General features: G+C 69.0%; 51 protein-coding genes and 2 tRNA genes (2 of these 53 cut by a window edge). 12 read left to right on the forward strand and 41 right to left on the reverse strand.

Going from position 1 to position 57,671, the window contains the following annotated elements:
- From U0R18_RS06530 to U0R18_RS06620, 19 genes are all read right to left on the reverse strand, one after another.
- A protein-coding gene (locus tag U0R18_RS06530) for a [protein-PII] uridylyltransferase (RefSeq protein ID WP_526367081.1) crosses the window boundary here: on the reverse strand, positions 1 to 2,309 show its 5' portion. Its footprint begins 190 nt before the window's first position; only the first 2,309 of its 2,499 coding nucleotides appear in the window; its start codon is at positions 2,307 to 2,309; the stop codon falls past the left edge of the window.
- 78 nt (positions 2,310 to 2,387) lie between these two features.
- On the reverse strand, positions 2,388 to 2,726 hold the full coding sequence (locus U0R18_RS06535) for a P-II family nitrogen regulator (RefSeq protein WP_526367083.1): 339 nt from the start codon (positions 2,724 to 2,726) through the stop codon (positions 2,388 to 2,390).
- A gap of 5 nt (positions 2,727 to 2,731) precedes the next feature.
- Positions 2,732 to 4,105, reverse strand: coding sequence for an ammonium transporter (locus tag U0R18_RS06540; RefSeq protein WP_526367085.1), 1,374 nt, complete (start codon positions 4,103 to 4,105; stop codon positions 2,732 to 2,734).
- Between the two features lie 242 nt (positions 4,106 to 4,347).
- On the reverse strand, positions 4,348 to 5,628 hold the full coding sequence (gene ftsY / locus U0R18_RS06545; protein WP_526367087.1) for a signal recognition particle-docking protein FtsY: 1,281 nt from the start codon (positions 5,626 to 5,628) through the stop codon (positions 4,348 to 4,350).
- 104 nt (positions 5,629 to 5,732) lie between these two features.
- Entirely contained in the window at positions 5,733 to 9,323 is a 3,591-nt protein-coding gene (smc, locus tag U0R18_RS06550) for a chromosome segregation protein SMC (RefSeq protein ID WP_526367089.1), read from the reverse strand.
- Positions 9,324 to 9,340: 17 nt separating this feature from the next.
- Complete coding sequence (locus U0R18_RS06555; RefSeq protein ID WP_526367091.1) at positions 9,341 to 9,622, reverse strand: acylphosphatase; 282 nt, start codon at positions 9,620 to 9,622, stop codon at positions 9,341 to 9,343.
- Positions 9,622 to 10,032 (reverse strand): OsmC family protein, encoded by a 411-nt coding sequence (locus U0R18_RS06560; RefSeq protein WP_526367093.1) that lies wholly within the window; start codon positions 10,030 to 10,032, stop codon positions 9,622 to 9,624. Before U0R18_RS06560 ends, U0R18_RS06555 begins: the two co-directional genes overlap by 1 nt.
- A gap of 99 nt (positions 10,033 to 10,131) precedes the next feature.
- Positions 10,132 to 11,046: a bifunctional DNA-formamidopyrimidine glycosylase/DNA-(apurinic or apyrimidinic site) lyase gene (gene mutM / locus U0R18_RS06565; RefSeq protein ID WP_526367095.1), complete on the reverse strand. Its 915-nt coding sequence runs from the start codon at positions 11,044 to 11,046 to the stop codon at positions 10,132 to 10,134.
- Positions 11,047 to 11,082: 36 nt separating this feature from the next.
- Positions 11,083 to 11,820, reverse strand: a complete 738-nt coding sequence (gene rnc / locus U0R18_RS06570) for a ribonuclease III (protein WP_526367097.1) — start codon at positions 11,818 to 11,820, stop codon at positions 11,083 to 11,085.
- Positions 11,817 to 12,368 (reverse strand): YceD family protein, encoded by a 552-nt coding sequence (locus U0R18_RS06575; protein WP_526367099.1) that lies wholly within the window; start codon positions 12,366 to 12,368, stop codon positions 11,817 to 11,819. The genes rnc and U0R18_RS06575 overlap by 4 nt, the downstream gene beginning before the upstream one ends.
- Positions 12,369 to 12,431: 63 nt before the next feature.
- Positions 12,432 to 13,169, reverse strand: a complete 738-nt coding sequence (gene sepIVA / locus U0R18_RS06580; RefSeq protein WP_526367101.1) for a cell division protein SepIVA — start codon at positions 13,167 to 13,169, stop codon at positions 12,432 to 12,434.
- A gap of 164 nt (positions 13,170 to 13,333) precedes the next feature.
- Positions 13,334 to 13,807 (reverse strand): pantetheine-phosphate adenylyltransferase, encoded by a 474-nt coding sequence (gene coaD / locus U0R18_RS06585; protein WP_526367103.1) that lies wholly within the window; start codon positions 13,805 to 13,807, stop codon positions 13,334 to 13,336.
- A gap of 26 nt (positions 13,808 to 13,833) precedes the next feature.
- On the reverse strand, positions 13,834 to 15,204 hold the full coding sequence (locus U0R18_RS06590) for a cytochrome P450 (protein WP_526367105.1): 1,371 nt from the start codon (positions 15,202 to 15,204) through the stop codon (positions 13,834 to 13,836).
- 59 nt (positions 15,205 to 15,263) lie between these two features.
- On the reverse strand, positions 15,264 to 15,827 hold the full coding sequence (rsmD, locus tag U0R18_RS06595) for a 16S rRNA (guanine(966)-N(2))-methyltransferase RsmD (protein ID WP_526367483.1): 564 nt from the start codon (positions 15,825 to 15,827) through the stop codon (positions 15,264 to 15,266).
- Positions 15,824 to 19,225: a pyruvate carboxylase gene (locus U0R18_RS06600; protein ID WP_526367107.1), complete on the reverse strand. Its 3,402-nt coding sequence runs from the start codon at positions 19,223 to 19,225 to the stop codon at positions 15,824 to 15,826. Before U0R18_RS06600 ends, rsmD begins: the two co-directional genes overlap by 4 nt.
- A gap of 134 nt (positions 19,226 to 19,359) precedes the next feature.
- Positions 19,360 to 20,517 carry an acyl-CoA dehydrogenase family protein gene (locus U0R18_RS06605; protein WP_526367109.1) on the reverse strand — a complete coding sequence of 386 codons (1,158 nt, stop codon included), beginning with the start codon at positions 20,515 to 20,517 and terminating at the stop codon, positions 19,360 to 19,362.
- Positions 20,518 to 20,595: 78 nt separating this feature from the next.
- The gene (locus tag U0R18_RS06610; protein ID WP_526367111.1) at positions 20,596 to 21,228 is read right to left on the reverse strand and encodes a vitamin K epoxide reductase family protein; all 633 of its coding nucleotides are present in this window, start codon (positions 21,226 to 21,228) and stop codon (positions 20,596 to 20,598) included.
- Positions 21,228 to 21,989, reverse strand: a complete 762-nt coding sequence (locus U0R18_RS06615) for a DsbA family protein (protein WP_526367113.1) — start codon at positions 21,987 to 21,989, stop codon at positions 21,228 to 21,230. The genes U0R18_RS06610 and U0R18_RS06615 overlap by 1 nt, the downstream gene beginning before the upstream one ends.
- A 36-nt stretch (positions 21,990 to 22,025) precedes the next feature.
- Positions 22,026 to 23,063, reverse strand: a complete 1,038-nt coding sequence (locus U0R18_RS06620) for an alpha/beta hydrolase (protein ID WP_526367485.1) — start codon at positions 23,061 to 23,063, stop codon at positions 22,026 to 22,028.
- A gap of 141 nt (positions 23,064 to 23,204) precedes the next feature.
- Between U0R18_RS06620 and U0R18_RS06625 the strand changes: the two genes are divergently transcribed.
- Positions 23,205 to 24,041, forward strand: a complete 837-nt coding sequence (locus U0R18_RS06625; protein WP_526367115.1) for an aldo/keto reductase — start codon at positions 23,205 to 23,207, stop codon at positions 24,039 to 24,041.
- Here U0R18_RS06625 and U0R18_RS06630 read toward each other — a convergent pair.
- From U0R18_RS06630 to fakA, 3 genes are read right to left on the reverse strand one after another with little or no spacing between them, the layout of a single operon-like run.
- Complete coding sequence (locus U0R18_RS06630; protein WP_526367117.1) at positions 24,038 to 24,742, reverse strand: GmrSD restriction endonuclease domain-containing protein; 705 nt, start codon at positions 24,740 to 24,742, stop codon at positions 24,038 to 24,040. The two genes, U0R18_RS06625 and U0R18_RS06630, sit on opposite strands and share 4 nt — an antisense overlap.
- Complete coding sequence (gene recG, locus U0R18_RS06635) at positions 24,739 to 26,961, reverse strand: ATP-dependent DNA helicase RecG (protein ID WP_526367119.1); 2,223 nt, start codon at positions 26,959 to 26,961, stop codon at positions 24,739 to 24,741. The genes U0R18_RS06630 and recG overlap by 4 nt, the downstream gene beginning before the upstream one ends.
- 4 nt (positions 26,962 to 26,965) lie before the next feature.
- The gene (fakA, locus tag U0R18_RS06640) at positions 26,966 to 28,603 is read right to left on the reverse strand and encodes a fatty acid kinase ATP-binding subunit FakA (protein ID WP_526367121.1); all 1,638 of its coding nucleotides are present in this window, start codon (positions 28,601 to 28,603) and stop codon (positions 26,966 to 26,968) included.
- A gap of 217 nt (positions 28,604 to 28,820) precedes the next feature.
- Here fakA and rpmB point away from each other — a divergent pair, with 217 nt between their 5' ends.
- Positions 28,821 to 29,015: a 50S ribosomal protein L28 gene (gene rpmB, locus U0R18_RS06645; RefSeq protein WP_526367123.1), complete on the forward strand. Its 195-nt coding sequence runs from the start codon at positions 28,821 to 28,823 to the stop codon at positions 29,013 to 29,015.
- Between the two features lie 83 nt (positions 29,016 to 29,098).
- Here rpmB and U0R18_RS06650 read toward each other — a convergent pair whose 3' ends face one another.
- Both U0R18_RS06650 and U0R18_RS06655 read right to left on the reverse strand, forming a co-directional pair.
- Positions 29,099 to 29,779 (reverse strand): uracil-DNA glycosylase, encoded by a 681-nt coding sequence (locus U0R18_RS06650; RefSeq protein WP_526367125.1) that lies wholly within the window; start codon positions 29,777 to 29,779, stop codon positions 29,099 to 29,101.
- 11 nt (positions 29,780 to 29,790) lie between these two features.
- Entirely contained in the window at positions 29,791 to 30,750 is a 960-nt protein-coding gene (locus tag U0R18_RS06655; protein WP_526367127.1) for a thiamine-phosphate kinase, read from the reverse strand.
- A gap of 103 nt (positions 30,751 to 30,853) precedes the next feature.
- Here U0R18_RS06655 and U0R18_RS06660 point away from each other — a divergent pair, with 103 nt between their 5' ends.
- Together U0R18_RS06660 and U0R18_RS06665 are read left to right on the forward strand one after the other, a co-directional pair.
- On the forward strand, positions 30,854 to 31,096 hold the full coding sequence (locus U0R18_RS06660) for an Lrp/AsnC ligand binding domain-containing protein (protein WP_526367129.1): 243 nt from the start codon (positions 30,854 to 30,856) through the stop codon (positions 31,094 to 31,096).
- Positions 31,089 to 31,616, forward strand: coding sequence for a DUF3515 family protein (locus U0R18_RS06665; RefSeq protein WP_526367131.1), 528 nt, complete (start codon positions 31,089 to 31,091; stop codon positions 31,614 to 31,616). The genes U0R18_RS06660 and U0R18_RS06665 overlap by 8 nt, the downstream gene beginning before the upstream one ends.
- A gap of 76 nt (positions 31,617 to 31,692) precedes the next feature.
- Here U0R18_RS06665 and U0R18_RS06670 read toward each other — a convergent pair whose 3' ends face one another.
- The 3 genes from U0R18_RS06670 to U0R18_RS06680 all read right to left on the reverse strand — a co-directional run bounded on the left by U0R18_RS06670 (position 31,693) and on the right by U0R18_RS06680 (position 35,136).
- Entirely contained in the window at positions 31,693 to 32,802 is a 1,110-nt protein-coding gene (locus tag U0R18_RS06670) for a D-alanine--D-alanine ligase family protein (protein ID WP_526367133.1), read from the reverse strand.
- Positions 32,803 to 33,030: 228 nt separating this feature from the next.
- Positions 33,031 to 34,146: a cystathionine gamma-lyase gene (locus U0R18_RS06675; RefSeq protein ID WP_526367135.1), complete on the reverse strand. Its 1,116-nt coding sequence runs from the start codon at positions 34,144 to 34,146 to the stop codon at positions 33,031 to 33,033.
- Between the two features lie 9 nt (positions 34,147 to 34,155).
- Positions 34,156 to 35,136: an NAD(P)H-dependent glycerol-3-phosphate dehydrogenase gene (locus U0R18_RS06680; RefSeq protein WP_526367487.1), complete on the reverse strand. Its 981-nt coding sequence runs from the start codon at positions 35,134 to 35,136 to the stop codon at positions 34,156 to 34,158.
- 61 nt (positions 35,137 to 35,197) lie between these two features.
- Between U0R18_RS06680 and cofC the strand changes: the two genes are divergently transcribed.
- The 3 genes from cofC (at position 35,198) to mutT1 (ending at position 39,105) form a co-directional block, all read left to right on the forward strand.
- On the forward strand, positions 35,198 to 35,893 hold the full coding sequence (cofC, locus tag U0R18_RS06685) for a 2-phospho-L-lactate guanylyltransferase (protein ID WP_526367137.1): 696 nt from the start codon (positions 35,198 to 35,200) through the stop codon (positions 35,891 to 35,893).
- Positions 35,894 to 35,900: 7 nt separating this feature from the next.
- A complete protein-coding gene (locus U0R18_RS06690; RefSeq protein ID WP_526367139.1) occupies positions 35,901 to 38,087 on the forward strand; it encodes an RNA degradosome polyphosphate kinase in 2,187 nt (728 codons plus the stop codon).
- Between the two features lie 67 nt (positions 38,088 to 38,154).
- Positions 38,155 to 39,105 carry an 8-oxo-(d)GTP phosphatase MutT1 gene (gene mutT1 / locus U0R18_RS06695; RefSeq protein WP_526367141.1) on the forward strand — a complete coding sequence of 317 codons (951 nt, stop codon included), beginning with the start codon at positions 38,155 to 38,157 and terminating at the stop codon, positions 39,103 to 39,105.
- A gap of 63 nt (positions 39,106 to 39,168) precedes the next feature.
- On the opposite strand, the gene U0R18_RS06700 is transcribed toward mutT1, so the two are convergent.
- The 3 genes from U0R18_RS06700 to leuC all read right to left on the reverse strand — a co-directional run bounded on the left by U0R18_RS06700 (position 39,169) and on the right by leuC (position 42,015).
- Positions 39,169 to 39,792: an HU family DNA-binding protein gene (locus U0R18_RS06700; protein WP_526367143.1), complete on the reverse strand. Its 624-nt coding sequence runs from the start codon at positions 39,790 to 39,792 to the stop codon at positions 39,169 to 39,171.
- Between the two features lie 178 nt (positions 39,793 to 39,970).
- The gene (gene leuD / locus U0R18_RS06705; protein ID WP_526367145.1) at positions 39,971 to 40,567 is read right to left on the reverse strand and encodes a 3-isopropylmalate dehydratase small subunit; all 597 of its coding nucleotides are present in this window, start codon (positions 40,565 to 40,567) and stop codon (positions 39,971 to 39,973) included.
- Between the two features lie 20 nt (positions 40,568 to 40,587).
- Positions 40,588 to 42,015, reverse strand: a complete 1,428-nt coding sequence (gene leuC, locus U0R18_RS06710) for a 3-isopropylmalate dehydratase large subunit (protein ID WP_526367147.1) — start codon at positions 42,013 to 42,015, stop codon at positions 40,588 to 40,590.
- Positions 42,016 to 42,089: 74 nt separating this feature from the next.
- Between leuC and U0R18_RS06715 the strand changes: the two genes are divergently transcribed.
- Complete coding sequence (locus U0R18_RS06715; RefSeq protein WP_526367149.1) at positions 42,090 to 42,791, forward strand: IclR family transcriptional regulator; 702 nt, start codon at positions 42,090 to 42,092, stop codon at positions 42,789 to 42,791.
- Here U0R18_RS06715 and U0R18_RS06720 read toward each other — a convergent pair.
- The gene (locus U0R18_RS06720) at positions 42,745 to 43,935 is read right to left on the reverse strand and encodes an amino acid permease (protein WP_526367489.1); all 1,191 of its coding nucleotides are present in this window, start codon (positions 43,933 to 43,935) and stop codon (positions 42,745 to 42,747) included. The two genes, U0R18_RS06715 and U0R18_RS06720, sit on opposite strands and share 47 nt — an antisense overlap.
- Positions 43,936 to 44,043: 108 nt before the next feature.
- Here U0R18_RS06720 and U0R18_RS06725 point away from each other — a divergent pair, with 108 nt between their 5' ends.
- Positions 44,044 to 44,541 (forward strand): PPOX class F420-dependent oxidoreductase, encoded by a 498-nt coding sequence (locus U0R18_RS06725; RefSeq protein WP_526367151.1) that lies wholly within the window; start codon positions 44,044 to 44,046, stop codon positions 44,539 to 44,541.
- Positions 44,542 to 44,587: 46 nt separating this feature from the next.
- On the opposite strand, the gene U0R18_RS06730 is transcribed toward U0R18_RS06725, so the two are convergent.
- From U0R18_RS06730 to U0R18_RS06755, 6 genes are all read right to left on the reverse strand, one after another.
- Positions 44,588 to 44,663, reverse strand: a tRNA-Glu gene (locus U0R18_RS06730).
- Between the two features lie 117 nt (positions 44,664 to 44,780).
- A tRNA-Gln gene (locus tag U0R18_RS06735) sits at positions 44,781 to 44,852 on the reverse strand.
- A gap of 126 nt (positions 44,853 to 44,978) precedes the next feature.
- Positions 44,979 to 46,430: a glutamate--tRNA ligase gene (gltX, locus tag U0R18_RS06740; protein WP_526367153.1), complete on the reverse strand. Its 1,452-nt coding sequence runs from the start codon at positions 46,428 to 46,430 to the stop codon at positions 44,979 to 44,981.
- Positions 46,427 to 47,206, reverse strand: coding sequence for a fumarylacetoacetate hydrolase family protein (locus tag U0R18_RS06745; protein WP_526367155.1), 780 nt, complete (start codon positions 47,204 to 47,206; stop codon positions 46,427 to 46,429). Before U0R18_RS06745 ends, gltX begins: the two co-directional genes overlap by 4 nt.
- Positions 47,207 to 47,363: 157 nt before the next feature.
- Positions 47,364 to 47,819, reverse strand: a complete 456-nt coding sequence (locus U0R18_RS06750; protein ID WP_526367157.1) for a type II toxin-antitoxin system VapC family toxin — start codon at positions 47,817 to 47,819, stop codon at positions 47,364 to 47,366.
- Complete coding sequence (locus tag U0R18_RS06755; protein ID WP_526367159.1) at positions 47,776 to 48,045, reverse strand: type II toxin-antitoxin system Phd/YefM family antitoxin; 270 nt, start codon at positions 48,043 to 48,045, stop codon at positions 47,776 to 47,778. The genes U0R18_RS06750 and U0R18_RS06755 overlap by 44 nt, the downstream gene beginning before the upstream one ends.
- 34 nt (positions 48,046 to 48,079) lie before the next feature.
- Here U0R18_RS06755 and U0R18_RS06760 point away from each other — a divergent pair, with 34 nt between their 5' ends.
- Both U0R18_RS06760 and U0R18_RS06765 read left to right on the forward strand, forming a co-directional pair.
- A complete protein-coding gene (locus U0R18_RS06760; RefSeq protein ID WP_526367161.1) occupies positions 48,080 to 49,282 on the forward strand; it encodes an oxygenase MpaB family protein in 1,203 nt (400 codons plus the stop codon).
- A 58-nt stretch (positions 49,283 to 49,340) separates the two neighbouring features.
- On the forward strand, positions 49,341 to 50,543 hold the full coding sequence (locus U0R18_RS06765) for an MFS transporter (protein WP_526367163.1): 1,203 nt from the start codon (positions 49,341 to 49,343) through the stop codon (positions 50,541 to 50,543).
- 79 nt (positions 50,544 to 50,622) lie between these two features.
- Here U0R18_RS06765 and U0R18_RS06770 read toward each other — a convergent pair whose 3' ends face one another.
- The 4 genes from U0R18_RS06770 to serA are packed head-to-tail and all read right to left on the reverse strand — an operon-like array spanning position 50,623 to position 56,352.
- Positions 50,623 to 51,915 carry a H(+)/Cl(-) exchange transporter ClcA gene (locus U0R18_RS06770; RefSeq protein WP_526367165.1) on the reverse strand — a complete coding sequence of 431 codons (1,293 nt, stop codon included), beginning with the start codon at positions 51,913 to 51,915 and terminating at the stop codon, positions 50,623 to 50,625.
- A 58-nt stretch (positions 51,916 to 51,973) separates the two neighbouring features.
- Complete coding sequence (locus U0R18_RS06775; RefSeq protein WP_526367167.1) at positions 51,974 to 53,722, reverse strand: DUF3556 domain-containing protein; 1,749 nt, start codon at positions 53,720 to 53,722, stop codon at positions 51,974 to 51,976.
- Positions 53,723 to 53,746: 24 nt separating this feature from the next.
- The gene (locus U0R18_RS06780; RefSeq protein WP_526367491.1) at positions 53,747 to 54,757 is read right to left on the reverse strand and encodes a 3-isopropylmalate dehydrogenase; all 1,011 of its coding nucleotides are present in this window, start codon (positions 54,755 to 54,757) and stop codon (positions 53,747 to 53,749) included.
- An 8-nt stretch (positions 54,758 to 54,765) separates the two neighbouring features.
- The gene (gene serA, locus U0R18_RS06785; RefSeq protein WP_526367169.1) at positions 54,766 to 56,352 is read right to left on the reverse strand and encodes a phosphoglycerate dehydrogenase; all 1,587 of its coding nucleotides are present in this window, start codon (positions 56,350 to 56,352) and stop codon (positions 54,766 to 54,768) included.
- Between the two features lie 27 nt (positions 56,353 to 56,379).
- Between serA and U0R18_RS06790 the strand changes: the two genes are divergently transcribed.
- Positions 56,380 to 57,671: the 5' portion of a phytoene desaturase family protein gene (locus tag U0R18_RS06790; protein WP_526367171.1), read on the forward strand. Its footprint extends 142 nt past the window's final position; only the first 1,292 of its 1,434 coding nucleotides appear in the window; the start codon lies at positions 56,380 to 56,382; its stop codon lies off the right edge, out of view.

Consider the following 57,671-nt stretch of genomic DNA (forward strand, 5'->3'; position numbering starts at 1 on the left):
AACGCCCCGGTCAGGCGGGCCAGCAGACCCGGCCGGTCCATCGCCCGGATCTCCACCACCAGCTGATCGGGAACCGGCCCCTCGTGCCAGATGATGCGCGGGGGTGCCGACACCCGATTGATCGGCACCGCGTCCGGAATGTCCCCGGCGCGGCCCTTGGCGGTGGCCGCGTCGTGGTCACGTTGTTCGAGCGTGCCCATCACGTCCAGTTCGCCGGCAAGCGCCAGGATCAACTGCTGGCGCAGCAGTTCGGCCGGCGGCGGCGAACCGAAGTGCGGTGAGACCACGAACGTGTCGATCGCCGAACCCTCGTAGCTGTTGACCGATGCCGAGTGCACCCGCAGCGAGTTGAGCGCCATCACCCCGGCGGCCCGCGACAGCGCGCCCCGCCGGTCCGGGCCGGTCATCGTGACGTTGTAGATGTAGGACCCGTCGCCGGGAACCAGTTCGACGTGCACGCCGTCCTGCTGGGCGGCCAGTTCGAGCAGCCGCGGGTCCACCGGATCGGCGTGCGGCAGCGACTCGCCGGCCATCAGCAGCCGGCACCGCCGGACCAGGTCCCCGATCAGCGAGGCCTTCCAGTCGCCCCACACCCCGGGGCCGGTGGCCAGCGAATCCGCCTCGGCCAGTACCTGCAGCAGTTCCAGCAGGACCGAGTCTCCGTCGAGGGTGGCGACGACGCTCGCGATGGTGGCGGGGTCCTGCAGATCCTTGCGGGTCGCGGTGTCCGGGAGCAGCAGGTGGTAGCGCACGATCGAGGAGAGCAGTTCCACATCCGAGGGCCACAGCCCCAGCCGGGTGCCGATCTGCACCGCCAGCTCGGCGCCGATGACGCTGTGGTCGCCGCCGCGGCCCTTGCCGATGTCGTGACACAGCGCGCCCAGCAGCAGCAGATCCGGCCGCGCCACCCGGGTGGTGAAAGTTGCTGCGCGCGAGACGGTTTCGATGAGATGACGGTCGACGGTCCAGATGTGCACCACGTCGCGCGGGGGCAGGTCGCGCACCGCGCCCCATTCCGGGAAGAGCCGGCCCCACAGCCCGGTGCGGTCCAGTGCCTCCACCGTGGACACCGCGGTGGCCCCGGCCGCGAGCATCACCAGCAGATCCTTGAGCGCCTGCCGCGGCCACGGCGTGCGCAGCTCCGGCGCCGAGGCCGCCAGCCTGCTCAGCGTGGCGGCCGACATCGGCAGGCCGGTGGTGGCCGAGGCCGCCGCCACCCGCAGGATCAGGCCCGGGTCGCGCTCCGGCCGGGCGTCGCGGGCCAGGATGACCTCGCCGTTGAACTCCAGCACACCCTCGTCCAGCGGCCGCCGCGCCGGTCGGCGCAACGCAGACAAACCTTTGCGCGGCAATGCATTTCCCGCAGTGCGCAAACCCGCGTCCACGTAATAGCTGATGGTTCGCGCCGCATCGGAGAGCACCCGGGCCAGATCGAACCGGTCGCCGATGCGCAGTGCGGCCCCGATCTCGTCGGCGAACTGGGCCAACAACTGGTCGCGGCCGCGGGCGGAGACCCGGTGCAGTTCGGTCCGCACGTTCAGCAGGGCCAGGTGCGCACCCCCCAGCGAGCCGGTGGGCGAGGCCAGCGACTGACTCGGGTAGACGTCGGCGAGCTGCGCGATGGCGAGCGCGTTGAGCAGCTGGACGTCGCGCAGTCCGCCGCGGCCGCTCTTGAGATCCGGTTCGGCACGATGGGCGATCTGGCCGCTGCGCTGCCATCGTGCTTCCGTCTCGGCCACCAGAGCGTCGAACCGGGACGCGATACCGGTCCGCCACTGCCGGCGCGCGCCGCCGATCAGCAGCCCGGACAGCTCGGCGTCACCGGCGATGTGCCGGGCCTCGAGCATCGCCAGGCCGGCCGAGATGTCCTCGTTGGCCACGGTCAGCGCCTCGGGCACGGTGCGCACACTGTGGTCGAGCCGAATGTTGGCGTCCCACAACGGATACCACAGTGACTCGGCCACCCCTGCGACGACGTCGGCCGGCATGTCGTCGTGCACCAGGGTCAGGTCGAGGTCCGAGTACGGGGCGAGTTCGCCGCGGCCCAGACCTCCGGTCGCGACGATGGCGAATCCACTGGTCGACGTGACACCGATCTCGGCGGCCTTGGTGGTGAGCCAGAACTCGTAGAGGTCACGCAGCGCATCCCGCAGGCCGGCCGAATCCAGTTGGCGCAGGCTGCCGTTGAGCAGCTGGCGCACGGCGGTCGACAGATCGTCGGCCGGTTTGGTGGGGATGCGACCAGACGAGCCCGCCACCGGAACCTCCCCTGAGGAGGCTCCGGTGGCGGGGTCTGGTGTCTTCGTCATGTCGTCTCCCCTTGTCGGTTGCCTTGTTGTCCACCGGAACCCAGGAACCGGGGAGACGGGATCAGAAGTTGTCCTGTATCAAAGGGCGTCGGTCCCACGCTCACCGGTACGCACGCGCACCACGGTGTCGACGGGACTCACCCACACCTTGCCGTCGCCGATCTTGCCGGTACGGGCGGCCTGGACGATGACGTCCACCACCTTGTCCACGGCGGCGTCGTCGACCACGACCTCGACGCGCACCTTCGGGACGAAGTCCACCGAGTATTCCGCACCCCGGTACACCTCGGTGTGGCCCTTCTGACGCCCGTAGCCCTGCACCTCGCTGACGGTCATCCCCAGGATGCCTGCCTGCTCGAGACCGGTCTTGACGTCTTCGAGCGTGAACGGCTTGACGATCGCAGTGATCAGTTTCATTTCCCTCATACCTCCGAACGTCCGATGACCGAACCCGTACCCGCCGTGGCGAAGTCATACGCCGACTCCGCGTGCTCGGATTCATCGATACCGGACGCCTCGTCCTCCCGGTCCAGTCGCAGCCCGACCGTGTATTTCACGATCAACGCCAAGATAGCGGTGCCGATGGCCGAATAGAGCAGAACCCCGCCCGCGCCAACGGCCTGTCGCCACAGTTGGTCCCAGCCACCGCCGTAGAACAGGCCCGCCACACCGGCGCCGGCCTCCGGTGCGGCCACCAGGCCGACCAGCAACGTTCCGATGATGCCACCCACCAGGTGGACACCGACGACGTCGAGCGAGTCGTCGTAGCCGAACTTGAACTTCAGCCCGACTGCCAGCGCGCAGAGGATACCGGCAACCACACCGATCACCAGTGCGCCAACGACATTCACCGAGGAGCACGACGGCGTGATCGCCACCAGGCCGGCGACGATGCCCGAGGCCGCACCCAGGGAGGTGGCATGCCCGTCCCGGATGCGCTCCGTCAGGAGCCAGCCCAGCATCGCGGCCGCGGTGGCCACCGTGGTGGTCACGAACGTCGAACCGGCCAGACCACCTGAGCTGGTGGCGGATCCGGCGTTGAAGCCGTACCAGCCGAACCACAGCAGACCGGCACCGAGCATCACGAAGGGCAGGTTGTGCGGACGCATCGGGGTGCCCGGCCAGCCGTGCCGCTTGCCCAGGATGAGGGCCAGAACCAGACCGGCGGTACCGGCGTTGATGTGCACCGCGGTGCCACCGGCGAAGTCGACGGCCTTGAGCTTGTTGGCGATCCAGCCGCCGTACTCGGCGGTGACGCCGTCGAACGAGAACACCCAGTGAGCGACGGGGAAGTAGACCACGGTGATCCACAGGGCGGTGAACAGCAGCCAGCCGCTGAACTTGACGCGGTCAGCAACGGCGCCGGAGATCAGGGCCACGGTGATGATCGCGAACATCAGCTGGAATGCCACGAAGACCGTTGCCGGCAGCGTGCCCACCAACGGGATGTTGACGGCGTCGGCGGCCTCGACACCGGCGGTCGGATCGGCCACCACCGCGGCCGTCGCGTTACCGCCGATCAGACCCTTGAGCCCGAAGAACTGCGTGGGGTCGCCGAAGAGGTTGCTGACGTCGTTGCCGAAGGCCATCGAGTAGCCGTACAGCACCCACAGCACCGTCACGACGCCCATCGCGCTGATGCTCATCATGATCATGTTGAGCACACCCTTGGCGCGCACCATACCGCCGTAGAAGAACGCCAGACCCGGCGTCATCAACAGAACGAGCGCGGCGCTTGCCAGCATCCACGCGGTGTCGCCGGTATCCGGCACACCCATCGTTGGAAAACCGTCCACTCCCTACATCCTCCTTCGCCCATGCCACGGTCAGACACCGTTGACCTAGGAAAGGACAATGCGCAGTGGATGTTTCAGCGACAGAGCACCGGTGTTTCGCGCATGTGAACGGATAGCCCGTCTGCGTTTCGCCGGCGTTACATCGTGGGCTTTTGCCGGCGCATCTCCGCGTGCGGGCTCAGCTACGTACGTTCTGCGGGGTCAAATTCGTCCGTGGTCGAGCGCTCGCGGGCCGTGGCGACTCAACCGAGCAGCGCGTCGACGAAGGCCCCCGGCTCGAAGGGCGCCAGATCATCGGGGCCCTCCCCCAGTCCGACCAGCTTCACGGGCACCCCGAGGTCCTCCTGGACCCGGAACACGATGCCGCCCTTGGCCGTGCCGTCCAGCTTGGTCAGCACCACGCCGGTGATGTCGACGACCTCGCTGAACACCTTGGCCTGCGCCAGCCCGTTCTGGCCGATGGTGGCGTCGAGCACCAGCAGCACCTCGTCGACCTCGGCCCGCTTGGACACCACCCGCTTGACCTTGCCGAGTTCGTCCATCAGACCGGTCTTGGTGTGCAGCCGGCCGGCCGTGTCGATGACGACGACGTCCGCGCCGGCTTCGATCCCCTTGTCGACGGCGTCGTAGGCGACGGACGCCGGATCGGCGCCCTCGGCGCCCCGCACCACGTCGGCGCCCACCCGGGAGGCCCACGCCTGCAGTTGATCGGCCGCCGCGGCACGGAAGGTGTCGGCGGCGCCGAGCACCACCCGGCGACCGTCGGCCACCAGCACGCGGGCCAGCTTGCCGACGGTGGTGGTCTTGCCGGTGCCGTTGACGCCCACCACCAGCAGCACCGACGGCTTGTCGGCGTGCGGCAGCGCCTTGATGGACCGGTCGAATTCCGGATGCAGTTCGTTGATCAGCGCCTCGCGCAGCACGGCGCGGGCGTCGGCGTCGGTGCGGACCGCGCTGGCCGCCAGCGCCGCGCGCAGATGCGTGAGCACCCCGGCGGTGACCGTCGGGCCCAGGTCGGCGATCAGCAGGGTGTCCTCGACCTCCTCCCAGGAATCCTCGTCGAGGTCGCCGCCACCGATCAGTCCTAATACGCTGCGGCCCAACGCATTCTGTGATTTGGCCAGCCGCCCGCGCAGCCGCTCGAGGCGGCCGGCCGTCGGCGCGATCGTATCGATCGCAGGAGCTTCGACCGCCGGTGCCGGGACCTCGGGTGCGGCCTCAATGACCGGTTCGGGCAGCCGCACGTCGGCGATGGGCCGCTTCGGGGCATCCCGCGGAACGGTCGCGTCGTCGCCCACGCTCGGCGGTGCCGGTTCCGCATCGGCCCGAACTGCCTGGCTGAACGTGATGCCCGAGGACGCGGTGTAGCCGCCCGAGCGGTCGATCTCCCGGGTCTGGTCCGCGGCCGGCGGGCTGGCCAGGCTGATCCGGCCGCGCCGGTGCCGCACGAGGCCGACGACCAGCGCCGTGATGATCAGGACGGCGATGACGGCGATGACGATCCAGAGGACTTCGGGGCTCACGTCGGCCATTGTTCCAAAGGCCCACCCATTTCCCGCGAGCGGCCGCGTCGGTACGCGACACGCCGGCAGCAGATGTACAAGGGCGGACGCTCGGCGCAGTGCTATTACGTGCTGACGAGTTCCTGGCCGCGCATCTTCTGCGAGATCACCTGCGTGATCCCGTCGCCCTGCATCGTGACGCCGTAGAGCGCGTCGGCGATCTCCATGGTGGGCTTCTGATGGGTGATCACGATCAGCTGCGAACGCTCCCGCAGCTGTTCGAACAGGCCGAGCAGGCGCTGCAGGTTGACATCGTCGAGGGCGGCCTCGACCTCGTCCATGATGTAGAACGGCGACGGCCGGGCCCGGAAGATGGCCACCAGCATCGCGACCGCGGTCAGCGACTTCTCGCCGCCGGAGAGCAGGGACAGCCGCTTGACCTTCTTGCCGGGCGGGCGGGCCTCGACCTCCACACCGGTGGTCAGCATGTCGGACGGATCGGTCAGCAGCAGCCGGCCCTCACCGCCCGGGAACAGCGATGCGAACACCTGGGTGAACTCACGCTCGACGTCGGTGTAGGCCTCGGTGAACACCTGCAGGATGCGGGCATCGACCTCGTCGACGACGTCGAGCAGGTCCTTGCGGGCGGCCTTGACGTCCTCGAGCTGCGTGGAGAGGAAGTTGTAGCGCTCCTCGAGGGCGGCGAACTCCTCGAGCGCCAGCGGATTGACCCGGCCCAGTTCGGCGAGCTCGCGTTCGGCGCGTTTGGCCCGGCGTTCCTGGGTCGGCCGGTCGAACGGCATCGGCGCCGGCGCACTGACCTGCTCGCCGCGCTCCTTGGCCTGTTCGTACTCGGCGATCTCGAGCTCGGTGGGCGGCAGCGCCACGTCCGGGCCGTATTCGGCCACCAGATCCGCATGAGCCATGCCGAATTGCTCGAGCACCTGCTGTTCGAGCTGCTCGATGCGCATCGCGGCCTGAGCCTTGGCGACCTCGTCGCGGTGCAGCGAATCGGTCAGCGCGCTGATGCGGGAGTTCAGGTGGTCGACACGCTCCCGCGCGCCGGTCAATGCGGTGGCGCGCTGCTGACGTTCGGTGGCCAGCCCGTCGCGGGTGCGGGATGCCACGGCGACGGCGGCGGCCAGCTTCTCGGCAACCTGACGGCCGGACTCGGCCACGGCGGCGGCGACGGCGGCGGCATGCTCGCGGGCCACCCGGGCCCGGGCCGCCCGCGCCCGTGCCTCCCGTTCGGCAGCGGCCGCCCGGCGCAGTGAATCAGCCCGTCCCCGAACGGCATTGGCGCGTTCCTCGGCGGTGCGCACCGCCAGCCGGGCCTCCACCTCGGCGCTGCGGGCCGCCTCGGCCGCGGCCGCGAACCGCTCTCGGTCCACGGGCTCGTCGGCGCCGGGCGCCGGGGTCTCCTGCGCGTTGCGCAGCCGGGTCTCGAGCTCGGACAGCTCGGTGACGGTCTGCTGACGGCTGGCCTCGAGTTCGTCGCGCTGGGTGGTCTGGCGGCGCCATTCCTCGTCCGCGGTGCGAGCATCCTGGCCCAGCCGGCCCAGGGTCTCGTAGATGCGGGAGATCGCCGCGTCCGACTCGTTGAGGGCCGCCAGCGCCTGCTCGGCGGCGTCCTGCCGGTCGGCCTGCTCGAGCGTGGCACCGGCCAGCGCCGCGGACAGCTCACCCCCGCGCGCCTCGGCGGCGACGAGCTCGGCACGGGCCCGCTCGATCGCCGACGTGATCTCGAGTGTGCTGGGCTTGCGGTCCGAGCCGCCGTTGACCCAGCCCTGGCCCACCAGGTCGCCGTCGATGGTGACCGCCCGCAGCCGGGGGTTGCCGGAGACGACCTGCAGCGCGTGCGACAGGTCGTCGACCACCACGACGTGACCCAGCAGCGCGGCCAGCGCGCCGCGCAGCCGATCGGGCGCCTCGACGAGATCCAGCGCCCAGCGGGTCCCCGCCGGCGCCGGGGCACCGGAGCGCGGGTCGTCGACCGGCCAGTCCCCCAGCATGATGGCCGCCCGCCCGCCGTCGGCTTCCTTGAGCGCCGTCACCGCGGCGCTGGCGGCGCTGAAGTTCTCGGCCGCCACCGCGTCGGCGGCCGAGCCGAGAACAGTCGCCAGGGCCGTCTCGTATCCGGCATCGACCTTGACCAGCTTCGCTATCGACCCGAAAAGTCCTGTGTTGCTCCGGTTTTCGATCAGCCAGGCGGCGCCGTCCTTGCGCTCGAGCCCGACCGCCAGCGCGTCGATGCGGGCCCGCAGCGAGGCGACCTCGCGTTCGGCGCCGCGCTCGGCGGCCTGCAGTTCGGCCACCCGCTCGTCGGCCAATCGCAGTGCGGCCACCGTCCGGTCATGGTGATCGTCGAGGCCGACCTCACTCTCGTCCAGTTCGCCGACGTGACTCTGCACGGTCTCGAACTCGGCCTGCGCGTGCTGCGCGCGCGCGGCGGCTTCCTCGATCCCGTTGGTGAGCCGGCCGACGCGTTCGTCGATCGACTCGACGCGCGCCCGCATGGTCTCGACCTGACCGGCCAGCCGCGCCAGCCCCTCGCGGCGGTCGGCCTCGGCCCGCACGGCGGCCATGTGCGCGCGCTCGGCGTCGGCGGCCACCTGTTCGGCCTCACCCAGTTCGGCCCGGGCGACCTCGAGCCGGGTCCGCGCCTGGGTCAATTCGCCCAGCAGGACCTGCTCGGCCGCCGCGACCTCCTCGGCCTGCCGGTCCAGGTCGTCGGGATCCGGGCCCGTCGACGCGGTGGCCGCCGAGTCCGTCTCCAGCAGCTGGGCCCGGTCGCTGGCGATGCGCACGGTGGCGCTGACCCGCTCGGCCAGCGCCGACAGCGCGAACCAGCTCTGCTGGGCCCGTTCGGCCCGCTCGGACAGCTGCGCCACGGCCGACTCGTGCGCGGCGAGTTCGGCCGACGCCGCCTCCAGCGCGGCCACCGCTTCGTCGTGTTCCTTGCGCAGCGCGGCTTCCGTCCCGCCGACGCCGTCGAACTCGGCCTGCCGCGTCACCAGGTCGTCGGCCGCCAACCGCAGGCGGGCGTCGCGCAGATCGGCCTGGATGGTCTGCGCCCGGCGCGCCATCTCGGCCTGGCGGCCCAGCGGTTTGAGCTGCCGGCGCAGTTCGGTGGTCAGGTCGGTCAGCCGGGCCAGGTTGGCGGCCATCGCATCGAGCTTGCGGACCGCCTTCTCCTTGCGCTTGCGGTGCTTGAGGACGCCGGCCGCCTCCTCGATGAACGCGCGGCGGTCCTCCGGGCGGGATTCCAGGATCTGCGAGAGCCGACCCTGCCCGACGATGACGTGCATCTCGCGGCCGATGCCGGAGTCGCTCAGCAGTTCCTGCACATCCATCAAACGGCAACTGGCGCCGTTGATCTCGTATTCGCCGGCGCCGTCGCGGAACATCCGGCGGGTGATCGACACCTCGGAGTATTCGATGGGCAGCGCGTTGTCGGAGTTGTCGATCGTGACAGTCACCTCGGCGCGGCCCAGCGGAGCGCGGCTCGACGTGCCGGCGAAGATGACGTCCTCCATCTTGCCGCCGCGCAGCGTCTTGGCGCCCTGTTCGCCCATCACCCACGCCAGGGCGTCGACCACGTTGGACTTGCCGGAGCCGTTGGGGCCCACCACCGCGGTGATGCCCGGCTCGAAGCGCAGAGTCGTCGGCGATGCGAAGGACTTGAAGCCCTTCAGCGTCAGACTCTTGAGGTGCATGGCGTGCCAGAGTACCGCTAACGTTCGCGGAAACCCTGGATCGGCTCGGGGTTGTCCGACCAGTCGGAAATCACCTTGTCGACCCGGCCCGGGGTGTCCGGGCCGCGCAGCAGATCCAGCAGGGCCTCGCAGTCCGGGCGCGCGCCCTGGGCGACGACGAGCACGCGTCCGTCGTCCTGATTCTTGGCGTATCCGGTCAGGCCGAGTTCGAGTGCGCGGGACCGGGTCCACCACCGGAACCCGACGCCCTGGACGTAGCCGTGCACCCAGGCGGTGAGGCGCACCGCAGGCTCCGTCATCAGCGGTTGTCGTCGATGTCGAAGCCGACGCGGGTGCCCGCTCTCAGCGTGCGACCCACCGTGCACACCGCGTCGACGGCGCGCTGCACGACGGTGCGCACCCGCTCGGCCTCCTCGGCCGACATGCCGGACAGGTCGATGTGCAGGGTTTCCGACAGCTCCGGGTACACCTCGTTGTCGCGGTCGGCGGCACCGGTGACGTCGATGGTCGCGGTGTAGTCGTCGCCGAGGCGGCGCGCCAGCGGCTGGTCGCTGGACATCCCGCTGCAGGCGGCCAGGGCGATCTTCATCAGCTCGCCGGGCGTGAAGACGCCGTCGACGTCCTCGGAGCCCACCAGCACCTCGGCCCCGCGCGAGCTGCGCCCGGTATAGCGGCGGGTGCCGGTGCGCTCGACCCACAGTTCGGTCATCTGCAACTCCTCAAATTCCGGCGAGCGGCCGTGTCTGTACACAACCGCCCGGTGTGTCGAGTACAAAAGCGGACGCTCGCGGAGTATTTCAACCCCACGTCAGGCTCGCGGGCGCGGTTGGCAGCGCGGGCAGTAGAACGACGAGCGGTTCATGAACTTCTCCCGGCGCATGACGGCCCCGCAACGCCGGCACGGCAACCCATCGCGGCCGTAGGCGTCCAGGGACCGGTCGAAGTAGCCGGACTCGCCATTGACGTTGACATACAGCGAGTCGAACGACGTGCCGCCCTGCGCCAGCGCCTCGCGCATCACGTCGGCGGCGTGGTCGAGCAGCTCGGCGAGCTTGGGCCGGCTCAGCTTCTCGGCCAGCCGGGCGCCGTTGACCTTCGCGCGCCACAGCGACTCGTCGGCGTAGATGTTGCCGATCCCCGACACCACGGTCTGATCCAGCAATTGACGTTTGATCTCGGAATGCTTGTGCCGCAACACATTAACCACGGCGTCGCGGTCGAACCCCGGGTCCAGCGGATCGCGGGCGATGTGCGCGACGGGGACCGGCACCTCGGCCCCGGAGCCGTCGTCCACGAGATCGGTGAGCATCCAGCCGCCGAACGTGCGCTGGTCGACGAAGCTGAGCGCAGTGCCGTCGTCGAGCAGCGCGGCGATGCGCACGTGCTCGGTGCGCGCCACCGGTCCCAACAGCATCTGACCGCTCATGCCCAGGTGCACGACGAGCGCCTCGCCCCCGCCGGGTTCGGCGAGCGGTGTGGTTCCGCGAGCACGAGGCCCGGCGCTACGGGCACCGCCGCTGTCCAGGGTCAGCCACAGATATTTGCCGCGCCGGCCCGTGCCGGTGATCGCGGCCCCCAATAGGCGGGCCGTCAGGTCGCCGGCACCGGCCTCGTGCCGGCGCACCGCGCGCGGGTGGTGCACCCGGACCGCCGTGATGGTTCGTCCGGCGAGGTGGCGCTGCAGGCCGCGGCGCACCACCTCGACCTCGGGCAGTTCGGGCACTAGCGGTTCATCCCTATCGCTTCGCTCCTCCGCCGCCTAGCGCGGCGGCACCGTCGACCCGGCGGCACTCTCGAGGACCGTCCACGCCGCCGAGGCCGCCTTGAGTTCGGCTTCCTTCTTGGTGCGGCCGACGCCGGTGCCGTACTCGGCGTTCATGACGACGACGGTGGCGGTGAACTGCTTGTCGTGGTCGGGCCCCGTGGAGGTGACGACGTAGCTGGGCACGCCGAGATTTCGGGCGGCGGTCAACTCCTGCAGGCTGGACTTCCAATCCAGGCCGGCACCCAGGCTGGGCGCGATGTCGAGCAGCGCGCCGAACAGTCGCAGGATTGCCGCGTGGGCGGTTTCCAGGCCGTGCTCGAGATAAATGGCACCCAGCAGCGCCTCCAGCCCGTCGGCCAGGATGCTGGCCTTGTCGCGGCCGCCGGAGTTCAGTTCGCCACGGCCCAGCAGCAGGTACTCGCCGAGTCCCCCGTCGGCCAGGCCGCGGGCGACGTCCGCCAGCGCCTGGGTGTTGACCACGCTGGCACGCAACTTGGCCAGATCCCCCTCGGGCCGGTCAGGGTGCCGCTGGAACAGTTCGACGGTGACGGTCAGCTCGAGCACCGCGTCGCCGAGAAACTCCAGGCGCTCGTTGGTGGGCAGGCCACCGTGCTCGTAGGCGTAACTGCGGTGCGTCAGCGCCAGGGTCAGAACCTCGTCGGGAAGGATGACGCCCAGCGCGTCCAGCAGCGGCTGCCGGGCCGCGGCCGGATCCTGACCGGCGTCGGTCACCGGGCCTCGCCGTTGTTCTCGGGCAGCATCTCGGCGAGCTTGGCCCAGCGCGGATCGACGATGTCGTGGTGGTGGTCCGGTTCGGCGGTGGCCAGGACCACCCCGCACTGCGGACACAATCCGGCGCAATCCGGCCGGCACAGCGGTGAGAGGGGCAGCTCGAGACCGACCGCGTCGATGATGGCCTGCTCGAGATCGACGGCGTCGTCGACCACGTGGCCGACCTCGTCCTCCTCGGTGGTGGCCTCGGTGGCGCTGTCCGGATAGGCGAACAGCTCGGTCAGCGGAATGGACACGCTGCCGGTGAACGGCTCCAGGCAGCGTGAACACTGACCGACCGTCGGTGCCTCGACGGTGCCCGTCACCAGAACACCCTCGGCGACCGACTCGAGTCTCAGGTCGAGATCCAGCGGCGCGCCGGCCTCGATCGCCTCGAGGTCCAGGCCGATCCGCGTGGGGCTGGGCACCGTGTCGCGGAGCTCGGTCATCGAGCCCGGCCGGCGTCCCAGCCGTGCGACGCTGATTACCAGCGGATTTCGGGCAGCCATGTTGGCAAGTCTAATCAATACCGCTGACCAGCACCGCGAGGTGCGGTCGGTGTGACCCCCGCGTCAGCGTGAAACGTAGTCGTGGGTTCCGGCGGCCGTGCGGAGCTGATGGCGACCGCGGCCCACCGAGCGCAGCGTGCCGTTGAGGTATTCCTCGAATTCGGCGAGCTTGCTGTCGACGTAGATGTCGCATTCGCCGCGCAGCCGGTCGGCCTCGGCGTGGGCGGAGTCGACCAACCGGGTGGCCTCTGCGCTGGCCGTGGCCACCACCTCGGTCTGCGACACCAGCCGCTGCTGCTCCTTGATGCCCTCCTGGACGGCCTTCTCGTAGCTCATGTTGCCGCTCTCGACCAGGCGGTCGGCTTCCGCCTTGGCCCGGCCGACACTCGTCTCGTAGTCCCGTTTGGCGGCCGAGCTGAGCCGGTTGGCCTCCTCGCGGGCCTCCCCGACCATCTGGTCGCAGTGCGCGCGAGCCTCGGCAACCATCCGGTCGGCGTGCGACTTGGCCTCCGAGAGCATCCGGTCGGCCTCGGCGCGGGCGTGCCCGACGGTGGATTCGGCCTCGGTGGTGGCAGAGCTGACCATGCCGTCGGCGTGGGCCTTGGCGTCGCGCAGCATTCCGTCCCGCGCGTCCAGCACATCCTGGGCGTCATCGAGCTCACCGGGGATGGCGTCCTTGATGTCATCGATCAGTTCCAGGACGTCACCGCGCGGAACCACACAGCCCGCGGTCATCGGGACGCCGCGGGCCTCTTCGACGATGGCTCCCAGCTCGTCGAGCGCTTCAAAAACTCGATACACGGCGCACCCTCCACGTGGTCAGAACAGCAACTGTGGCTATTGTGCCTGGTGTTACGCGTGTGACTGGATTGGCGACGCCGGTGTGTCGCAAAAAAGCGCCGAAACGTACGTCTGGGCGACGACACGCCGTGTTTTCGTGCCGAGACGTACGTTTGGGCGAGGTTTCAGGCGAGCTTTTCCCGCAACCGCCGGTTGACCGCGTCGGGCAGCAGCGCCGATACGTCGCCGCCGAACGTCGCGACCTCCTTGGCCAGCGACGACGACACGAACGAATACTGCGGCGTGGTGGCCACGAAGAAGGTGTCGACGCCGGCGACGTGCTTGTTCATCTGCGCCATCTGCAGCTCGTACTCGAAGTCGGTGCCGGTGCGCAGACCCTTGACGATCGCCGACAGGCCGCGCTCCCGGGCGAAGTCGACCACCAGACCCTGACCGGACTCGACCCGCAGGTTGGGCAGGTGCGCCGTGGACTCCGCGATCATCTCGATGCGTTCGTCGGCGCTGAACATCCCCTTCTTGTTCGGGTTGACCAGCACCGCGACCACCACTTCGTCGAACTGCGCGGCGGCCCGCTCGAAAACGTCGATGTGTCCCAGGGTGACGGGGTCGAAGGACCCCGGACAGACGGCGCCGCTCATGGGCTCAGACGGTACAGGGCCGCCACCTACCGACGGTGCACCATCGCCCGGATCGGCTCGGCCGCAACCAAGGTGAACGGAAACTCCACCGGAAAATCGTCGTCGACGGAGGTGATCTCGATCCGTCGCAGCACGGTTGCCAACGCCAGTGTGGCTTCCAGCATCGCGAAGTGATCGCCGATGCAGGTCCGCGGGCCGGCGCCGAATGGCGCGTACTGCCAGCGGTCGTGCGTCCTGGCGGCGGCCCCCATGAATCGGTCGGGATCGAACTCGTCGGGGCGATCCCACAGCGCCGGATCGCGTTGCACCGCGGCGGTGCCGTAGATCAACAATGATCCGGCCGGTACCCGGTAACCGTCGACGGCGACGTCGCTGGTCGCGGTGCGCCCGAGCGCCGGACTCGGCGGGCAGAGCCGTAAGGCCTCATGCACGATCGCACCCACATAGGGCAACGCCGCAACGTCGTCACCGGCCAGTTCCCGCTCACCGATTGCCGCGACCTCGTCCACCGCACGCGCCTGCAGTTCGGGACGGCGGCCCAATTGCCACAACGCATAGGCGAGTGTGGTGGCGGTGGTGTCGTGTCCGGCGACCATGAAAATGATCAGCTGATCGCGAATCTCGTTGTCGGACAAACATTTCCCAGTCTCGGGGTCGGCGGCCGCCATCAGTGCTCGCACCAGCGGTGCATCCCTGCCGGTGTCCTGCCGGCATTCGCGCAAGACGTCTCCGGTGAGGCCGCGCAGTACCGCCGCAGCGCGCAGAGCACGACGGCGCGCCGGCGTCGGTAGCCACGCGGGCGCGCGAATCGGGCTGCCGCTCCGGTCCGCGATGTACGACAGAGCGGTATTCAGCGAACCCGCGATCTGTTCCGATCTCTGGTCGAGGTCCACCCCGAGCACTGATCGCCCCAGAGCTCGAAGGGTCAGCTTGCGGCACTCTGCGTCCAGATCGACCAGGCCACCGTCCTCCCAGCCTCGCGTTGTCGTCTCCGCAGCCCCGGCCATGTGGGCCGCGAACGTCGCGACGTTCTTCTTCGTGAAAATTGGTTGCAGCGCGCGACGCATGGGCAGCCACTCGTCGTACGGCACGTCGAATAGGTTGTCGCCGAGCAGACGCCGCATCTCGGCGTGCACCGAAACCCGTTCCATCGTCGCCGCGGAGGGCGACAACATGTCCCGTCCCCCACGAGGCGATGTCACGACGATCACCGGCGGCATCAACCACCGAGGCGCAAAACTGAGGCGCGTGACCGGACCACCTGCGTCGCGCAACGCCTGACAACCGGTATGCGCCTGACGTACGGCGTTCACCTGCTGCCGCAAGGACAATGGACTCTTCGGTGGAAGCGGCAGAGAGCGCACGTCCACCGGCTGCACATTCCCCGCTTCGACCATGACGCCCCCTGTCGGCCTCCGGCGATTGTAGATCCGCCTTTCGGAGTAACGGAAGACCGTCAGCCGAATTCAGCCCACTCGAGCCGGGTGTCGCCGTATCTGCGCGGCGCCAGCGCGTCCCAGCCGCGCGGCGGGTCGATCTCCGCAGCGGCCACCGGACGTTCCACCACCGCGATGGTTCCCGTTGTGGTCCAGCCGTTTTCGCCGAGCAGTTCGAGTATCCGCTGCACCTCCGTGGTGCTGACGTCATACGGCGGATCGGCGAACACCAGATCCACCGGCGCACCGGTACCGGCGAGCACCGCAGCGACGGACCCCCGCCGGACCGCCGCGCCGGCTAGCCCGAGTTCGGTGGCGTTGCGGGCGATGACGGCCGCGGCACGCTGGTCGGATTCGACGAACAACGCCGAGGCCGCGCCGCGCGAAAGCGCCTCCAGCCCAAGGGCACCCGACCCGGCATACAGGTCGAGCACCGCCAGCCCGGTGAAATCCAGCCGGGCGGCGAGCACGTTGAACAACGACTCACGGACCCGGTCCGTGGTCGGCCGGGTGCCCATCCCCGACTTGTGCTGGGGCACCGAGATCCGCCGCCCGCCGGCGGCACCGCCGATGATGCGGGTCAGCTGATCACCGCCAACAGGTCGCCGCCTTCGACATGTGCCGTCGGGGCCACGGCGATCCGCTGCACGGTTCCCGCCTTGGGTGCGGTGATGGCCGCCTCCATCTTCATGGCCTCGATGGTGGCGATGGTCTGTCCGGCCTCGACGGTGTCCCCGGTGTCGATGCCGAGCGTCACCACGCCGGCGAACGGGGCAGCGACGTGATCGGGGTTGCCCCGGTCGGCCTTCTCGGCGGCCGGGGTGGCTGCGGAGATCGAGCGGTCGCGCACCAGTACCGGGCGCAGCTGCCCGTTGAGGATGCACATCACGGTCCGCATGCCGCGTTCATCGGGCTCGGAGACGGCCTCGAGGCCGATCAGCAGCTCCACACCCTTCTCGAGCTTGACGCGGTGTTCCTCGCCGCGGCGCAGACCGTAGAAGAACTGGTTGGCGCTGATCTGCGAGGTGTCGCCGAACTCCTCGCGGTGTGCCTCGAACTCGGCGGTCGGCCCCGGGAACAGCAGCCGGTTCAGGGCGACCTGGCGGTCCACCCCGGTCCGGGCCAGCGCCGCATTGTCGTCGTCGGACAGCTGTTGTTCGGGCCGGGCCGGGCCGCGTCCCTGTAATGCCTTGGTGCGCAACGGTTCCGGCCAGCCACCGGGGGGATCACCCAGCTCGCCGCGCAGGAAACCGATCACCGATTCGGGGATGTCGTAGCGGGCCGGATCCGCGGCGAAGTCCTCGGCGGAGACGCCCGCGCCCACCAGCGCCAGGGCCAGGTCGCCGACCACCTTGCTCGACGGCGTGACCTTCACCAGGCGGCCCAGGATGCGGTCGGCTCCGGCATAGGCGTTCTCGACGTCCTCGAACCGGTCGCCCAGGCCCAGCGCAATGGCCTGCTGGCGCAGGTTGGACAGCTGCCCGCCCGGGATCTCGTGGGTGTACACCCGGCCGGTGGACGTGAACGGGCCGGATGCCGCAACATCGAACGGCGCGTACACCTTTCGCAGCGCCTCCCAGTACGGCTCGAGATCGCACACCGCGGGCAGCGACAGCCCGGTGTCGTACTCGGTGTGCGCGGCGGCGGCCACGATCGAGGACAGTGCTGGCTGGCTGGTGGTGCCCGCCATCGGGGCCGCGGCGCCGTCGACGGCGCTGGCCCCGGCCTGCCACGCCGCCACATAGGTGGCCAACTGACCGCCCGGGGTGTCGTGGGTGTGCACGTGCACCGGCAGGTCGAAGCGTTCCCGCAGCGCAGACACCAACGTGGCGGCCGCGGGCGCGCGCAGCAGTCCGGCCATGTCCTTGATCGCCAGCACGTGCGCGCCGGCGTCGACGATCTGCTCGGCCAGTTTCAGGTAGTAGTCCAGCGTGTAGAGATTCTCGTTCGGGTCGGACAGGTCACCGGTGTAGGACATCGCGACCTCGGCCACCGCGCAACCGGTTCCGCGCACCGCGTCGATCGCGGGCCGCATCGAGTCCACGTTGTTCAGCGCGTCGAAGATCCGGAAGATGTCGACCCCGGTGCGGGCGGCCTCGTCGACGAACGCGTGGGTGACGGTCTCCGGATACGGGGTGTAGCCGACGGTGTTGCGTCCGCGCAGCAGCATCTGCAGGCAGATGTTGGGCATCGCCTCGCGCAGCGCGGCCAGCCGCTCCCACGGGTCTTCCTTGAGGAACCGCAGGGCCACGTCATAGGTGGCGCCGCCCCAGCACTCCATCGACAACAACTGCGGGGTCGTTCGCGCGATGTGACCGGCCACCATCAGCAGGCCGGTGGTGCGGATCCGGGTGGCCAGCAACGACTGATGAGCATCCCGGAACGTCGTATCGGTGACCTTGACGCCACGGGAATCGCGCATCCAGGTCGCGAAACCCCCCGGACCCAGTTCGTCGAGCTTCTGCTTGGAACCGGCGGGTGGCGGGACCGTCAGGTCGACGGCGGGCAGCTTGTCCTGGGGGTAGACCGTCGACGGCCGCTCACCGTGCGGCTTGTTCACCGTCACGTCGGCCAGGTAGTTCAGGATCTTGGTGCCACGGTCGGCACTGGTGCGAGCGGTGAGCAGCTGCGGACGCTCGTCGATGAAGGACGTGGTGATGCGCCCGGCGCGGAAGTCCGGGTCGTCCAGAACCGCCTGCAGGAACGGGATGTTCGTCGACACGCCGCGGATCCGGAACTCGGTGACCGCGCGGCGGGCCCGGCGCACCGCGGTGGCGAAATCCTTTCCGCGGCAAGTCAGTTTCACCAGCATCGAGTCGAAATGCGCGGACACCTCCGCACCGACGTTGGTGCCGCCGTCCAGGCGCACCCCGGCGCCGCCCGGGCTGCGGTAGGCCGTGATCCGACCCGTGTCGGGCCGGAACCCGTTGGCCGGATCCTCGGTGGTGATCCGGCACTGCAGTGCCGCACCGTGCAGAACGATCGAATCCTGTTCCAGACCAAGGTCTTCCAGCGACTCCCCGCCGGCCACCCGCAGCTGGCTGGACACCAGGTCCACATCGGTGACCTCCTCGGTCACCGTGTGCTCGACCTGGATGCGCGGGTTCATCTCGATGAAGACGTGATTGCCGCGCTCGTCCAGCAGGAACTCCACGGTGCCCGCACACGAGTAGCCGATCTGGCGCGCGAAGGCCACGGCGTCGTCGCAGATCCGTTGGCGCAGAGCGGGATCCAGATTGGGGGCGGGAGCAAGCTCGATCACCTTCTGGTGCCGGCGTTGCAGCGAACAGTCGCGCTCGTAGAGATGGATGACGCCATTTTCGCGGCCGGACCCGTCCGCAAGGATCTGCACCTCGATGTGGCGCGGGTTGATCACGGCCTGTTCGAGGAACACCGTGGGGTCGCCGAACGCCGACTCCGCCTCGCGCGAGGCCGCTTCGATGGCTTCGGGCAGGGCCATGGGATGGCTCACCCGGCGCATTCCGCGACCGCCACCGCCGGCGACGGCCTTGACGAACAAGGGGAACTCCATGTCCTGTGCGGCCCGCACCAGCTCGTCGACCGACGACGACGGCGCCGACGAGGTCAGCACCGGCAGGCCGGCCGCCTGCGCCGCCGCAATCGCCCGGGCCTTGTTCCCGGTCAGCTCGAGCACCTCGGCGCTCGGCCCGACGAACGTGATGCCCGCCGCCGCACACGCCGCGGCCAGATCGGGATTCTCCGAGAGAAATCCGTAGCCCGGATAGATCGCGTCGGCCCCACACGCACGCGCGGTCGCGACGATCTCGTCGACGTCGAGGTAAGCGCGCACCGGGTGGCCCCGCTCACCGATCTGGTAGGACTCGTCGGCCTTGAGGCGGTGCAACGAATTGCGGTCCTCGTACGGGTACACCGCCACCGTGGCGATATTCAGCTCGTAGGCGGCGCGGAACGCCCGGATCGCGATCTCACCGCGATTGGCGACCAGAACCTTGGAGAACACTGTCTTCACTCCTCGAGCAATCGATGGGGCGGTGCCGGGACAACATAAACCGAAACGTACGTCTCGGCGCAACAGTGCGAGAGCTATGCAACACTTCGTCGATCTCGGCAGGTTCCGGCAGCAAAGTGCGCCGCTCAGATACCCAGGCCGCCCCGTTTGACCAATTGCTTTACGATGACGCCCTTCTGGATCTCGTTGGTGCCCTCGCCGACGATCATCAGCGGCGCGTCCCGGAAATAACGCTCGACGTCGTACTCGGTCGAATAGCCGTAGCCGCCGTGGACGCGGACGGCATCGAGTGCGATCTGCATCGCGGCCTCCGAGCAGAACAGCTTGGCCATCCCGGCCTCCAGGTCGACGCGCTCCCCCGAGTCGAACTTCTCGGCCGCCGACAGCAGCAGCGCCCGGGCGGCGGCCAGCCTGGTGCCCATGTCGGCGAGCAGGTTACCGACGGCCTGGTGTTCCCAGATCGGCTTGCCGAAGCTCTCCCGATCCTGGGCGTAGGCCAGCGCGTCGTCGAACGCGGCCCGCGCCACCCCGGTCGCGCGGGCGGCCACCTGCAGTCGGCCGACCTCGAGGCCCTTCATCATCTGGGCGAACCCGTTGCCCTCCGCGGCGCCCAGCAGAGCAGCGGCCGGCACCCGGCAGTCGTCGAAGTTCAGCTCGCAGGCCTCGACGCCCTTGTAGCCCAGTTTGGGCAGGTCCTTGGAGATCGTGAAACCTGGGGAAGGGTTCTCCACCAACAGGATCGAGACGCCGCGGTGCGCCGGCCGGGCGTCCGGATCGGTCTTGCACAGCAGGGCGACCAGCCCGGACCGCCGTGCATTGGAGATCCAGGTCTTCGACCCGTTGACCACGTAATGGTCGTCGTCACGGCGGACGACGGTGCGCATCGCCTGCAGATCCGAGCCGCCGCCCGGTTCCGTCAGCGCCATCGTGGCGCGCAGCTCGCCGGTGGCCATCCGTGGCAGGTAACGCTGCTTCTGTTCTTCGGTGCCGAAGGTGACCAGCAGCTTGGCCACCACAGTGTGTCCGCCCATGGCACCGGCCAGACTCATCCAGCCCCGGGCCAGTTCCTCGGCCACCCTGACATAGCAGGGCATCGACACGACGCCGAACCCGTACGGTTCGGGGATCGACAGCCCGAAGACCCCGATCTCCTTCATGGTGTCGATCAGCTCGGCCGGATAGGTGTTGGCGTGCTCCAACTCCCGCACCACCGGCCTGACCTGCTTGTCGACGAAGTCGCGGACCGTCGAGACGATGGCTTCTTCTTCGGCCGTCAGTGCCATCGGAGCCTCCCGAGATCGACGAAATGGCGCGTTGCTCTCGCACTCGAGCGCCGAAACGTACGTTTCGGCGTGTTCGGGCTACAGCAGGGTGGACCAGTAAGCCCAGAACCGGGCCAGGATCGCCAGGATCAGCGCGGCGAACCACACCGCCACGATGGACCAGCGCCACTGGTACAGCGTGCGGGCGACCGCGTTGCCCGCGAGTGGTCGCAGCGCGATCCCGGCCACCACCACCAAGAGCGGGATCGTCACGCTCCACACCACCATGCAGTACGGGCACAGCGCGCCGATGCGATACAGACTCTGGAAGATCAGCCAGTGCACGAACACCGCGCCCAACGTGGTGCCGATCAGCAGTCCGACCCAATACCACTGCGGGATGCGAACTTTCGACCAGGCGAGCACGCCGGTGACGATCACCAGGGTGAACGACACGATCCCGATCAGCGGGTTGGGGAAACCGAACAGCGAGGCCTGCTTGGTCACCATGATCGACCCGCAGGACAGCACCGGGTTGAAGTTGCACGACGGCACGTACTTCGGGTTGATCAGCAGCTCGATCTTCTCGACGGTCAGCGTGAACGACGACGCCAGGCCGATCGCACCGGCCAGCACGATCCACAGCGCCGAGGCCCGCCCCACCCGCGGCGAGGCGTACGCCGGCGCCGGCGAGTCAGCAGCCGGCACCGCCGATGCCTGCGTGTCCGTCATCACGCCGCGGGCGCGACCGCGCCGTCCAGGCCCGGCACGTCGCCGACGATCTCCTTGACCTTGGCCACCAGCGCGTCCGGGGTCGTGTACTTGTAGTCCTCGCCGTTGATGCGCACGGTCGGCGTCGCGGTGATCTTGGCCGCGCCGGCCAGCCCCTCGACCATCTCGTTGTTCTTGCCGCCGTTCACACAGTCGGGCACCGTGCCGACCACACCGGCCTGCCGGGCGGTTTCGATGAGGGCCTTGTTGTCCGGCGCCGGCGCCCCTTCAGGGGGTTGCTGGGCGAACAGCGCGGTGTGGAATCGGCGGAAGGCATCCTTGGTGGCGCTGGTGTCGGCGTCGGCGACGCAGTAGCCGGCATTGGCCGCGCGGGTGGAGTACTGGTCGTTCGCCGAGCTGTTGAGGATCGCCACCATGTAGTAGTCGGCGGCGATGGCACCCGTGTCGATCAGCTTGTTGACGGTGGGGCCGAACGATTTCTCGAACGCCGCGCAGTGCGGGCACTGGAAGTCCTCGTAGAACGAGATGACGGCCTTGGGCTCCGTGCTGCCGTCCTTGGTCACCACCTTTGACGTGGCCACCCGCACCGCCTCGACGTCGCCGGAGTGCTTGGCGGGCTTTCCGTTGGAGACGATGTAGAAGAAGATCCCGGCGCCGATGGCGATGACCAGGGCCGTCAGCCCGATCTGGACCCAGAGGTTTCGTTTGCGGTCGGCCGCCTTCAGGTCGTAGCTGGCGGGGCGCTTGGATTTGTTGGCCACGGTCAACCAGCGTACCGGGCAGCGGGTTCCCCCTCCTCAGCCCCGTCGCAGGTGCGCCCGCAGTGCCGAGGTCAGTTCGTCGATGCAGGTGCTGGAACCGCCGCCCAGGCCGTCGAAGTTGATGAACCCGTGGGTCATCGCGGTCATTTCGCGCAGGTCCACCGCCACCCCGGCGTCGGTCAGCGCGGCCGCGTAGGCATTGCCCTCGTCGCGCAGCGGGTCGAAGCCGGCGGTGACCACCAGCGCCGGCGGCAGCCCAGACAGGTCGGCCGCACGCGCCGGCGAGACCCGCGGGTCGTCCTCCGGCATGGACGTGCCGAGGTACTGGTCGCCGAACCATTCGAGGTCATGCCCGCCGAGGACGAAACCGTCGTCGAACAGGGTCCGCGACCGGGTGGGCGCGCGGATGTCGGTGACCGGGTAGATCAGCAACTGCATGACGGGTCCGATCGCGTCGGACCGGGTCAGTTGCGCCACCGAGGCGGCCAGGGCACCCCCGGCGCTGTCGCCGCCGACGGCGATCCGGTCCGGCCGGACGCCCAGTTCTTCGGCGTGCTCGACCACCCAGCGGAACGCCGCCAGGCAGTCGTCGGTTGCCGCCGGCGCCGGATGCTCGGGTGCGAGCCGGTAGTCGACCGAGAGCACGTGGACGCCCGCATCCCGGCACAGGATCCGCGCCACCGGGTCGTAGGAATCCAGACTGCCGAGCACCCAGCCGCCGCCGTGGAAGTACACCAGCGCGGGCGCCCCGGCCTCGGCGGGCCGGTAGTGCCGCACCTGGATCGGGCCGCCCGGCCCCGGGATCGACATCTCGGTCACATCGACGGACACGGGCGGGCCGCTGAGCGGCACCAGGGATTCGAACAGCCGCCGGCTCAGCGCGGCGTCGTCGTCGAGCACCAGTCCGGTGACACCGACGAGCCGCAGGCCGGCCGTGAACGCCTGCAGGGTGGGGTCCAGCGTGTTGCCGTCGATGACCACGGCGCGGCCACCGGACATCCGCCGTTTGGTGCCGTCGGGCAGCGCCGGCAACAGCTTCGGCGCGGCCCGGCAGGCCGCGATCAGGATCGGGATCGGTAACCGCCGCCGACGTGTTGGTACTGCCACGACTGAGCACGGTAGCGCGCACAGATTAGACCGCGTGTTCGTCTCGCATATATCGTGAGCGGCGCCCAGTAGGTGCTGGGCGCTCTTCTCGACTGGCAGGTGGATCTGATGGCCGTTCCCTCGATCGGGCTCAACGACGACAACGCGATTCCGGCGCTCGGTCTCGGCGTCGCCGAACTGTCCGATGCCGAGACCGAGCGTGCCGTCTCCGCCGCGCTGGAGATCGGCTACCGGCTGATCGACACGGCGTCGGCCTACGGCAACGAGGCCGCGGTGGGCCGCGCGATCGCCGCCTCCGGGATCCCGCGCGCCGAGATCTTTGTCACCACCAAGCTGGCCACCGACGACCAGGGCTTCCAGGGCAGCCAGGATGCCATCAAGGCCAGCCTGGACCGCCTCGGGATGGATTACGTCGACCTGTACCTGATCCACTGGCCGGCCACCGAAAAGGGTAAGTACGTCGACAGTTTCGGCGGCATGATGCGCTCGCAGGCCGACGGTCTGACCAAGTCGATCGGCGTGTGCAACTTCACCCCGGAGAACCTGAGCGACCTGATCGACCTGTCGTTCGTGACGCCGGTGGTCAACCAGATCGAGCTGCACCCGCTGCTCAATCAGGCCCAGCTGCGCGCCGTGGACGCCGAGCGCAACATCGTGACCGAGGCCTACAGTCCGCTGGGCGTGGGCAACCTGCTCGACAACGCGACGGTCACCGCGGCGGCCGCGAACTACGGCAAGTCGCCGGCCCAGGTCCTGATCCGGTGGAGCCTGCAGCTGGGCAACGTGGTCATCCCCCGCTCGTCGTCGCCGGAGCGCATTGCCGAGAACTTCGACGTGTTCGACTTCGAGCTCACCGAATCGGACATGGCCGCGCTGTGCGCTCTCGACGACGGTTCCGGCGGCACCCGGTTCCGGCCGGACCCGGACACCTACACCGGTACCTAGCCCGTCGGGCACGTGCCGGCCGCCTGCCGCAGCCGGTCCGCCGAGGGCCCATCGACCGGCAGGTGGTATCCCCGCAGCACCTCGATGAACTGCAGCGAATACTGGCACCAGAACGCCTGGTTCGGCGGCATCCAGGTGGCCGGTTCCTGATCACCCTTGTCCTGATTCGCCTGGCCCTGCACCGCAAGGAGATTCGCCGGGTCGTTGGCGAACCGTAGCCGCAGATCGTCCGGCCAGTCGCGGGCACCCATGTCCCAGGCGTAGGCCAGCGGCACGATGTGGTCGATCTGCACCGACGCCCCGATCTGGTTACCGCGGACGAACGGGATCACGGTGTTGGTGTAGGGGTCCCGCAGCGTTCCGGTGGCCACGGCATGGGGGCAGCGTTTGATCGCCACGAAGGTCTTGTCGGTCAGATCGCGGTCGAGGATGTCGTTGCGGGTGTCGCACCCGTTGTGCCCGCCGGGCGCCCCGTTGTCGTCGTCCCAGGAATCGCCGAACGCCGCACGCCGGTAGTCGTGCCCACGGATCCGCAACGGCACCAACGGAATTCCGGCCAGGACATCCACCCCGGGAGCGACGGTGGGTGCGTCGGCGGCGGCGACGAACGCCTCGTGCCGACTGGCCAGCACGGTCTGCACCGCGACCACGACGGCCAGCACCGCCGCGAGCGACAGCCATAGCCAGCCGCGCCGACTCATGACTTGTCCAGGTATTCCACCCGCTCACCCTCGGTGAACGGCGCCGCCAGCAGGGCCAGGCCGGGGTGGTCCGGATCGCGGTGGTAGACCTGCTCGCAGAATGTCCGGGCCGCCTCGATGACCTCGCGGTCCTGCCCCAGCGACAGCAGCCGTAGCCCGTAGGAGCGGCCGGACTGGTTGCGGCCCAGCACATCACCCTCCCGGCGTTCGGCCAGGTCCAGATCGGCCAGCTCGAAGCCGTCGAGGGTGGAGGCGACCGCCTGCAACCGCTCCCCCGCCCGGGAACCCCGTGCGAGTCCGGTCACCAGCAGACACAGGCTGGGATGTTCACCGCGGCCGATCCGGCCGCGCAGCTGGTGCAGCTGACTGATGCCGAACCAGTCGGCGTCCATCACCAGCATGACCGTCGCGTTGGGGACGTCGACGCCCACCTCGATGACCGTGGTGCACACCAGGACGTCGATGTCGCCGTCCCGAAAGGCGGACATCACGGTGTCCTTCTCCTCCGGCGGCAGCCTGCCGTGCATGAGACCCAGCCGCAGCCCGGCCAATTCCCCGGTCCGCAGCTGGTTGTAGAGGTCCACCACGGCGGTGGCCTTGCGCGGCGGGCCGTCGCGGGGATCGCGGTCCATTCGTTGGACGGGTTTCTTCTCGTCGTCGTCGATCCGGGCCGCCACCACGTAGGCTTGCCGGCCCGCGGCCACCTCCTCACGGATGCGGGCCCAGGCCCGGTCCATCCATTTCTCCTGCTGGCCGGCGAAGATCACGCTGGTGGCGATCGGCTGCCGGCCGCGGGGCAGCTCCCGCAGCGTCGAGGTCTCCAGGTCGCCGTACACCGTCAGGGCGACCGTGCGCGGGATCGGGGTGGCCGTCATCACCAGCAGGTGTGGTGTGATCCCCCCTTTTGCCTTGGCGCGCAACTGATCACGCTGTTCGACACCGAAGCGGTGTTGTTCGTCCACCACCACCATCCCGAGCTGGTGGAACTCCACGGCATCCTGCAGCAGGGCATGGGTGCCGATGACGATGCCGGCCGCGCCGGAGGCGATCTCGTCGCGCACCGCACGCTTCTGCGCCGCCGACATGGAACCGGTCAGCAGCGCTACCCGGGTCGCGTCGTCGGATCCACCGAGTTGGCCCGCCATCGCCAGCGGACCCAGAACATCGCGAATCGAGCGCGCGTGCTGGTCGGCCAGCACCTCGGTGGGGGCCAGCATGGCACACTGGTAGCCGGCGTCCACCACCTGCAGCATGGCCAGCAGTGCGACCACCGTCTTGCCGGACCCGACCTCGCCCTGCAGCATCCGGTTCATGGGCCGCGATGCCGTCAATTCCGTTGAAATGACCGACAATACGTCGTTCTGGCCGTTGGTGAGCTCGAACGGCAGCCGGTTCAGCAGCGCCGCGCGGAGCCCGTCCTCGCGGGGCAGCGCGGGCGGCCCCGTCTCGGAGAGTTCGCCGTAGCGCCGGCCCACCAGCGCCCATTGCAGGCCGACGGCCTCGTCGAACCGCAGCCGGTCCAGCGCACGGTCGCGTTCGTCCGCATTCTCGCTCAGGTGCACGGCCCGCAGCGCGTCATCCTCGGACATCAGATTCCGTTGGCGCAGAATGTCTTCCGGCAGCGGCTCCGGGACCGGGTCGAGCACCGCGAGAACCTGGCGCACGCAGGCGTAGATGTCCCAGCTCTGCAACTTGGCGGTGGCCTGATAGATCGGGAAGAAGTCGCGGTCGAACAGCGCGAGGTCCACCTCGCCACCGCCACCACCGTCGCTGGTCGCGGCCACCATCTTCTTCAGCGACGCGGTGCCCTTGCCGGTGTCGAGCAGAAGGAACGCCGGGTGGGTCAATTGCATGGTGCCCCGGAAGAATCCGACCTCGCCGGACATCATCACCCGAGCGCCTTCGACCAGACCGCCCTTGAGGTATCTCGGGTGGAAGAAGGTGGCAGTCACACCGTTGTTGAGCGTGACCACCAGGAACTCCTTGCCCGTCTTGCGCGCGCGGTTGGACCTGACCTTCGCGACGGTGGCGATCAGCGTGATGTGCTCACCCTCGTCCGGCGGTGCGTCCCCGTCGCCGAACGCCGTCGAGCCCTTGCTGTATTTGCGCGGATAGTGCCGCAGCAGGTCATCGACGGTGACGATGCCGAAGTGTTCGGCGAGCGCGTCGGCGGCCTTCACCCCGATGACGTATTCGAGCCGGTCGGTCAGTGTGGCCACTTGCTCACTCCACCCCGATGAACAGTGCGTCGCCGTCGTGTCCGGTGTCGTAGGTGACCAGCTCGGTGCCGAGGTGATGCCGGTGCACATGCTCGATCAGTGCCGCGGCCACGTCGGGCGCCGACGCGCCGAGACCCGCTCCCAGCAGCACCGTCACCAATTCCCCGCCCACACCGAGCATCAGGTCGATCAGGCCGCGCGCCGCCGCGGTCACGTCGTGGCGCACCACCAGCACCTCGCCGCCGAAGATGCCCAGGCCGTCGCCGGTGTGACACGGCCCCGCCCACGTCAGCGCGTCCTCGGCGGCCATCCGGACCGAACCGATCCGGGTAGCACCGGCGGCCGCGGCCATCGTGTAGCCGTCGTCGACGGCGGGACGCGCGACGTCGTGCACGGCCAGTGCCGCCAAGCCCTGAACCATGGACCGGGTGGGCAGCGGCACCACGTCGATGCCCCAGCCGATGGCGGCGGTACAGCCGGCCACCAGCTCCTCTGCGGCCACAAAACCGTTGGGCAGCAACATGACCGACGCGGCGCCGGTGTCGACGAGCGCGCGCAGCAGCTGCTGGGCGCTGACCACCGGTCCCGCCCCGGGTTCCTGGGCCTGCAGCACGCAGGCGCCCTCGCCGGCGAACAGCCGCGCCGCGCCCTCGCCGTCGACGACGGCCAGCACCGCGCGGTCGCGGCTCCAGCTGCCCGGCGCCGGCCCGGCGGCTCCCCCGGTCAGCGTGGAGATCTGGATGTGGCTGGGCGTCCCGAAGCGCAGGCCGGCCTCGATGGCCGCACCGGCGTCGTCGGTGTGCACATGCACCGAATGCCCCCCGGTGTGCGTCGGCGCCAGGGCCACCGATTCACCCACGGCGTCGAGGTCCTTGCGTAGGCTCTCGGCCTGTCCGGCGCTGCAGGGGTGGACGTGGAACATCACTTCGAACTGCGGCGGCACGACGACCGTGAGCGTTGGGCCGGCCGCGGTGGGCGGTTCGTAGACCGGGCGGACCGGGGCGCGGCCGGTGACGGTACGAACCAGGGCGTCCAGCAGGACCAGCAGCCCCCGCCCGCCCGAATCGACGACGCCGGCGTCGGCCAGCACCGCGAGTTGACCGGGCGTCTTGTCCAGGGCGACGGCCGCGGCGTCGGCCGCGGCGGTGACGGCCGCGGCCAGATCACCGGACGCGGCGGCACCCTCGGCCGCCCCGGCGGCGGCCTGCAGGACCGACACGATGGTGCCCGGGACGAGCTCGCCGCCCATCGAGGTGATCACCAGATCGATGGCGTGCCGAAGGGCGGCACCGAACCTCTCGGCGTCGATGTCGGATTGCGTCACGTCGGCGATCCCCCGCAGGATCTGCGACAGGATCACCCCGGAGTTACCCCGGGCACCGTGCAGCGCACCCGCGGATAGGGCACGTGCCACGGCTGCCGCGTCGCTCCCGCCGTCGTCGTCGAAGTCCACCCGCGCGAGCGCCGCACGCATGGTGAACAGCATGTTCGTGCCGGTGTCGCTGTCGGCGACCGGGAAGACGTTGAGGCGGTTGATCTCGTCGACGTGGGTGATCAGGTCGCCGACGGCCGCGTGCGCCCACTGCCGCAGCGCAGCGCCGTCCAGGGCCGGGCAGCCGGGCCGCGAGGTCGGCTCCGCCATCGCGCCTCCCGCCTCGGACCACAATTCCCGCTACTGCACTGCCACCACGCGGGCGCCAGCCTAGTCACACGCACCGACAGCACGCCTGCGCGCGTCCACAGTCGCGTGTCCGGCGTTTTGGAGTTCACCACGGCCGACCGGTATCCTGGTCCGGTTGTCGAGTCACCCGCTACCGCGGTCGTTGGCTCAAAGCACTGACTTCGAGGAGTTACTCACTATGGCTGCCGTATGCGATATCTGCGGTAAGGGCCCCGGCTTCGGCAAGTCGGTGTCGCACTCGCATCGCCGGACCAGCCGGCGGTGGAACCCGAACATCCAGGTCGTGCACTCCGTCGACCGCCCGGGCGGCAACCGCAAGCGCGTCAACGCCTGCACGTCGTGCATCAAGGCCGGCAAGGTCGTACGGGGCTAGTTCCCTTTTCGATCTGTTCCGCAATCCCTGCGAGGTCTACTCGCAGTTCGTCGCCGTACCCGCAGAACAGATCCTGTTCTTGCTCAGGGCAGCCGCCAGTCGATCGGCTCGGCGCCCATCTCGGCCAGCATCGCGTTCGAGCGACTGAACGGCCGTGACCCGAAGAATCCCCGGGATGCCGACAGCGGCGAGGGGTGCACGCTCTCGATCACCCCGACACTGTCGCCCAGCATCGGTTTGAGGGTCTGCGCATCGCGTCCCCACAGGATCGCCACCAGTGGTGTGCCGCGGGCCACCAACGCCTTGATCGCGCATTCGGTCACGGCCTCCCACCCCTTGCCGCGATGTGACGCCGGGTTGCCCGGCCGTACCGTCAGCACCCTGTTCAGCATCATCACGCCCTGGGCGGACCACGGCGTCAGATCACCGGTGGACGGCTTGGGCAGTCCCAGGTCCGATCCGTACTCGGTGAAGATGTTCTCCAGGCTGCGGGGCAGCGGACGCACGTCGGGGGCCACCGAGAAACTCAGGCCGACCGCATGCCCAGGGGTCGGATAGGGGTCCTGGCCGACGATCAGCACCCGCACCTGATCGAGGGGAAAACTGAAGGCACGCAATACATTCGGGCCAGAGGGCAGGTAGCCACGGCCTTCGGCGAGTTCAGACCGCAGAAAGTCGCCCATGGCGCCCACCTGGGCCCCCACCGGTTCGAGGGCCGCGGCCCAGCCGGGGTCGACGAGTTCAGCAAGTGGGCGGGCCGTCACGAGCGACCAACCTAATTGAACGAGTCCCAGCCGGCGCAACCGGTCCACTCGGCGCCATAGACATGCGCACCGACGGGTCCATCGGTCACCACGCCGATCACCCGCCAGCCGGATGGCACCGCACCGGGGAAACACGCGACCAGAGCGTGGTCCTCCCCGCCGCCGAGCACCCAGTCCCACGGATCGACACCCAACGCGGCGGCCGCATCGGCCACGCCATCGTGATCCGCGGCCAGCCCCGCGGTGCTCAGATCGATACCCACCCCCGAGGCCTCCGCGATGTGGCCCAGGTCGGCGATCAGGCCGTCGGACACATCCGTCATCGCCGTCGCCCCCGCCTCCGCCGCCGCGGGGCCCTGCCCGTAGGGCGGTTCGGGCACCCGATGCCGGGCGATCAGTTCGGGGAACTCCGGGGAGCCTGCGGTCAGCAATGCGTACCCGGCGGCCGAGCGGCCCAGTCCCCCGGCCACCGCGATCACATCGCCGGCCCGCGCCCCACCGAGCCCGACCGGACCGCGGCCGTCGAGCTCACCGAGCACGGTGACACTGATCACCCACTGCGGACTGCGCACCAGGTCACCGCCGATGATCGGGGCGTTGCCGCAGCGGGCCGCCTCGTCCCACATCCCGGCCCACAGCGCGGCCACCAGGTCCATCGGGGTGTCGGCGGGAGCCCCGAACGCCACCACGAATCCGGTGCACTGCCCGCCCATCGCCTCGATGTCGGCGGCGTTCTGCGCAATCGCCTTGCGCCCGACGTCGTACGACGACGACCAGTCCAGCCGGAAGTGCCGGCCCTCGACGAGCATGTCGGTGGACACCAGCGCACGCCCGTCGGGCACGGCCAGCAGGGCCGCGTCGTCGCCGGGCCCGACGAGGACCGACGCCGGCTGGCTGCCCGCCGCGATCAGCCGGTCGATGACGGCGAACTCGCCGAGACTGCCCAGCGTGGGGGCATCATCGTCGGCCATATCACCCCTCGTCGCCTCCGCGCCGACCTGAACACCGCCGCCACCTGCGGTAGTTTTCTTGTGCACGGACACGTCAGTTTATGAGACCAGGCAGGAGAACCGGGTGGTCGAGGCCTTCATTCTGATCCAGACGGAAGTGGGCCGCGCCGAGGTGGTTGCCAAGCAGGTCGCGGGCCTGCCCGGAGTGCGGTCGTCGGAGTACGTCACCGGTCCATACGACGTGGTCGCCCGCGTCAGTGCGGGCACGCTGGAATCGCTGCGCGCCGATGTGGTGTCCGGCGTGCAGGCCGTCGAGGGCATCACCCGCACACTGACCTGTCCGATCGCGTCCGTGGCAGGTGAGTGATCCCGAGCGGGACGGTCCACCGCGCGCGGTCCTGATCGCCGCGCTGCTGATCGCCGTGGCCGCGGCTGTCACGGTCGTGGCGATCGCCGCACATCGCAGTTCGTCGCCACCGGTGCCGGTGGCCGCGGTTCGCGCCCCGCATGCCGCCGAACAGCCCTGCCAGGATCTGCTGGCAGCCCTGCCCGACCGGCTCGGTGACTACCAGCGCACCGATGTCGCGTTCCCGGCGCCGCCCGGGGTCGCCGTCTGGCGCACCGGGACCGGGGCCGAACCCGTGATCCTGCGCTGCGGCCTGGATCGGCCCGACGACTTCGTGGTTGGCTCGCCGTTGCAGATGGTCGACCAGGTGGCCTGGTTCCGGGTCGCCGAATCCGACCGCATCACGTGGTTCGCCGTCGACCGGCCCGTGTATGTGGCGCTGACGTTGCCGGCCGACTCCGGGCCGGCGGCCATCCAGGATCTGTCGCAGGCCGTCGCAGCACTGCCCGCCAGGCCGATCGACCCGGCCCCACCCCGCTGACCCTGCCCACGCCGAAACGCACGAATGGGCGCGAAAGTCCGAGTGCCGCGCGCCAATTCGTCGAATTCGGCGCCGCTCAGCGCAGGCCGGTGCCGCGGGCCAGCGCGGTGTCGACCATGGTCGCCAACAGCGTCGGGTAGTCCACGCCGCTGGCCGCCCACATCCGCGGATACATCGAGATAGTGGTGAAACCGGGCATGGTGTTGATCTCGTTGAGGACGGGTCCGTCGTCGGTCAGGAAGAAGTCGACACGGGCCAGGCCCTGGCCGTCGATGGCGTCGAAGGCACGGATGGCCAACTGCCGGATCTCGTCGGCGACGTCGTCGTCGACCTTGGCGGGCACGTCCAGCTCGGCGGCATCGGCCAGGTACTTGGTGGTGAAGTCGTAGAAGCCGTCCTCGCGGCCCCGCACACCGGCGACCCGGATCTCCCCCACCGTGCTGGCCTCGACCCGGCCGTCCGGCAGTTCCAGCACACCGCATTCCAGTTCGCGCCCGACGATGGCGGCCTCGACGATCACCTTCGGGTCGTGCGCGCGGGCGGCGGCCACCGCGGCGGGCAGGTCGGCCCAGGAGGTCACGCGGCTGACGCCGATCGACGATCCGGCGCGCGCGGGTTTGACGAACACCGGCAGCCCGAGCCGCTGCTGCTGCTCGGGTTCCAGGGTTTCCTGACCACGGCGCAGCACCACGTGGTCGCCGACCGGCAGCCCGGCGGCGATCAGCAGCTTCTTGGTGAACTCCTTGTCCATCCCGGTCGCGCTGGCCAGCACACCGGCCCCGACGTACGGGATGCCGGCCAGTTCGAGCAGACCCTGGATGGTGCCGTCCTCGCCATACGGGCCGTGCAGGACGGGGAAGACGACGTCGACGGATCCGAGTACCTCACCGGCCGTGCCCAGCGAGACCAGTTCGCCGCGCCGACCGGGATCGGCGCTGAGCGCCAGTGCCGCGCCGGAGTCCGCGGTGACCTCGGGCAACCGGCCGTCGGTGATGGCCAGGGTGGCGGGGGTGGCATCGGAGAGCACCCACGCGCCGCCCGGTGTGATTCCGATGGGGACGACCTCGAACCGCTCCGGATCCAAATTGCGCAGGATGCTGCCCGCCGAGACGCAGGAGATGGCGTGTTCGGAGCTGCGGCCGCCGAAGACGACGGCGACGCGGACGCGGGGTTGGCGGGCTGTCACAAGGTCAGAGGCTACCCGCCGAGCCGACGATCCACCGCGCCCGCGGTGGGGAGGAGCGAGGCAATCAAACTCCGCCGAGCCGACGATCCACCGCGCCCGCGGTGGGGAGGAGCGAGGCAATCAAACTCCGCCGAGCCGACGATCCACCGCGCCCGCGGTGGGGCCCTCATCTGTTCAGCGCCGGCTGCGACAACGTGCGAGTGGAACTCGCAGGGGGCGCTGAACAAATCACGTCTGGTCGAGGGCCTGCTCGAAATCGGCCAGCAGGTCGTCGGTGTCCTCGATGCCGAGCGATATCCGCGCGAAGCCGGCGGACACGGCGTCGCCCCAGCGGGCCCGGCGGTCCACCGAAGTGTGGATGCCCCCGAAACTGGTGGCCGCCACCAACAGCTCGCTGCGCTCGGCCAGCCGCGCGACGGCCTCGGCGCCGGCCAGTTCGATGGACACCAGTCCGCCGAACCGGCGCATCTGCGCGACGGCCACGCTGTGCGCGGGGTCGTCGGGCAGTCCTGGGTAGCGCACCGACCGCACCGCCGGATGCCGGCTCAACGCACCCGCCAGCGCCATCGCGTTCTGGCATTGCCGCTCGTACCGCAGGCCCGCGGTACCCAGGCTGCGCATCAGCAGCCAGGTCTCGAAGGCACCGAGCACCGGGCCGGACAGCAGGCGCTCACGGGCCACCGCCGCCATCAGCTCCGCGTCGCCGCCGGCCGCATAACCGGCCAGCAGGTCGCTGTGCCCGGCCAGCGCCTTGGTGGCGCTGGCCACCACCACATCGGCGCCCAGCGCCAGCGGCGTCTGACCGAGCGGAGTCGCGGTGGTGTTGTCGACCACCAGCCGCGCGCCGCGCCCACGGCAGATCAGCGCCAACCGGTGCAGGTCGGTGACATCCAGGCTCGGGTTGGCCGGCGTCTCGGCAAGTACCACATCGGCCGACCCGGCCGCATCGCACATCTCGGCGCTGGACGCCGCGACGACGGTGATTCCCTGTGGCGCAAGATATTCCGATGCGTAGGCCCGCACCTGATAGTAGCCGTCGGCCGGTACCACCAGGGTCGAGTCCGGTGTTGTCAACGCTCGCAGCACCGCGGTGATGGCCGCCATCCCGGATCCGAACACCAGCGCCGAGGCGGCGCCCTCGAGCCCCGCGAGCGCCGATTCCAGTTGTCGCCAAGCAGGATTCGAGGCGCGCCCGTAGAAGTCGAGCCCATCGGAAGGGTTGCCGAGATGGAAGGTGGTTGCCGGGGTGATCGGCGGGGCGATGGGATTCCCCGGAACGGCTTCGATATCAACGGCTTTCACCGTCCGCGTGGACATTCCGAACCGGCCCGGCTCAATGCTCATCGACGCGCCTCACTCCGGCTTGGTGCTGCGGCCCAGCAGGGCGGCCACCGCCTCGATCACCGACAGGCCGCGGTGGCAGACCCGGTGCACCGCATCGGTCAGCGGCATCTCCACGTCGTAGCTGGAGGCCAACGCGAGCACCGATTCGCAGGACGTCACGCCCTCGGCGACATGTCCGCCGCCGGCCAGCTGGGCGGCCGCCAGCGTCTCGCCGAGGCCCAGGCGCTCACCGAACGCCCGGTTGCGCGACTGCGGTGAACTGCACGTCGCCACCAGGTCCCCAACCCCGGCCAGTCCGGCCAGCGTCGCACCCTTGGCGCCCACGGCAATGCCCAGCCGCATGATCTCGGCCAGTCCGCGGGTGATGATGGCCGCGGCGGTGTTCTCACCCAGGCCGACGCCGGCCGCCATTCCGCAGGCCAGCGCGATGACGTTCTTGCACGCGCCACCGATCTCGGTGCCGATGACGTCGGCGTTGGTGTACGGCCGGAAGTACGCGGTGTTCAGCCCGCGCTGCAGGGCCACCGCCCGGCCGGAATCGGCGCACGCGATGACGGTGGCCGCCGGTTGCCCGACGGCGATCTCGCTGGCCAGGTTGGGCCCGGACAGCACCGCCACCTGATTGGGGTCGACGCCGGTGACCTGCACGATCACCTGGCTCATCCGCATCAGCGTGCCCAGTTCGATGCCCTTGGCCAGGCTGACCAGGGTGGCGCCGGACGTCAGCAGCGGCGTCCAGTCCTCGAGATTCTGGCGCAACGTCTGCGCGGGCACGCCGCACAGCACCGTCGTGACGTCGGACAGCGCCGCGCCGGCGTCGGTCACGGCGGTGACGTTAGCGGGCAGTTCGACATCGCCCAGATAGCCGGTGTTGCGGCGGGTCGAGTTGATCTCGTCGGCCACCTCGCGGTGCCGGGCCCACAGCCGCACGTCGTTGCCGGCATCGGCGGCGACCTTGGCGATCGCCGTGCCCCATGCGCCCGCACCCATCACCGTCACCGTTCCCAACGAGTTGGACACCCGGCAAGCCTAGACGAGCGGCGCTGGCAGGATGGACACCATGAGCACGGGCGTCGGCCTGATCATCGCGGTCAAACGACTCGGCGCGGCCAAGACCCGGTTGGCGCCGCTGTTCGGCGACCGGACGCGCGAACGGGTGGTGCTGGCGATGCTGGCGGACACCCTCGCCGCGGCCGCCGCGGCACGGGCCGTGCAGTCCGTCACCATCGTCACACCGGACGCCGACGAGACCGGGGTAGCCGCACTCGCCGCCGAACTGGCCGTCCGCGTGCTCGCCGACCCCACCCCCGCCGGACACTCCGATCCCCTCAACAACGCCCTCCGCGCCGCGGCTGCGTTCGTCGGCGCCGAAACACCGAATGTTGCAGCGCTCCAAGGTGATCTGCCCGCGTTGCGCACCGTCGAACTCGATCAGGCGATCGTCGCCGCGCGGGCCTTCCCACGCAGCTTCGTGGCCGACCGGCATGGCACCGGCACCTCGGCGCTGTTCGCCTTCGGCGTTCCGCTGGATCCCAACTTCGGCACCAATTCCGCTGTGTCCCACCGAAATTCGGGCGCAATCGAACTGTCCGAACCGTGGCCCGGGCTGCGCTGCGATATCGACACACCAGACGACCTGGATGCGGCGCGGCGCTTCGGCGTCGGCAGCGCCACCGCGCGAGAGATCGACATGGTGAACGGCTCGGTGAGCGGCGCCGCTAGCAACCCGCACTGCGATAGGCGATGATTCAACCGTGACCGACATCGAGACCGACCAGCCGGCCGCTGCAACTGCCGAGGAAAACGACGCGGCCGTTGATGCGCGCCATCAGGCTCCCGAAGCCCCGCCCGCTGCGACCTCTCCCGGTCTGGAGGTCCAGGAACTGCCGGAGAACCGGTATCTCAACCGCGAACTGAGCTGGCTGGACTTCAACGCCCGCGTGCTCGCCCTGGCCGACGACCCGTCGCTGCCGCTACTGGAACGAGCGAAGTTCCTGGCGATCTTCGCGTCGAACCTCGACGAGTTCTACATGGTCCGGGTGGCCGGGCTGAAACGCCGCGACGAGATGGGACTGTCCGTACGGTCGGCCGACGGCCTGTCTCCCCGCGAGCAGCTGCGCCGAATCGGCGAGCGCACCCAGCAGATCGCCAGCCGGCACGCACGGGTCTTCCTCGACGAGGTCCGCCCGGCGCTGGCCGCCGAGGGCATCCTGGTGGTCGGTTGGTCCGACATCGACCAGCACGAACGCGATCGGCTCGCCACCTACTTCAACGAGCAGGTCTTCCCGGTGCTCACGCCGCTGGCGGTCGACCCCGCACACCCGTTCCCGTTCGTGAGCGGACTGAGCCTCAACCTGGCGATCACGGTGCGCCAGCCCGAGGACGGCACCACGCATTTCGCGCGTATCAAGGTGCCCGACAACGTCGACCGGTTCGTCGAACTCAAGGGCGACGAACGCGACGACGGTCATCACAACATCCGGTTCCTGCCCATGGAGGAACTGATCGCGGCATTCCTGCCGGCGTTGTTCCCCGGCCTGGACATCGTCGAACACCATGCCTTCCGGATCACCCGCAATGCGGACATGGAGGTCGAGGAAGACCGCGACGAGGACCTGCTGCAGGCCCTCGAACGCGAGTTGGCGCGGCGCCGGTTCGGCTCACCGGTGCGCCTCGAGGTCGCCGACGACATGACCGAGAACATGCTCGAATTGCTGCTGCGCGAACTCGATGTCGATCCCGGCGACGTCATCCAGGTCCCCGGACTGCTGGACCTGTCGTCGCTGTGGCAGATCTACGGCGTGGACCGGCCCGCGCTCAAGGACCGCGCGTTCGTGCCCGCGACACCGCCGGCGTTCGGCGAACGGGAAACGCCGAAGAGCATTTTCGCGACGCTGCGCGACGGCGATGTGCTGGTGCACCACCCCTACGACTCGTTCTCGACGACGGTGCAGCGGTTCATCGAGCAGGCCGCGGCCGACCCGAACGTGTTGGCCATCAAGCAGACCCTGTACCGGACCTCGGGTGACTCCCCGATCGTCAACGCCCTGATCGACGCCGCCGAGGCCGGCAAGCAGGTGGTGGCCCTCGTCGAGATCAAGGCCCGGTTCGACGAACAGGCGAACATCACTTGGGCGCGCAAGCTGGAGCAGGCCGGCGTGCACGTGGTCTACGGGCTGATCGGGCTCAAGACCCACTGCAAGACATGCCTGGTGGTGCGCCGCGAGGGTTCGACCATCCGCCGCTACTGCCATATCGGCACCGGCAACTACAACCCGAAGACCGCGCGTCTGTACGAGGACGTGGGACTGCTGACCGCGGCCCCGGACATCGGCGCGGACCTGACCGACCTGTTCAACTCGCTGACCGGCTATTCGCGAAAAGTCAGCTACCGCAATCTGCTGGTCGCACCCCACAGCGTGCGCAAGGGCATCATCGAACGCATCGAGCGCGAGGCCGAGGCGACCCGGGGCGGCGCCGACGGGCGGATCCGGCTGAAGATGAACGCCCTGGTCGACGAGCAGGTGATCGACGCGCTCTACCGCGCCTCACAGGCGGGGGTTCGCGTCGAGGTCGTGGTGCGCGGCATCTGCGCGTTGCGGCCGGGGGCGCCGGGGTTCTCGGAGAACATCGTGGTGCGCTCGATCCTCGGCCGGTTCCTCGAACACTCACGCATTATTCACTTCAGCGCCATCAATGAATTCTGGATCGGCAGCGCCGACATGATGCATCGTAATCTCGACCGACGGGTGGAGGTGATGGCGCAGGTGAAGGAGCCCAGGCTGACGGCTCAGCTCGACGACGTCTTCGAATCGGCCATGGACCCCGCGACGCGCTGTTGGGAGTTGGGTGCCGACGGCCACTGGACCGCGCTGCCGGCCGAGGGCCAGTCGGTCCGCGATCATCAGGCGTCCATGATGGAGAAGCACCGCCACCCGTAACCGGTCACTCGTTATCACCGGCACATCCGGTCCCCGAAGGGCGCCGGATTGACCTGCAGGAGTTGAGGTGTCCAAAGACGTGCCCGGGCCTCCCGCGCAAGTGCGCGCGGCCGGAGCGGTGCTGTGGCGATACCGGGCTGCCGAATCGGACGCGGCCTCGGACCCAGCCGTTGCCCCGGTGCTCGAGATCGCCATCGTCCACCGCCCCCGGTACGACGACTGGTCGCTGCCCAAGGGCAAGGTCGATCCGGGTGAGACCGAAGCGGTCACCGCCGTGCGCGAGATCCTCGAGGAGACGGGCTACCACTGCCGGCTGGGGCGGCGGCTCCTGTCGGTCAGCTATCCCATCGGCGATGGCGTCAAGAAGGTCGTCTACTGGGCGGCACGAGCCGGTGAAGGCGAATTCAGCCCGAACGACGAGGTGGACCAGCTGATCTGGCTACCCGTGCCAGCTGCGCTGGCCAGATTGACCTACCCGTATGACCGGAAAGTATTGCGCAGGTTCGCCAAACAGCCGGCGGACACCCAGACGGTGCTGATCGTCCGGCACGCGACGGCGGGGCGCAAGAGCCGTTACAAGGGTGACGACCGCAAGCGGCCGCTGGACAAACATGGCCGGGCGCAGGCGGAATCGCTGGTGTGGCTGCTGCTCGCGTTCGGCGCCACCGACCTGCACGCCGCCGACCGGGTGCGCTGCCGCCAGACCATCGAACCGTTGGCCGACGAACTCTCGACGCAGATCCGCGACGAACCGGCGCTCACCGAGGAGGCGTACGCCGACCGGCCCAAACGTGCGCGCCAGCGGGTGCTCGAGATCGCCGCGAAATCCGGCACGCGGGTTATCTGTACACAGGGCAAGGTGATTCCCGATCTGATCACCTGGTGGTGCGAACGCGACGGCGCGCGGCCAGACAAGTCCCGCAACCGCAAGGGCAGCGTGTGGGTGTTGTCGATCGCCGACGGCAAGGTGATCGCGGCCGATCACATCTGCAGTCCGCTGGCGGCGCCGGAGAAGTAGCACAGAGAAACGCCGCGGGAGTGATGCTCCCGCGGCGTCTCTCTGTTCAGTACCGAGTGCGGCTTACTTGCGGCCCCGGGCCGGTGCCTTCTTGGCGGCGACCTTCTTGACTGCGGCCTTCTTGACGACGGCCTTCTTGACCGGAGCCTTCTTGGCGGCGACCTTCTTGACGGCCGCCTTCTTCACGACGGCCTTCTTGACCGGAGCCTTCTTGGCGGCGACCTTCTTGACGGCCGCCTTCTTCACGACGGCCTTCTTGACCGGAGCCTTCTTCGCCGGCGCGGCCTTCTTGGCCACCACCTTCTTCACCGCGGCCTTCTTGACGGCGCGCTTGGCGACCGTCTTGCGGACCGCGCCGCCGCCGCCGACCGAGCCGCGCTTGACCGCGGGTCCGTCCGAGGGGAGCTTCTGGGCCCCGGCCACAACGGCTTTGAACTGTGCACCGGGACGGAATGCGGGCACGGAGGTCGGCTTCACCTTCACCGTTTCGCCGGTGCGGGGATTACGCGCGACGCGGGCCGCGCGCTTGCGCTGCTCGAAAACGCCGAAGCCGGTGATGGTCACGCTCTCGCCCTTGTGCACGGCACGCACGATCGTGTCGACGATGTGCTCCACGGCGGCGGTCGCCTGCCGGCGGTCCGAGCCGAGCTTCTCCGTGAGTACGTCGATGAGCTCCGCTTTGTTCATGCAAACCCTCCGAGATTTAGTGGCCCTCCTTGAGCCGACTAGAGGACACGGTAGACCTTGGCAAGGCTGATTTCCAAGTGCCACGCGCAGTTTCACCGATTCTGGCGAACTTTTTTGCCGACCCGGTCGGCAATCCGGTTGGGCCGCTTGGCCCCTCGGAAAGGGGGTTCCGGAGGTGTCAGGGAGCCGGCAGAGTGCGCGGTTTCCATTCCGGGCGGGCCGATTCGAAAGCCTCGATCTGATCGAGTTTCCGCAGCGTAAGGCCTATATCGTCGAGCCCTTCGAGCAATCGCCACGCGGTGTAATCGTCAATCGTGAACGGCACCACCGCCGTTCCGGCGGTGATAATCCGATCTTGAAGATTGACAGTGATTTCCAATCCCGGATTTTGTTCGATCAGCTTCCACAGGAGTTCGACATCGTCGTGACTCACCTGAGCCGCCAACAATCCGGCCTTGCCCGCATTCCCGCGGAAAATATCGGCAAATCGCGGCGAGATCACCACCCGGAATCCATAATCCATCAGTGCCCACACGGCATGTTCGCGCGAGGATCCGGTGCCGAAATCTGGCCCGGCCACCAGCACCGAGCCCTTGTCGAACGGGCTGAGATTCAGGATGAAGCTCGGATCGGTGCGCCAGGCGGCGAACAGCCCGTCCTCGAAACCCGTTCGCGTCACCCGCTTCAGGTAGACCGCGGGGATGATCTGGTCGGTGTCGACGTTGGAACGCCGCAGCGGGACACCGATTCCGGTGTGGGTGTGAAATGCCTCCATCAGAAATTCCTCCAGGTCCTTCAGTTCAGATCCGCCGGCGACGACAGCGTTCCGCGCACCGCTGTCGCGGCCGCCACCACCGGCGAAACCAGGTGGGTACGGCCGCCTTTGCCCTGCCGGCCTTCGAAATTGCGGTTCGACGTCGACGCGCAGCGCTCCCCGGGCGACAGCTGATCCGGGTTCATCCCCAGGCACATCGAGCAGCCCGCCTGGCGCCAGTCGGCACCGGCGGCGGTGAATATGTCAGCCAGACCTTCGGATTCGGCCTGGGCACGCACTTTCATCGAGCCCGGCACGATCAGCATCCGCACGCTGTCGGCGACCTTGCGCCCGCGCAGCACGTCGGCCACTGCCCGCAGATCCTCGATCCGCCCGTTGGTGCACGAGCCGACGAACACCGCGTCAACGGGGATCTCCCGCATCGGAGTGCCGGCCCGAAGGTCCATGTATGCCAATGCTTTCTCGGCGGCCTGCTTGCTGTCGTCGTCGGTCATCAGCTCGGGATCGGGGACGTTGCCCGACAGCGGAACACCCTGTCCGGGGTTGGTGCCCCAGGTGACGAACGGGCTCAGGCTGGCCGCGTCGATGTAGACCTCGGTGTCGAATTCCGCTCCCGGGTCCGTGCGTAACGTGTCCCAGGCGGCCACCGCGTGGTCCCAGTCCGCACCGGTGGGCGCGTGCGCGCGGCCCTTCAGATACTCGTAGGTGGTTTCGTCGGGGGCCACCATGCCGGCCCGCGCTCCGGCCTCGATGCTCATGTTGCAGACCGTCATCCGGCCTTCCATCGACAGCGACTCGATGGCGCTGCCGCGGTATTCGATCACGTGGCCCTGGCCGCCGCCGGTACCGATCTTGGCGATCACGGCCAGGATGATGTCCTTGGCGGTGACCCCGGGCGGCAGCACGCCGTCGACGTTGACCGCCATGGTCCTGAACGGTTTGAGCGGCAGGGTCTGGGTGGCCAGCACGTGTTCCACCTCGGACGTGCCGATGCCCATCGCGATGGCCCCGAACGCGCCGTGGGTCGAGGTGTGGCTGTCGCCGCACACCACGGTCATGCCCGGCTGGGTCAGACCCAGCTGCGGTCCGATGATGTGCACGATCCCCTGCTCGGCATCGCCCATGGGGTGCAACCGGATACCGAACTCTTCGCAGTTGCGCCGCAGCGTCTCGACCTGGGTGCGGGACACCGGGTCGGCGATCGGCTGGTCGATGTCGACCGTTGGGACGTTGTGGTCCTCGGTCGCGATCGTCAGGTCGGGGCGGTGCACCGGCCGGCCGGCCAGCCGCAGTCCGTCGAAGGCCTGTGGGCTGGTGACCTCGTGTACCAGGTGTAGATCGATGTAGATGAGATCGGGCTCGCCGTCGCCGGCCGCCACAACGTGGTCGGCCCAGACCTTTTCGGCCATGGTCCGTGGTTCTTCGGCCGGCCGTGCGTTCTTGGACATCACATCTCGATTCCCCCGCAGCCGGAATTCACACGGGCTGGCTATCTCAGCATGCGGGAAGCTAATATCTCTCTGTGAGACAGGATAGCGGTATCGGCGTTCTCGACAAAGCCGTGGGGGTATTGCACGCGATTGCCGATTCCCCGTGCGGTCTGGCCGAACTCTGCGAACGCACCGGGCTTCCGCGCGCCACCGCGCACCGACTGGCCGCCGGCCTGGAGGTACACCGGTTGCTGGCCCGCAGCGGCGACGGCCGCTGGCAGCTCGGCCCGGCCCTGACCGAGCTGGCTGTCCACGTCGACGACCCGCTGCTCACGGCCGGGGCGGCCGTCCTGCCGCGGCTCCGGGAGATCACCGGGGAGAGCGTGCAGTTGTACCGCCGCGACGGCACCTCCCGGGTCTGTGTGGCCGCTCTGGAACCCCCTGCGGGACTGCGCGATACCGTGCCCGTCGGCACCCGACTGCCGATGACGGCGGGTTCGGGCGCCAAGGTGCTGTTGGCCTTCGGCGATGCGGCCACGCGCGACGCGGTACTGCCCGCGGCGATGTTCACCGACCGCGCACTGGCGGAGGTCCGCCGCCGTGGCTGGGCACAGAGCGCCGCGGAGCGCGAACCCGGCGTCGCCAGTGTGTCGGCGCCCGTGCGTGATTCCACCGGTGCGGTGATCGCAGCGATCTCGGTGTCCGGCCCGATCGACCGAATGGGTCGCCGACCCGGCGAACGCTGGGCTACCGACCTGCTGGCCGCGGCCGAGGCCCTGACCCGCCGCCTGTGACCCGCACGAGATAGAGCACGGCCCCCACCGCCAGCAGCACCGACCCGGCCAGCACCCAGGCGGTCGGCAGCGTGAAAGCGATTGTGACACAACCGATACCGCCGATAATCGGAATCAGCCGAGCCCGCCCCAGGGTGAGTGCCGACGCATTGGCGATCGCGTAGTAGGCCAGTACGGCGAACGACGAGAAGCCGATCACCCCACGCAGATCGGTGCTCACCGCCAGGATCGCGACCACCGCGCCGATCGCGATCTCGGCGTACTGCGGCACCGCGAACCGCGGGTGCACAACGGCCAGGATGCGCGGCAGATGACCGTCGCGGGCCATCGCCAGCACGGTCCGGGACACCCCCAGCAGCAGTGCGAGCAGCGCGCCCGTCGCGGCCAGGACCGCACCGCCGGCCACCACGGGAGCCAGCTGGTCGGCGCCGACGGCGCGCACCGCCTCGAGCAGCGGAGCGCTGGAGGCGGCCAGCGGCCCCGGCCCCAGAACGCCGAGCACGGCGACCGCCACAGCGAGGTACACGGCGAGTGCGATGGCCAGCGCCAGCCGGATCGCCCGGGGAATGACGTGGGCCGGGTCGCGGACCTCCTCGGCCAGAGTGGCGATCCGCGCATACCCGGCGAACGCGAAGAACAGCAGCCCGGCCGACTGCAGAGCACCCGCAACCGAATGTGGAGCACCGCTGCTCAACCGCTCCACATCCCAGTGGCCCGAGTGCATGGTCGCGGCGACCACACTGGCCAGGACGGCCACCACCAGGACCACGATCCACCGCGTCATCCGCGCCGACTTCTGCACGCCGGCACAGTTGACGACGGTGACGACGACGACCGCCGACACCGCCACCAGATGCGCGTGTGCGGGCCACAGGTGGAACCCGACCGTCAGCGCCATGGCCGCGCAGGACGCCGTCTTCCCGACGATGAAGGCCCAGCCGGCCAGGTATCCGCAGAACGGCCCCAGCCGTTCTCGCCCATGGACATATGCGCCGCCGGACACCGGGTAGCGCACCGCCAGCCGCGCCGACGAGACGGCGTTGCAGTACGCGATCAACCCCGCGACGGCCAGCCCGGCGAGCAATCCGGACCCACCGGCCGCGGCCGCCGGCCCGAGGGCGGCGAAGATGCCGGCCCCCAGCATCGCGCCCAGCCCGACCAGGACCGCGTCGAACACCCCGAGACTGCGCGGCAACTCGCTCGACGGCCCCGACGGAGTCACTGGGCCGAGGCTACTGACACACTCCACTGCATGGGAACCAAACAACGCTCGCAGATCGTGATGTCCGAGGATGAGATCACCGACTTCGTCACCAACAGCCGCACCGGGACCCTCGCCACCATCGGCGCCGACGGTCTGCCGCACCTGGTGGCCATGTGGTACGGCATCGTCGACGGGGTGATCTGGCTCGAGACGAAGATCAAATCGCAGAAGGCCGTGAACCTGCTCCGCGACCCGCGCTTCACGTTCATGATCGAGGACGGCGACACCTACGACACATTGCGGGGGGTGTCGTTCGAGGGCACCGTCGAGATCGTCGACGACCCGGACACCATCCTCGCGGTGGGGATCAGTGTGTGGGAGCGCTACACCGGCCCCTACACCGAGGAGATGCGCCCCGGGGTCGACATGATGATGAACAAGCGGGTGGCCGTGCGGCTGAACTCCAGCCGGACCCGGTCGTGGGACCACCGCAAGCTCGGGATGCCACCGATGCCGATGTCGGGATCCACCGCGCCCCAGCAGTAGCGGCCCAAATGGAGAAGGCTCTCGGATTTCCGAGAGCCTTTTCTGCTGGTACCCCCGATGGGATTCGAACCCACGCTACCGCCGTGAGAGGGCGGCGTCCTAGGCCGCTAGACGACGGGGGCTAGAACTTACGGTTGGAAAGCATAGCTCAGGCGAAACCGCCCGACCTAATTCACCAGACGGCCTTCGGCGGGCCTCGTGCTCGCGAAACGACACCGCTCGCCGAACCCGCCGAATTGCTGGGGTACCAGGACTCGAACCTAGAATGAGGGAATCAGAATCCCTAGTGTTGCCAATTACACCATACCCCATTGACTACCCGTCTTTGCTGGTCAGACGCCATGGGCCCACAAATATGCGGGTTTCCGGCGGCCGGATCCAGCCCGTCAGGGCCGTCGGCAAGACTACCAAAGAATCCCGGCAGCCCTTAATCGCGGTCAGCCCTGCACCGCCCGCAGCCGGGCCAGACTGCGCTCCCGGCCCAGCAGCTCCATCGACTCGAACAGCGGCGGACTCACCGACGAGCCCGTGACCGCGACCCGGATCGGGCCGAAGGCCTTGCGGGGTTTCAGTTCCAGCCCGTCGATCAGGCTCGACTTCAGCGCGGCCTCGATGTTGGACGTCGTCCAGTCCCCCACCGCATCCAGCGCGGCGACGGCCGCCCCGAGCACCGGAGCCGAATCGGGCCCCAATTCCTTGGCGGCGGCCTTCGGGTCGATCTCGTAGGAACCCTCGTCGAGGAACTTCAACAGTCCCCACGCATCGCCGAGCACCACGATCCGCGTCTGCACCAGCCCGGCGGCCTCGGCGAATCCGGCCTCGTCCAGCCCGGTGTCGTGGCCGTGGGTGGCGAAGTAGTCGCGCAGCCGAGCGGTGAAATCCGTTGGGGACAACAACCGGATGTGTTCGGCGTTGAGTGCGTCGGCCTTCTTCTGGTCGAACCGTGCCGGGTTGGAGTTGACGTCGACGACGTCGAAGGCAGCGACCATCTCCGTCAGACTGAAGATGTCGTTGTCGTCGGCGATCCCCCAGCCAAGCAGCGCAAGGTAATTCAGCAGACCCTCGGGAATGAACCCGCGATCGCGATGCAGGAACAGGTTCGATTGTGGATCGCGCTTGGACAGCTTCTTGTTGCCGTCGCCCAGAACCGGTGGCAGATGGGCGAACTGCGGGGTGGCCTCGGCCACACCGATCCGGATGAGCGCCGCGTACAGCGCGAGTTGGCGCGGGGTCGACGGCAGCAGGTCCTCACCGCGCAACACGTGGGTGATCTTCATGCACGCGTCGTCGACCGGATTGACCAAGGTGTACAACGGATCTCCGTTGCCCCGGGTGATCGCGAAGTCCGGCACCGACCCGGCCGGGAAGGTGGTCTCCCCGCGCACCAGGTCGTGCCAGGTGAGATCGGTGTCGGGCATCCGCAACCGAATGACCGGGTTCCGGCCCTCGGCCCGGAAGCCCGCGCGCTGCTCCTCCGACAGGTCCCGGTCGAAGTTGTCGTAGCCCAGCTTCGGGTTGCGGCCGGCGGCCACGTGTCTGGCTTCGACCTCCTCCGGCGTCGAATACGCCTCGTAGGCCTCGCCGGCCGCCAGGAGCTTGTCGATGACATCGCGGTAGATCTCGCTGCGCTGCGACTGCCGGTAGGGCCCGTAGGGTCCGCCGACCTCGGGACCCTCGTCCCAGTCCAGGCCCAGCCAGCGCAGCGCGTCGAGGAGCGCGTTGTAGCTCTCCTCGCTGTCGCGGGCCGCGTCGGTGTCCTCGATGCGGAACACGAAGTCGCCGCCGGTGTGCCGCGCGTACGCCCAGTTGAACAGGGCGGTCCGGATCAGGCCGACGTGCGGTGTGCCCGTCGGCGAGGGGCAGAATCGGACGCGAACGTGCTCGGTCATCGCTTTCCTTTGCGCACAACGGGATTCGACAGAGTACCGATCCCAGAGATGGTGATGCTGACGGTGTCGCCGTCCTCGATCGGGCCGACCCCCTCGGGGGTCCCGGTCAGGATCAGGTCGCCCGGCAGCAGCGTCATGACCGCCGACACCCATTCGACGATCGCGCCGACGTCGTGCAGCATCAGCGCGGTGTTCGAGTGCTGACGCACCTCCCCGTTGACCTTGGTGGTCAACTCGAGATCACCGGGATCCAGGTCGGTGACGATCCACGGGCCCACCGGGCAGAAGGTGTCATGGCCCTTGGCCCGCATCCACTGGCCGTCCTGCTGCTGTTGATCGCGTGCCGAGACGTCGTTGGCGATCGTGTAACCCAGGATGTTCTCGGCGGCGCGAGCGGCCGGCACATCCTTGCACGGCCGGCCGATCACGACAGCGAGCTCTCCTTCGTGATGGACGGGGTTCGCGTCGGGGGGCAGCTGGATCGCCACATTCGGGCCGATGATCGCGGTGTTCGGCTTGAGGAAGATCACCGGATCCTCCGGTGCGACACCACCCATCTCGGCGGCGTGGGCGGCGTAGTTCTTGCCCATGCAGATCACCTTGCTGGCCAGGATGGGAGCCAGCAGCCGCACGTCGGCCAGCGGCCAGGACCGGCCGGTGAACGTCGGCGTTCCGAATGGGTGCTCGGCGATTTCCCTACAGGCCTCCGCTCCGTCATCACCCTCGATCGAGACGAAGGCGACGCCGTCGGGGCTGGCAATTCGACCTAGGCGCATTGGTTCAGGGTAGAGGCGACCCGGGTTCGCCTCGTGAACTGGGCGCGGAGTACGGCGACCGACACCCTCGGCCATCAGCGAGCTTCGGGAGATCAGGCGCGGATCACCGAGGTCATCGCCGGCGGCAGGATCCGGGGCGGATCGTAGGGGCGGAGAGTCAGGGACGCGGCACCGCGACAACCCTGACTACCTTCGAAATCCCCTCGAAATCAGCAGGATTCGTGGTGAAGAGCGGCAATTGCAGTGCCAGAGCGATCGCCGCGATCATCTGGTCGGCCACCCGCGATCGCGGCGATCGGCCAGATTCGCGAACGGCGGCGGTGATGGCGCCATAGGCCCGTGCCGCCTCCACCCCGAAGGGGATCGGCTCGAAGGCACTCTCGACACGCTGGAGCAATTCCATCCGCCTGGCCCGCTCGATGCCGTCATCGGTCGCGTGCACACCGGCCGCGAGTTCGGCGATGGTGATCGCGCTGACGGCGACCTCCCGTGGAAGCAGCTCCGGGTCCAGCCGATTCCAGTGGATCAGGATGTTGGTATCGACAAGTCCGGCCTCACCCGGCGGCTGGTCACCGGGCATACGGATCGTCGGCGTATGGATCGGCCATCGCATCGACGTCGGCACGGAACCGGTCGGCATCGATAACCGGAAGATTCCTGCCCAGCGCCAGAACCTCTTCCCGAGGAACGAACGTCCGACGGGGCCGCAGTGGAACCAGTTGTCCGATTGCCCGTCCATCACGCGTCACGACGAACGTATCCCCCCGCTCGACCCCATCCATGATCTCGCGGGACCTCATACGCAAATCACGCTGGCTGATTTCGGCAGGCCGACCCATACACCCACCGTACCACCGGGTGCTACCGTGTGCTATGGCACCAGAGAAGCTGCCGAATCCGGCATCCCTGACCGAGTTCCCGTTCAACATGTTCGTGCGCCTGCTGGCGACCGGCGACGTGCGCGCCACCGCCGCTCAACACGCGTCGTTCCGGCGGTTCGCCGACCTGGGCGACCCGCTGGCCGACGACCTGGTGGCGATGATGCAGCGCCTCCCCACCGGGGAGGGCCGGGCGATGTTCGAGGCGGCGGCGGACGGCGGTCTGGGCGCGGTCGCCGACCCGCCGCCGGAGTTGGTGGCGTTCTTCGCCGCCGTGGAGGACGAGCCGTACTGGCTGGATCACGACAAGCTGGCGCTGGCCGCGCGGGTCAGTATGCGCACGGGCATCGTCGGCATCGGGCTGGCGCTCCCCGGGCTGGCGCTGACCGGGGGCTATCTGGCCTCCAAGGCCGACAAGCCGTTGGTGGGCACCGGGGATCTGCGCGAGATGGCGCCGCGCCGGCTCAACGAGACCGCGCAGTGGTACATCGATGTCACCTCGCCGGGCGGGCTGGATCGGTTCGCCCGGGGATACACCGGGATCCTGCGGGTGCGGGTGATGCACGCGATGGTGCGGGCCGCGATGGCCCGGCGCGAGGACTGGGATTTCGATCAGTGGGACGCGCCGGTCAACCAGGTTCAGCTGGCAGGAACGCTGATGCTGTTCTCGCTGGCCAATCTGGCGGGCTGCCAGGCGATGGGCATGCGCTTCACCGACCGTGAGCGTGACGCGGTGTTCCACTTCTGGCGCTATGTGGGCGGGCTGATGGGCGTCCACCCCGAGCTGGTTCCGGCCTGCGAGGACGACACCTGGCGGCTGTTCTGGCTCGAGGCCGACACCGAGTTCCTGCCCGACGACGATTCCATGCGGCTGGCCGACGCGCTGCACGGTGGCCGCGACGAGCCGCGGGTGATGGCGCTGGCTCGCGGGTATCTGTCCTCGTACAGCCGCTTGGTGCTCGGTAGGTCGAACGCCGATCGTCTCGGATTGCCGGACAACAAGGCGCTGCAGGCCGCGGTGCTGGCCTCCGCCGCAGCCAACCGGGTGTTCGAATACCGCCGTGTGCTGCCCGGAATGACCTGGCTCAGTGAGGAATTGGGCCAGCGGGCCCGCGTGGGATTCATCAGGCGCGGGATGGCCGACACCGGTGGCGACCGCTCGTACCGCCGGCACGACGGGCTGGCCGCCATCGGCTAGCGTCTCACTATTTGGACGTAGAATTCAGCATTCTGGGATGCTGTGACACGATGGCGTCATGTCCGCCACGCAGATCGGTACCGTTCGCCGCTGGTCGATGCTGGCAATCGCGCTCGGTGCGACGTTGTGCGCCAACGTGTTCATCAACGGTGTTGCCTTCCTGATCCCGACGCTGCACAGCGAGCGCGGCCTGGACCTGTCCCGCGCCGGCCTGATCTCGGCGATGCCCAGCTTCGGCATGGTGGTCACCCTGATCGCTTGGGGGTACGTCGTGGACCGGGTCGGCGAGCGACTGGTGCTGGCGCTGGGCTCGGCGCTGACGGCCGCGGCGGCCTTCGCGGCCGCGTGGGCGCACTCGCTGGTGGCCGTCGCAGCGTTCCTCTTCCTCGGCGGGATGGCCGCGGCGTCGAGCAATTCGGCGAGCGCGCGCGTGGTGGTCGGCTGGTTCCCGCCGGAGCGGCGCGGGCTGGTGATGGGTATCCGCCAGACCGCGCAACCGCTCGGTGTCGGATTGGGCGCCTTGGTGATTCCACGGGTGGCGCAGTCGCACGGCGTGTCCACGGCACTGCTCTTCCCGGCCGTCGTCTGCGCGGCAGCCGCCGTCGTCGTGGCCGTCGGGTTACTCGATCCCCCACGCCCGCCGCGCGAGCAGGCCCACCCCGACGAGTTGGCCAATCCGTACCGCGGCACGTCGACACTCTGGCGGATCCACGCGGTGTCGGTGCTGTTGGTGGCACCGCAGTCGCTGGTCTGGACGTTCACCCTGGTGTGGTTGATGAGCGGCCACGGCTGGTCGGCCGGCTCCGCGGGGCTGATGGTCACGATGGCCCAATTATTGGGTGCCGCAGGGCGAATCGCGGCGGGCCGGTGGTCCGATCTGGTGGGTTCGCGATTGCATCCGGTGCGCTGGATCGCCGCCGTCGCGGCATTGTCGATGGGTCTACTGGCGCTCCTGGACCAGCTGGATTCGCCACTGGCCGTGGCCGTCATGGTGGTGGCGTCGGTGGTCACGGTGTCCGACAACGGTCTGGCGTTCACCGCAATCGCCGAGATCGCCGGACCGTTCTGGAGCGGCCGGGCACTCGGCATGCAGAACACCGCTCAGCTGTTCACCACCGGTGTCGTGCCGCCGGTCTTCGGTGCCCTGATCACCGCGGCCGGCTTCCCCGTCGCCTTCGCGGTGTGTGCGCTATTCCCCTTGGTGGCACTGCCGTTGGTGCCGGTGCATGCGGATCCGCTACGGGCCAACGACCGTCACTGACCCCTGCATCGACTCAGCGCTGCCGGCGACGGCCACTCGGGAAACGTCGCAGTCAAGGCTGACTCGATGCCGCCCGGCGTTATCCGTCGCCGCGCCGTTCGATCGACTCCTCATCGGGCATCCGCTCGCGAAGGCTGTCGTAGATCGGCGGCGATCCGATGACGTACGCGGCCAGCACCGCCGCGGCCGTCGCCGCCATCATCGGCACGATCACCTCTGTCGTCGCCGTCATCTCCGTCACGAGCACCATCGCGGTCACGGGCGCCCGCACGGTGGCCCCGAAGAACGCCGCCATCCCGACCAACGCCATCGGAACCGCCAAAGACAGTGCGGCCCCAGGCCATACGACGTTCACTCCCGCGCTGAACAACACTCCCCACAGCGAGCCGACGGCCAGCATCGGCGCGAACAGGCCGCCGGGCACCGCGGCCGAGTACGACAGGGGGCCGGCGATCAACCGCACCGCGAGATATCCGACCACCGCCGTCACGACGATGTGGTTCCCGGCCAAGATCCGTTGCGTCAGTTGGTCGCCGCCGCCCACCGCGAGCGGGGAGAGGAACATCACGAGTCCGACGACGGCACCGATGGCGCCGGCCTTGGCGAGCGCCGGGATCCGGTGGAAGCCGCCGACGTGATCGAGGAACCACAACACCAGCCCGTTGTAGGCCGCACCCAGAGCGCCGGTGAGCAACCCGAAGGCGACGAAGACCGGAAGCCACGCCAGGGCCGGCGCCCCGATCGGGTCGACCCGGAAGTCGGGATGGTTGCCGAGGATGAGCCGAGAGCAGGACACCGCGGCGGTCGCGGCGAACAGCGTCGCCAGCACGGTGTTCATCCGGAACGACTTGGTGACCTCCTCGAGGGTGAAGAGGGTACCTCCGATGGGCGCGTTGAACGCGACCGCGAGCCCCGCCCCGCCGAGTGCCGTCTGCATCATCCGGACCTCGGGATCGGGCAGGCGCGCGCGACGGGCGGCCTCGGCTCCGATGGCCGCGCCCATGTGCACCGTCGGCCCCTCGCGGCCCAGCACCAGACCGGATCCGATGCTCAACAGTCCACCGACGAACTTCGCCGGCAGCAGTCGCAGCAGCGGCGGCCGGGCCGCGCCCAGAAAGACAGCCTCGACGTGCTGGATGCCGCTCCCGGCGGCCAGCGGCTCCCACCGGACGATCAACGCGGCGAGCGCCGCGCCGACGGCGGCCGCGACGGTCGGGACGAGCCAGCCGGGGCCGGGCAGCCCGTGTGCCCAGGCGACGAGATCGATGCGCAGGCGATCGGCTTCCTCCAGACACCAGCGGAAGGCGCCGCCGACAACACCGATGAGTACACCCGCGAGCGTCGCCGTGATGCAGACATGCACGGAACGCACGGAGTCAGTGGCCTTTTCGGGGCCCGCCGCAGGTGTGGTCACGACGCACCGGGAAGACTCACGAGCGACCGTGCGCCGCGGACACCTGCACCGGCACGTCGTCCTGCCATGGCTGACGCGCACACGTGTCGGCGACCCGGAACGTCCCGCGCTCGAATTCGCCGGTGGCCGCATCGACCAGTCGGTACTCATGTGTCGGCGTCTGGATCGGTTGCCCGTCGAGCAGGATCACCCGAACCTCGCCGGGTTCGAAATGGCACCGGCTCTGCAGCGCCTCGATCAGCTGTTCGTTGTGCAGATGCCCGTCACCGAAATTCCAGCCGATCGCGTACGCGCAGAACTGCTCCCCCTCGATGATCGCGTAATCCCGTTCCCGGCCAACGGGAATCGCCCGGTTCAGCAGCGTGAGCAGGCCGCGGCCGTTGGCGAACATCACCCGGAATGCGAGCGCCAGCTCCTTGGGGACGTCGGCGGCACCCTCGCCCTCGGCGGCATAGAACTTCTCGATCTGCTTGTGCGGCAACAGGCCCAGCCCGATCCGGTTCGCGGCGATCTTCTCGCAGGCCGAATCGGTCAGGCACCACACGGACAGATCCCAGTTGCCGGCGTAGTAGCGCATGCCGGGAAGGAACGACACCCGGCGCGGATACAGGTTGCCGATCACGATGGTGGTCAGCACCACCGCCAGCAGCGCCACCACCGCCCACGCCTGCGGGAACCAGAGATCGGACAGCCCGAAGGACGCCTTGTCGACGAACAGCGTCACGATCGCGAACAGCATGTAGACGTTCCACTCCAGCGGCACACCCAGCGGGATCGACGTCAGGATGATCAGGTGCAGCGCGATCAGCAGCGCCGCCGCGAGGTAGGTGAGCGGTCCGCCGTGCGAGAAGAACAACACCGGCGGCGCCAGCAGTTCGATCGCGGTACCGGTGTGGGCCAGCAGCCGGGGCGCCCAGCTGGGTTGCAGATCGTCGGGGAACTTGCGGAACATCATGCGCCGCAAAGATTTCAGGCGGATGATGGGATTGTTGGCCATCATGGTGGCCACGACGTACGGGAAGTGCCGGTTCAGCTTGGACACCGCGGCGCCGAACCAGATGCACAGCATCACGCACTTGGCAGCGACGATCATGTTCACCGGCGCCAGCAGGAAGGTCAACGCCAACGTTCCGTAGACCTCGCCGCGGGCGGCCAGGTAGATCAGCTTGTCGCGCAGGCCGATCACGGCCAGGATCGCGAGCACCACACCGACCTTCCACGCCGGCAACACCCCGACGGTGGTGTCCAGCGCGGGAACCGCACCGGTGCCGTCCGAGCACAGCGTGTACAGCGTCGTGGCGATCAGGGCGGCGTAGAGCAGCACCTCGAAAAGGGTGCGCCGGTCACCGCCCGTCAGCGGGATACGCCGCGGCCACGGCGGCAGCCGGACCGTGCCGGTGCGCAGCCAGTAGAGCGGTGAACCCAACGGCGGCATCACTTTTCCGGTCAGCGGGCCAAAACCGCAGCCGAGGCCGAGAACCTCGAACAGCAGCGACCACAACACCACCTTCTGGAAGACGATCGGCTCGTTCCACCCGGCCCCGATGTTGCCCCAGCCGTCGATTCCCTTGGTGGCCAACGCGAAACCGAGGCCCGCCACGATGTACAGCCCGATCTTGACGGCGTAGAGGACGTAGAAGACCTCCGGGTAGCCCATACCGCGCTCGGCGATGTGCCGGGCCATCGGCCGCAGGCGTTCCGCCCGGTCGCTCTTGCGCCACTCGGCGACGTCGACCACGGGCAGATCAGGACTGAGAAACCCCATGAATGGACACTATTCGATGAGTGTCTACAGTCGCTCGAGAATCCGATCCCCGACCTGGGCGGTGGACAGCTTGTCGGTCCCGCGCGTGGCGAGATGATCCGACACCGCCGCGTCCACCCGGGCGGCGGCCTCGTCCTCGCCGACATGCGCCAGCAGCAGCGCCACGCTCATGACGGCCGCCGTCGGATCGGCCAGACCCTGTCCGGCGATGTCCGGCGCACTGCCGTGCACCGGCTCGAACATCGACGGGTTGGTCCGGGTGGCGTCGATGTTGCCGCTGGCCGCCAGCCCGATGCCGCCACACACCGCAGCGGCCAGGTCGGTGATGATGTCGCCGAACAGGTTGTCCGTCACGATCACATCGAAGCGACCCGGATCGGTCACCATGTGGATGGTGGCGGCGTCGATGTGCTGGTAGGCCACTTCGACATCGGGGAACTCGTAGGCCACCTCGTCGACGGTGCGCGACCACAGGCTGCCGGCGAACGCCAGCACGTTGGTCTTGTGCACCAGCGTCAGATGCTTGCGCCGTGCCTGCGCGCGGGTGAACGCGTCGCGCACCACCCGCTGCACGCCGAACGCCGTGTTGACGCTGACCTCGGTGGCCACCTCGTGCGGGGTGCCGACGCGCAACGCACCGCCGTTGCCGGTGTACGGACCCTCGGTGCCCTCGCGGACCACGACGAAATCGATTTCACCGGCACCCGAGATCGGGCTGCTCACACCGGGATACAGCCGGCCAGGGCGCAGGTTGACGTGGTGGTCCAACGCGAACCGCAACTTGAGCAGCAGACCGCGCTCGAGCAGACCGGGCGGCACCGACGGATCACCGATGGCCCCGAGCAGGATCGCGTCGTAGCCGCGCAACTCCTCGATGGTGCTCTCGGACAGGATGTCGCCGGTCGCGTGGTAGCGCCGGGCACCCAGGTCGTATTCCGTCTTCTCGACGCCGGGCAGCACCGCGTCGAGCACGCGGCCGGCCTGCTCGATGACCTCCGGCCCGATGCCGTCACCGGCAATGACCGCCAGTTTCAACGTCGCCGTCATGACAGGTCGACCAGTTCCAGCGTGGTGGCCTCGACGGCGTCGCGGATCGCCGCACGGGTGGCCTCCGGCACGTCGGTGTTGACGCGCAGCAGCAGCGTCGCACCCGGACCGTCGGCGTCCTGGCTGAGTGCGGCCGCCTGGATGTCGATGCCTTCGTTGCCCAGGATCGTGCCGATCTTGCCCAGCGAGCCGGGCTTGTCGGCGTAGCTGGCGATCAGGTTGAGGCCCTCGGCGCGCAGCTCGAGGTTGCGGCCGTTGACGTTGACGATCTTCTGCACCTGCTGCGGCCCGGTCAGCGTGCCGGACACATTCAGCTGGGAGCCGTCCGGGTACACCGCGCGCACGTCGACCAGGCTGCGGTGGTTCGGGCTCTCTGCCGACGTGGTCAGCTCGGCGCTGACCCCCCGCTCGGCGGCCCGGGCCGGCGTGTTGACGAACGTGATCGGCTCGTCGGTCACGGCGGAGAACAGGCCCCGCAACGCCGACAGCTTCAGGATGTCCACATTCTCCGACGCCAGCTCGCCGTACACGTCTACCGACACCGTCGACGGCACCGTCTTGGCCAGCGCACCCAGCAGCACACCCTGCTTGCGCACGATGTCCAGCCACGGCGCGACCTCGTCGCCGACGGCGCCGCCGGAGACGTTGACGGCCTCGGGCACGAACTCCCCGGCCAGTGCGAGCAGGACCGAGCGCGCGACGTCGGTGCCGGCGCGGTCCTGCGCCTCCGACGTCGACGCCCCCAGGTGCGGGGTCACGACCACCTGCGGGAGGTCGAAGAGCGGGCTGTCGGTGCAGGGTTCGGTGTCGAACACGTCCAGGCCGGCGGCGCGGACGTGGCCGCTGTTGATCGCATCGGCCAGGGCTTGCTCGTCGATCAGGCCACCGCGTGCGGCGTTGACGATGATGACGCCCGGCTTGGTCCTGGCCAGCGCCTCCCTGCCGATAATGCCTTTGGTCTCAGCGGTTTTCGGCAGATGCACCGAGATCAGGTCGGCGCGGGACAAGACCTCGTCCAGGGGCAGCAGCTCGATGCCCAGCTGGGTGGCCCGGGCGGCCGACACGTAGGGGTCGTAGGCGATGACGTTGGTCTCGAACGCCGCCAGGCGCTGCGCGAACAGCTGCCCGATCCGGCCCAGGCCCACGACACCGACGGTCTTGCCGAAGATCTCCACGCCGTTGAAGCTCGACCGCTTCCACTCGTGCTCCCGCAGCGACGCATCGGCCTGCGGGATCTGGCGGGCGGCGGCCAGCATCAGCGTGACGGCATGCTCAGCGGCGGTGTGGATGTTGGAGGTGGGCGCATTGACGACCATGACCCCGCGTTTGGTGGCGGCGTCGACGTCGACATTGTCCAGGCCGACGCCGGCGCGGCCCACGATCTTGAGCTTCGGTGCGGCGGCCAGCACCTCGTCGTCCACGGTGGTGGCCGAACGGACCAGCAGCGCGTCGGCCTCGGGTACCGCGGCCAGCAGCTTCTCCCGGTCGGGGCCGTCCACCCAGCGGACTTCGACCCCGTCTCCGAGGGCGTCCACAGTGGACTGGGCCAGCTTGTCGGCGATCAGTACAACAGGCAAACTCACTCGGACAGACTAATAGGGTGGAGCACTGTGGTTGACGTCACCGTCGTCGGAAGCGGCCCCAACGGTCTGAGCGCCGCGGTCATCTGCGCCCGGGCCGGGCTCTCGGTGCGGGTGATCGAGGGCCAATCCACCCCCGGCGGCGGTGCCCGCAGCGCGCCGGACCCCGAATACCCCGGCGTGCTGCACGACGTGTGTTCGGCGGTCCATCCGCTCGGCATCGCCTCACCTTTCTTCGCGGAATTCGACCTGGCCGCGCGCGGGGTCCAGCTGGTGTCCCCGGAGATCTCCTACGCCAACCCGCTGCCGAACCATCCCGCCGCCGTCGCCTACCGCAGCCTGGCGCGCACGTGTGAGGAACTCGACGACGGCGCATCGTGGCGGACGCTGTTCGGCCCGCTCGTCGAACACGTGGACGGCGTGCTGGGCTTCTTCCTCGGGGACAAACGCTCACTGCCGCCGGACCTGCCGACCACCGTGCGGACCGGCCTTCGGGTGCTCGCCCAGGGCAGCCCGGCCTGGGCGATGCTGCGCGGCGATGACGCCCGGGCACTGTTCACCGGAGTGGGCACCCACGCCATCTCGCGAATGCCGTCGCCGGTCAACAGCGGCGCCGGGCTGATGCTCGGCACCGTGGCCCACACGGCGGGCTGGCCCGTGCCGATCGGCGGCACCCAGGTGATCACCGACGCGCTGATCGCCGACCTCGAGGCGCACGGCGGTGAGCTGGTCCTGGGCGAGCCCGTCACCGCACCGCCGGCCGGCGTCGTCGTCTACGACACCGCGCCGACCGCACTCCTGGACATCTACCGCGACGCGGTACCGGCGCGGTACGCGAAAGCCTTGCGGCGCTACCGGTTTGGCCCCGGGGTGTGCAAGGTCGATTTCGTGCTGTCCGGCGACATCCCGTGGCGCGACGGCCGGGTGGCCCAGTCCCCGACCATCCACCTCGGCGGCTCCCGCCCGCAGATGGCGCTCGCCGAGCGGGAGATTGCCGACGGTCGGCACGCGGAGTGGCCCATGACGCTGGCCGCGCTGCCGCACCTGGCCGATCCGTCCCGCATCGACGACCGGGGCCGCCGGCCCCTGTGGACCTACTCCCACGTGCCGGCGAATTCGACCGCCGACCTGTCCGAGACCGTCACCGCCCAATTCGAGAGGTATGCACCGGGTTTCCGCGATCTGGTGCTGGCGGCACGGGTGGTCCCGGCGGCGCAGATGTCGGTACACAACGCGAACTACGTCGGCGGTGACATCATCGTGGGCGGGGCGAATCTACGGTCGGCCATCGTCGGTCCGACGCCGCGGCTCAATCCGTGGAC

The sequence above is a fragment of the Mycobacterium sp. genome (genome assembly GCF_046330795.1).
In the GTDB taxonomy this organism is placed as follows: Bacteria; Actinomycetota; Actinomycetes; order Mycobacteriales; family Mycobacteriaceae; genus Mycobacterium.

Excerpts from the sequence above, each read along its gene's own strand:
- leuD (WP_526367145.1), bottom strand. The coding sequence starts at position 40,567 with ATGGAGGCATTTCACACCCACACCGGAATCGGTGTCCCGCTGCGGCGT.
- U0R18_RS06575 (WP_526367099.1), bottom strand. The coding sequence starts at position 12,368 with ATGGCTGCCCGAAATCCGCTGGTAATCAGCGTCGCACGGCTGGGACGC.
- smc (WP_526367089.1), bottom strand. The coding sequence starts at position 9,323 with ATGCACCTCAAGAGTCTGACGCTGAAGGGCTTCAAGTCCTTCGCATCG.
- U0R18_RS06775 (WP_526367167.1), bottom strand. The coding sequence starts at position 53,722 with ATGGGGTTTCTCAGTCCTGATCTGCCCGTGGTCGACGTCGCCGAGTGG.
- U0R18_RS06625 (WP_526367115.1), top strand. The coding sequence starts at position 23,205 with ATGGCCGTTCCCTCGATCGGGCTCAACGACGACAACGCGATTCCGGCG.
- U0R18_RS06560 (WP_526367093.1), bottom strand. The coding sequence starts at position 10,032 with ATGACCGAACTGTGGGTCGAGCGCACCGGCACCCGCCGCTATACCGGG.
- U0R18_RS06760 (WP_526367161.1), top strand. The coding sequence starts at position 48,080 with ATGGCACCAGAGAAGCTGCCGAATCCGGCATCCCTGACCGAGTTCCCG.
- U0R18_RS06750 (WP_526367157.1), bottom strand. The coding sequence starts at position 47,819 with ATGCGATGGCCGATCCATACGCCGACGATCCGTATGCCCGGTGACCAG.
- fakA (WP_526367121.1), bottom strand. The coding sequence starts at position 28,603 with ATGGCGGAGCCGACCTCGCGGCCCGGCTGCCCGGCCCTGGACGGCGCT.
- U0R18_RS06555 (WP_526367091.1), bottom strand. The coding sequence starts at position 9,622 with ATGACGGAGCCTGCGGTGCGCCTCACCGCCTGGGTGCACGGCTACGTC.
- U0R18_RS06610 (WP_526367111.1), bottom strand. The coding sequence starts at position 21,228 with ATGACGGACACGCAGGCATCGGCGGTGCCGGCTGCTGACTCGCCGGCG.
- U0R18_RS06755 (WP_526367159.1), bottom strand. The coding sequence starts at position 48,045 with ATGGGTCGGCCTGCCGAAATCAGCCAGCGTGATTTGCGTATGAGGTCC.
- U0R18_RS06655 (WP_526367127.1), bottom strand. The coding sequence starts at position 30,750 with ATGGCCGACGATGATGCCCCCACGCTGGGCAGTCTCGGCGAGTTCGCC.
- U0R18_RS06745 (WP_526367155.1), bottom strand. The coding sequence starts at position 47,206 with ATGCGCCTAGGTCGAATTGCCAGCCCCGACGGCGTCGCCTTCGTCTCG.
- U0R18_RS06680 (WP_526367487.1), bottom strand. The coding sequence starts at position 35,136 with ATGGGTGCGGGCGCATGGGGCACGGCGATCGCCAAGGTCGCCGCCGAT.
- gltX (WP_526367153.1), bottom strand. The coding sequence starts at position 46,430 with ATGACCGAGCACGTTCGCGTCCGATTCTGCCCCTCGCCGACGGGCACA.
- U0R18_RS06605 (WP_526367109.1), bottom strand. The coding sequence starts at position 20,517 with ATGGCACTGACGGCCGAAGAAGAAGCCATCGTCTCGACGGTCCGCGAC.
- U0R18_RS06725 (WP_526367151.1), top strand. The coding sequence starts at position 44,044 with ATGGGAACCAAACAACGCTCGCAGATCGTGATGTCCGAGGATGAGATC.
- U0R18_RS06765 (WP_526367163.1), top strand. The coding sequence starts at position 49,341 with ATGTCCGCCACGCAGATCGGTACCGTTCGCCGCTGGTCGATGCTGGCA.
- leuC (WP_526367147.1), bottom strand. The coding sequence starts at position 42,015 with ATGTCCAAGAACGCACGGCCGGCCGAAGAACCACGGACCATGGCCGAA.
- U0R18_RS06590 (WP_526367105.1), bottom strand. The coding sequence starts at position 15,204 with ATGGTCGAAGCGGGGAATGTGCAGCCGGTGGACGTGCGCTCTCTGCCG.
- coaD (WP_526367103.1), bottom strand. The coding sequence starts at position 13,807 with ATGAGCGGCGCCGTCTGTCCGGGGTCCTTCGACCCCGTCACCCTGGGA.
- U0R18_RS06535 (WP_526367083.1), bottom strand. The coding sequence starts at position 2,726 with ATGAAACTGATCACTGCGATCGTCAAGCCGTTCACGCTCGAAGACGTC.
- U0R18_RS06720 (WP_526367489.1), bottom strand. The coding sequence starts at position 43,935 with ATGCTGGGGGCCGGCATCTTCGCCGCCCTCGGGCCGGCGGCCGCGGCC.
- U0R18_RS06700 (WP_526367143.1), bottom strand. The coding sequence starts at position 39,792 with ATGAACAAAGCGGAGCTCATCGACGTACTCACGGAGAAGCTCGGCTCG.
- U0R18_RS06630 (WP_526367117.1), bottom strand. The coding sequence starts at position 24,742 with ATGAGTCGGCGCGGCTGGCTATGGCTGTCGCTCGCGGCGGTGCTGGCC.
- rpmB (WP_526367123.1), top strand. The coding sequence starts at position 28,821 with ATGGCTGCCGTATGCGATATCTGCGGTAAGGGCCCCGGCTTCGGCAAG.
- cofC (WP_526367137.1), top strand. The coding sequence starts at position 35,198 with ATGGACACCATGAGCACGGGCGTCGGCCTGATCATCGCGGTCAAACGA.
- U0R18_RS06675 (WP_526367135.1), bottom strand. The coding sequence starts at position 34,146 with ATGAGCATTGAGCCGGGCCGGTTCGGAATGTCCACGCGGACGGTGAAA.